Annotated in this window: 51 protein-coding genes and 1 tRNA gene (1 of these 52 cut by a window edge); 20 read left to right on the top strand and 32 right to left on the bottom strand. The window is 66.0% G+C overall.

Features of this window, described 5'->3' with window-relative positions; translation table 11 throughout:
• Positions 1-347: 347 nt before the first annotated feature.
• The 5 genes from C8J25_RS11580 to C8J25_RS11600 all read right to left on the bottom strand — a co-directional run bounded on the left by C8J25_RS11580 (position 348) and on the right by C8J25_RS11600 (position 7,139).
• Positions 348-2,630 (bottom strand): TonB-dependent receptor, encoded by a 2,283-nt coding sequence (locus C8J25_RS11580; protein ID WP_244187037.1) that lies wholly within the window; start codon positions 2,628-2,630, stop codon positions 348-350.
• 195 nt (positions 2,631-2,825) lie between these two features.
• Positions 2,826-4,397: an alkaline phosphatase D family protein gene (locus C8J25_RS11585; RefSeq protein WP_107954589.1), complete on the bottom strand. Its 1,572-nt coding sequence runs from the start codon at positions 4,395-4,397 to the stop codon at positions 2,826-2,828.
• A 10-nt stretch (positions 4,398-4,407) separates the two neighbouring features.
• Positions 4,408-5,196, bottom strand: a complete 789-nt coding sequence (locus tag C8J25_RS11590; protein ID WP_107954590.1) for an acid phosphatase — start codon at positions 5,194-5,196, stop codon at positions 4,408-4,410.
• A gap of 84 nt (positions 5,197-5,280) precedes the next feature.
• Positions 5,281-5,922 carry a DUF1826 domain-containing protein gene (locus C8J25_RS11595; RefSeq protein ID WP_107954591.1) on the bottom strand — a complete coding sequence of 214 codons (642 nt, stop codon included), beginning with the start codon at positions 5,920-5,922 and terminating at the stop codon, positions 5,281-5,283.
• Positions 5,922-7,139 (bottom strand): GTP-binding protein, encoded by a 1,218-nt coding sequence (locus tag C8J25_RS11600; RefSeq protein WP_208622592.1) that lies wholly within the window; start codon positions 7,137-7,139, stop codon positions 5,922-5,924. The genes C8J25_RS11595 and C8J25_RS11600 overlap by 1 nt, the downstream gene beginning before the upstream one ends.
• A gap of 71 nt (positions 7,140-7,210) precedes the next feature.
• On the opposite strand from C8J25_RS11600, the gene C8J25_RS11605 reads away from it, so the two are divergent.
• Positions 7,211-7,618, top strand: coding sequence for a MerC domain-containing protein (locus tag C8J25_RS11605; RefSeq protein ID WP_167397709.1), 408 nt, complete (start codon positions 7,211-7,213; stop codon positions 7,616-7,618).
• 116 nt (positions 7,619-7,734) lie between these two features.
• Here C8J25_RS11605 and C8J25_RS11610 read toward each other — a convergent pair whose 3' ends face one another.
• Positions 7,735-8,679 carry an NAD(P)/FAD-dependent oxidoreductase gene (locus C8J25_RS11610; protein ID WP_107954593.1) on the bottom strand — a complete coding sequence of 315 codons (945 nt, stop codon included), beginning with the start codon at positions 8,677-8,679 and terminating at the stop codon, positions 7,735-7,737.
• A gap of 127 nt (positions 8,680-8,806) precedes the next feature.
• Positions 8,807-9,910, bottom strand: a complete 1,104-nt coding sequence (locus C8J25_RS11615) for an aldo/keto reductase (protein WP_107954792.1) — start codon at positions 9,908-9,910, stop codon at positions 8,807-8,809.
• Positions 9,911-10,005: 95 nt separating this feature from the next.
• Here C8J25_RS11615 and C8J25_RS11620 point away from each other — a divergent pair, with 95 nt between their 5' ends.
• On the top strand, positions 10,006-10,893 hold the full coding sequence (locus C8J25_RS11620; protein WP_107954594.1) for a LysR family transcriptional regulator: 888 nt from the start codon (positions 10,006-10,008) through the stop codon (positions 10,891-10,893).
• Positions 10,894-10,948: 55 nt separating this feature from the next.
• Here the strand turns inward: C8J25_RS11620 and C8J25_RS11625 are convergent, their stop codons facing one another.
• Positions 10,949-11,437, bottom strand: a complete 489-nt coding sequence (locus C8J25_RS11625; RefSeq protein ID WP_107954595.1) for a metallophosphoesterase family protein — start codon at positions 11,435-11,437, stop codon at positions 10,949-10,951.
• 135 nt (positions 11,438-11,572) lie between these two features.
• Here C8J25_RS11625 and C8J25_RS11630 point away from each other — a divergent pair, with 135 nt between their 5' ends.
• Entirely contained in the window at positions 11,573-12,181 is a 609-nt protein-coding gene (locus C8J25_RS11630) for a GDSL-type esterase/lipase family protein (protein WP_107954596.1), read from the top strand.
• 13 nt (positions 12,182-12,194) lie between these two features.
• A complete protein-coding gene (locus C8J25_RS11635; RefSeq protein WP_107954597.1) occupies positions 12,195-12,698 on the top strand; it encodes a TIGR02594 family protein in 504 nt (167 codons plus the stop codon).
• 103 nt (positions 12,699-12,801) lie between these two features.
• Here the strand turns inward: C8J25_RS11635 and C8J25_RS11640 are convergent, their stop codons facing one another.
• The 3 genes from C8J25_RS11640 to C8J25_RS11650 form a co-directional block, all read right to left on the bottom strand.
• Positions 12,802-13,020, bottom strand: coding sequence for a hypothetical protein (locus tag C8J25_RS11640; protein WP_146173331.1), 219 nt, complete (start codon positions 13,018-13,020; stop codon positions 12,802-12,804).
• A 94-nt stretch (positions 13,021-13,114) separates the two neighbouring features.
• Positions 13,115-14,212: an alpha/beta fold hydrolase gene (locus tag C8J25_RS11645; RefSeq protein WP_107954599.1), complete on the bottom strand. Its 1,098-nt coding sequence runs from the start codon at positions 14,210-14,212 to the stop codon at positions 13,115-13,117.
• Between the two features lie 131 nt (positions 14,213-14,343).
• A complete protein-coding gene (locus C8J25_RS11650) occupies positions 14,344-15,033 on the bottom strand; it encodes a DUF2490 domain-containing protein (RefSeq protein ID WP_107954600.1) in 690 nt (229 codons plus the stop codon).
• A 182-nt stretch (positions 15,034-15,215) separates the two neighbouring features.
• Here C8J25_RS11650 and C8J25_RS11655 point away from each other — a divergent pair, with 182 nt between their 5' ends.
• Positions 15,216-16,055: an RMD1 family protein gene (locus C8J25_RS11655; protein ID WP_107954601.1), complete on the top strand. Its 840-nt coding sequence runs from the start codon at positions 15,216-15,218 to the stop codon at positions 16,053-16,055.
• Positions 16,056-16,636: 581 nt separating this feature from the next.
• The gene (locus C8J25_RS11660; protein WP_208622593.1) at positions 16,637-17,911 is read left to right on the top strand and encodes a methyltransferase family protein; all 1,275 of its coding nucleotides are present in this window, start codon (positions 16,637-16,639) and stop codon (positions 17,909-17,911) included.
• A gap of 111 nt (positions 17,912-18,022) precedes the next feature.
• Here C8J25_RS11660 and C8J25_RS11665 read toward each other — a convergent pair whose 3' ends face one another.
• The 3 genes from C8J25_RS11665 to C8J25_RS20745 form a co-directional block, all read right to left on the bottom strand.
• Positions 18,023-19,396: a glutamate--cysteine ligase gene (locus C8J25_RS11665; protein ID WP_107954602.1), complete on the bottom strand. Its 1,374-nt coding sequence runs from the start codon at positions 19,394-19,396 to the stop codon at positions 18,023-18,025.
• Positions 19,397-19,481: 85 nt separating this feature from the next.
• Positions 19,482-20,222 (bottom strand): 16S rRNA (uracil(1498)-N(3))-methyltransferase, encoded by a 741-nt coding sequence (locus C8J25_RS11670; RefSeq protein WP_107954603.1) that lies wholly within the window; start codon positions 20,220-20,222, stop codon positions 19,482-19,484.
• A 226-nt stretch (positions 20,223-20,448) separates the two neighbouring features.
• On the bottom strand, positions 20,449-20,610 hold the full coding sequence (locus C8J25_RS20745) for a hypothetical protein (RefSeq protein WP_167397710.1): 162 nt from the start codon (positions 20,608-20,610) through the stop codon (positions 20,449-20,451).
• A gap of 83 nt (positions 20,611-20,693) precedes the next feature.
• On the opposite strand from C8J25_RS20745, the gene ubiA reads away from it, so the two are divergent.
• From ubiA to C8J25_RS11685, 3 genes are read left to right on the top strand one after another with little or no spacing between them, the layout of a single operon-like run.
• Positions 20,694-21,635: a 4-hydroxybenzoate octaprenyltransferase gene (gene ubiA / locus C8J25_RS11675; protein ID WP_107954604.1), complete on the top strand. Its 942-nt coding sequence runs from the start codon at positions 20,694-20,696 to the stop codon at positions 21,633-21,635.
• A 9-nt stretch (positions 21,636-21,644) separates the two neighbouring features.
• Complete coding sequence (locus C8J25_RS11680) at positions 21,645-22,991, top strand: TldD/PmbA family protein (RefSeq protein ID WP_107954605.1); 1,347 nt, start codon at positions 21,645-21,647, stop codon at positions 22,989-22,991.
• A 43-nt stretch (positions 22,992-23,034) separates the two neighbouring features.
• Positions 23,035-23,799 carry a 3'(2'),5'-bisphosphate nucleotidase CysQ gene (locus C8J25_RS11685; protein WP_107954606.1) on the top strand — a complete coding sequence of 255 codons (765 nt, stop codon included), beginning with the start codon at positions 23,035-23,037 and terminating at the stop codon, positions 23,797-23,799.
• Between the two features lie 13 nt (positions 23,800-23,812).
• Here C8J25_RS11685 and C8J25_RS11690 read toward each other — a convergent pair whose 3' ends face one another.
• From C8J25_RS11690 to C8J25_RS11700, 4 genes are all read right to left on the bottom strand, one after another.
• Entirely contained in the window at positions 23,813-24,946 is a 1,134-nt protein-coding gene (locus C8J25_RS11690; protein WP_244187039.1) for a hypothetical protein, read from the bottom strand.
• A gap of 230 nt (positions 24,947-25,176) precedes the next feature.
• The gene (locus tag C8J25_RS20750; protein WP_167397711.1) at positions 25,177-25,347 is read right to left on the bottom strand and encodes a hypothetical protein; all 171 of its coding nucleotides are present in this window, start codon (positions 25,345-25,347) and stop codon (positions 25,177-25,179) included.
• 4 nt (positions 25,348-25,351) lie between these two features.
• Positions 25,352-26,059 carry a hypothetical protein gene (locus tag C8J25_RS11695; RefSeq protein WP_107954607.1) on the bottom strand — a complete coding sequence of 236 codons (708 nt, stop codon included), beginning with the start codon at positions 26,057-26,059 and terminating at the stop codon, positions 25,352-25,354.
• Positions 26,060-26,064: 5 nt separating this feature from the next.
• Positions 26,065-27,276 carry a toxic anion resistance protein gene (locus tag C8J25_RS11700; protein WP_107954608.1) on the bottom strand — a complete coding sequence of 404 codons (1,212 nt, stop codon included), beginning with the start codon at positions 27,274-27,276 and terminating at the stop codon, positions 26,065-26,067.
• A 152-nt stretch (positions 27,277-27,428) separates the two neighbouring features.
• Here C8J25_RS11700 and C8J25_RS11705 point away from each other — a divergent pair, with 152 nt between their 5' ends.
• From C8J25_RS11705 to typA, 3 genes are all read left to right on the top strand, one after another.
• Entirely contained in the window at positions 27,429-28,442 is a 1,014-nt protein-coding gene (locus C8J25_RS11705; protein WP_107954609.1) for a zinc-binding alcohol dehydrogenase family protein, read from the top strand.
• Positions 28,443-28,800: 358 nt separating this feature from the next.
• On the top strand, positions 28,801-29,778 hold the full coding sequence (locus tag C8J25_RS11710; protein WP_107954795.1) for a DUF2268 domain-containing putative Zn-dependent protease: 978 nt from the start codon (positions 28,801-28,803) through the stop codon (positions 29,776-29,778).
• 91 nt (positions 29,779-29,869) lie between these two features.
• Entirely contained in the window at positions 29,870-31,714 is a 1,845-nt protein-coding gene (gene typA, locus C8J25_RS11715; protein WP_056051990.1) for a translational GTPase TypA, read from the top strand.
• Between the two features lie 427 nt (positions 31,715-32,141).
• Here typA and C8J25_RS11720 read toward each other — a convergent pair whose 3' ends face one another.
• Positions 32,142-32,798, bottom strand: coding sequence for a L,D-transpeptidase family protein (locus C8J25_RS11720; protein ID WP_244187040.1), 657 nt, complete (start codon positions 32,796-32,798; stop codon positions 32,142-32,144).
• Positions 32,799-33,022: 224 nt separating this feature from the next.
• On the opposite strand from C8J25_RS11720, the gene C8J25_RS11725 reads away from it, so the two are divergent.
• Positions 33,023-33,427, top strand: a complete 405-nt coding sequence (locus C8J25_RS11725) for a hypothetical protein (RefSeq protein ID WP_056066696.1) — start codon at positions 33,023-33,025, stop codon at positions 33,425-33,427.
• Positions 33,428-33,535: 108 nt separating this feature from the next.
• The gene (locus tag C8J25_RS11730) at positions 33,536-33,856 is read left to right on the top strand and encodes a DUF3297 family protein (RefSeq protein ID WP_056066699.1); all 321 of its coding nucleotides are present in this window, start codon (positions 33,536-33,538) and stop codon (positions 33,854-33,856) included.
• Positions 33,857-34,107: 251 nt separating this feature from the next.
• Here the strand turns inward: C8J25_RS11730 and C8J25_RS11735 are convergent, their stop codons facing one another.
• The 6 genes from C8J25_RS11735 to ligA form a co-directional block, all read right to left on the bottom strand.
• Positions 34,108-35,976 carry an ABC-F family ATP-binding cassette domain-containing protein gene (locus tag C8J25_RS11735; RefSeq protein ID WP_056051982.1) on the bottom strand — a complete coding sequence of 623 codons (1,869 nt, stop codon included), beginning with the start codon at positions 35,974-35,976 and terminating at the stop codon, positions 34,108-34,110.
• Between the two features lie 361 nt (positions 35,977-36,337).
• Entirely contained in the window at positions 36,338-37,351 is a 1,014-nt protein-coding gene (locus tag C8J25_RS11740) for a cell wall hydrolase (protein WP_107954611.1), read from the bottom strand.
• Between the two features lie 303 nt (positions 37,352-37,654).
• Positions 37,655-38,452, bottom strand: coding sequence for a LytR/AlgR family response regulator transcription factor (locus C8J25_RS11745; RefSeq protein WP_031393111.1), 798 nt, complete (start codon positions 38,450-38,452; stop codon positions 37,655-37,657).
• Positions 38,449-39,594 (bottom strand): sensor histidine kinase, encoded by a 1,146-nt coding sequence (locus C8J25_RS11750; RefSeq protein WP_107954612.1) that lies wholly within the window; start codon positions 39,592-39,594, stop codon positions 38,449-38,451. Before C8J25_RS11750 ends, C8J25_RS11745 begins: the two co-directional genes overlap by 4 nt.
• A 138-nt stretch (positions 39,595-39,732) precedes the next feature.
• Positions 39,733-43,203: a TonB-dependent receptor gene (locus C8J25_RS11755; RefSeq protein WP_107954613.1), complete on the bottom strand. Its 3,471-nt coding sequence runs from the start codon at positions 43,201-43,203 to the stop codon at positions 39,733-39,735.
• 205 nt (positions 43,204-43,408) lie between these two features.
• Complete coding sequence (gene ligA / locus C8J25_RS11760) at positions 43,409-45,589, bottom strand: NAD-dependent DNA ligase LigA (RefSeq protein ID WP_107954614.1); 2,181 nt, start codon at positions 45,587-45,589, stop codon at positions 43,409-43,411.
• A gap of 116 nt (positions 45,590-45,705) precedes the next feature.
• Between ligA and C8J25_RS11765 the strand changes: the two genes are divergently transcribed.
• Both C8J25_RS11765 and C8J25_RS11770 read left to right on the top strand, forming a co-directional pair.
• Positions 45,706-46,677: an SDR family oxidoreductase gene (locus C8J25_RS11765; RefSeq protein WP_107954615.1), complete on the top strand. Its 972-nt coding sequence runs from the start codon at positions 45,706-45,708 to the stop codon at positions 46,675-46,677.
• A gap of 124 nt (positions 46,678-46,801) precedes the next feature.
• On the top strand, positions 46,802-47,146 hold the full coding sequence (locus C8J25_RS11770) for a hypothetical protein (RefSeq protein WP_107954616.1): 345 nt from the start codon (positions 46,802-46,804) through the stop codon (positions 47,144-47,146).
• A 136-nt stretch (positions 47,147-47,282) separates the two neighbouring features.
• On the opposite strand, the gene recN is transcribed toward C8J25_RS11770, so the two are convergent.
• Both recN and C8J25_RS11780 read right to left on the bottom strand, forming a co-directional pair.
• Positions 47,283-48,947, bottom strand: coding sequence for a DNA repair protein RecN (recN, locus tag C8J25_RS11775; RefSeq protein ID WP_107954617.1), 1,665 nt, complete (start codon positions 48,945-48,947; stop codon positions 47,283-47,285).
• 80 nt (positions 48,948-49,027) lie between these two features.
• Complete coding sequence (locus C8J25_RS11780; RefSeq protein ID WP_107954618.1) at positions 49,028-49,990, bottom strand: outer membrane protein assembly factor BamD; 963 nt, start codon at positions 49,988-49,990, stop codon at positions 49,028-49,030.
• A 169-nt stretch (positions 49,991-50,159) separates the two neighbouring features.
• On the opposite strand from C8J25_RS11780, the gene C8J25_RS11785 reads away from it, so the two are divergent.
• Together C8J25_RS11785 and C8J25_RS11790 are read left to right on the top strand one after the other, a co-directional pair.
• Positions 50,160-50,984 (top strand): class I mannose-6-phosphate isomerase, encoded by an 825-nt coding sequence (locus C8J25_RS11785; RefSeq protein ID WP_056066728.1) that lies wholly within the window; start codon positions 50,160-50,162, stop codon positions 50,982-50,984.
• Positions 50,985-51,276: 292 nt separating this feature from the next.
• Positions 51,277-52,452 (top strand): glycosyltransferase, encoded by a 1,176-nt coding sequence (locus tag C8J25_RS11790; protein ID WP_107954619.1) that lies wholly within the window; start codon positions 51,277-51,279, stop codon positions 52,450-52,452.
• 137 nt (positions 52,453-52,589) lie between these two features.
• Here the strand turns inward: C8J25_RS11790 and C8J25_RS11795 are convergent, their stop codons facing one another.
• Genes C8J25_RS11795 through yajC form a run of 4 tightly spaced genes read right to left on the bottom strand, consistent with a single transcriptional unit; the run spans position 52,590 to position 55,900 of the window.
• Positions 52,590-52,964, bottom strand: coding sequence for an Mth938-like domain-containing protein (locus C8J25_RS11795; RefSeq protein ID WP_107954620.1), 375 nt, complete (start codon positions 52,962-52,964; stop codon positions 52,590-52,592).
• 7 nt (positions 52,965-52,971) lie between these two features.
• Complete coding sequence (secF, locus tag C8J25_RS11800) at positions 52,972-53,937, bottom strand: protein translocase subunit SecF (RefSeq protein ID WP_056489900.1); 966 nt, start codon at positions 53,935-53,937, stop codon at positions 52,972-52,974.
• A gap of 14 nt (positions 53,938-53,951) precedes the next feature.
• A complete protein-coding gene (gene secD / locus C8J25_RS11805; protein WP_107954621.1) occupies positions 53,952-55,556 on the bottom strand; it encodes a protein translocase subunit SecD in 1,605 nt (534 codons plus the stop codon).
• Positions 55,556-55,900 (bottom strand): preprotein translocase subunit YajC, encoded by a 345-nt coding sequence (gene yajC / locus C8J25_RS11810; RefSeq protein WP_056066746.1) that lies wholly within the window; start codon positions 55,898-55,900, stop codon positions 55,556-55,558. The genes secD and yajC overlap by 1 nt, the downstream gene beginning before the upstream one ends.
• A gap of 170 nt (positions 55,901-56,070) precedes the next feature.
• On the opposite strand from yajC, the gene C8J25_RS11815 reads away from it, so the two are divergent.
• Together C8J25_RS11815 and C8J25_RS11820 are read left to right on the top strand one after the other, a co-directional pair.
• Positions 56,071-56,379: a putative quinol monooxygenase gene (locus tag C8J25_RS11815; protein WP_107954622.1), complete on the top strand. Its 309-nt coding sequence runs from the start codon at positions 56,071-56,073 to the stop codon at positions 56,377-56,379.
• 93 nt (positions 56,380-56,472) lie between these two features.
• Positions 56,473-56,549 (top strand) — tRNA-Pro (locus tag C8J25_RS11820).
• 215 nt (positions 56,550-56,764) lie between these two features.
• On the opposite strand, the gene C8J25_RS11825 is transcribed toward C8J25_RS11820, so the two are convergent.
• Positions 56,765-56,812, bottom strand: partial view of an NADP-dependent malic enzyme gene (locus C8J25_RS11825; RefSeq protein ID WP_107954623.1) — the 3' end only. Its footprint extends 2,235 nt past the window's final position; only the last 48 of its 2,283 coding nucleotides appear in the window; its start codon lies beyond the right edge, outside the window; it ends in the stop codon at positions 56,765-56,767.

The following is a 56,812-nucleotide window of genomic DNA, read 5'->3' on the forward strand; positions in this document are numbered from 1 at the left end:
GCGATGGGACGAACTCATGCCCTGGAACTGGTCCGCGCAAACCGCAGAGCGAGTGGCGCAAGCCGCGTAATCTGCGGCCTGCCGGCCACGCTTACCCCTTCCCGGTAGAGATGGTGACAGCTGTCATGCTGCCACTCCCAACTCACGAGACGGATGGAAAAACCTAGAGATCCGGAACGTCCGCTACTGAGCCCTAAGCGACGACGACCGGCTTGCTCAGCGCAGCATGCTCCGGAGCGCTCCGCGAGGCAAAGCACCGGCTCACCGTAGTGTCACGTCAGGCGGCGGTGCCTCGGCTCGCTTGCGCACCGAAATTGCCAGTAAGGCGCTCAGTCCAGCGTCTTATCTTAAAATGCGACCTTGAACTGCCCGCCGATGATCCGCGGTTCGTTGATCATGCCCGTCAGGTTGTTGAAATCGATCGCTGAAATGCTGCGATACTGGTTGGTGATGTTGCGGACGAACGCGCCGACCTCATACCCCTGCGGCGCCTTATAGGCGACCTTGAGACCGCCTTCGAGCGACGACTTGCCGGTGAACTCGACGGCTTCGTACAGGAAGAAGTTGATGCGGCTGCGATAGACCCAGTCGGTGTACGCGTAGACCTCGCCGCCGTTCGCGAGCGGGATGCCGTAGCGTGCGGTCCAGTTGGCGATCCAGCGCGGCGCCTGGGGAAGGTCGTTACCGTCGATCACCGCGAACCCGTTGAAGATCGGATCTAGCACGGTGCAGGTCGCGCACACGCCTACACCAATGCCGCGATCGCGGATCTCGGTGAAGTTGTAGCTGCCGCTCGCGGTCAGCGTCAGTTCCGGCAATGGCCGCGCCTCGAACTCGCCCTCGACGCCGTAGCCGATCGCCTTGTTCGCGCTGATCAGCCGTGCCGAATTGCTGCTGCCGCCGACCGCGGTGATCTGCAGGTCCTTGGTGCTGTACCAATAGGCATCGAGCGAGAAGTTCACTTTCCGATCGAGCAGCGTGCCCTTGAAGCCGCTCTCGCCCGAGAACGTCGTCTGCTTGGGTGCGGTGCTCTGGACGCTGCCGAAGGTCACGCGGTCCTGGATCGCGGGGCCCTGATAGCCGGTCGCGAGCCGCGTATAGACGTTGATCGCGGGCGTCAGTTCGTAGGTCGCGCTCGCATCCCAGGTGACGTTCGAGCCACGGACGATCGCACGCGCCGGCAGCGTGTCGCTGATCCCGGTACCGGGGATCGGTGCGGTGACGAGGTCGTTGCGATAGTCGTGCGAATAGCGGACGCCCGCGCGGAGCGTCAGCAAGTCGACGGGCTTGGCTTCGATCGAGGCGAACGCACCGTAATTCTCGTTGCGGTTGTCGTGGTAGATATCCTGGTCGAGGTCGGTCGCGCGCGAACCGGTACCGCCGAACGCATAGTCATACTGGTGATAGCGCAGCGTCTGGTGGAAATAATACAGCCCGCCCTGGAGGCGGATGCCGTTCATGTCCTCGCTGGCGTAGCGAAGTTCCTGGCTGAACTCCTTGGGCTTGGTCAGGCCGCCGGTGTTCGACGGGAACAGGCCGACGCCGATCGCGCCGATCGTTCCACCGAGGAACTTGTAGTTGTTGCCGCCGTCGACATCGCCGGTGCTCTCGACCTTGGCCTGCTCGTAGCCGGTGACCGAGTAGAAGGTGCCGATGCCGTCGAGGTGATAGTCGAGCCGCAGGTTGGTGCCCCACTGCGTGAGGCTCTGGCTGGTGTAACCGTCGAGCGTGACGTGCTTGGGGTCGAACCCGGTGTTGAAGTCGTTCGTGCCCGGCTTGAACAGCCCGGCGCGGAAGATTCGCGGTGAGCCCGTCAGGTCGCGGACATGGACGTTCAGCAACGCGTTGAAATCGCTGCTCGTGTAGCCGAGCTGGAAGCGGCCGGCGACGTCGCGATAGCCTTCGAGCTTGCGATCTGCGTTGCCCGTCGTGGAATCGTTGGTGACCCAATCGTCGCGCGACTGGATGATCCCCGACGCGCGGAATGCGAAGCCGTTGCCGATCGGCAGGTTCAGTGCCGCCTCGCCGTTGATCGTGTTGTAGGTCGCCCAGGATCCGGTCGCATAGCCCGAGACCTTGTCCGGGTTCGGCTTTGCGGAATCGATCTTCACGACGCCGGCCGGCGTGTTGCGCCCGAACAACGTGCCCTGCGGACCGCGCAGCACTTCGACGCTCTGCAGATCGAAGACCGGGAACGACTTCAGCATCGGGTTTTCGAGCGCGACATCGTCATACACGACCGAAACGGGCTGGGCCGCGTTGGGATCGAAATCGGTGTTGCCGAGGCCGCGGATGTAGAAGCGCGGGAAGGTGCGACCGAACGACGACTCGACCTGAAGGCTCGGCGTGCGGCCGGCCAGGAACCGGATATCGAGGCCGCTCGAATTGAGTACGTCGAGCTTTTCGCCGCTGATAGCGGTGACCGCGAGCGGCACGTCCTTCGACGATTCCCGGCGGCGGGTCGCGGTGACGACGATCTCACCGATGCCTTGGTCGCTCGCCGGATCGCTCACGGCTTGTGCAGCCGGCACTTGTTCCTGTGCGATGGCGGGCACGGCGAAAACGAGCAGCGGCGCGCTGGCGGCGAGCAGGCGGGCGATGGCAGGCGTACGAACGGGCAAGCGAATCATGGATGGTCCCCCCTTGGGTTTCGAACATCCTCCTGCGTCGATCCGTGTGACCCGGATCCGTCACCGACCGGTAACACCGCTGTAACGCGCGGCAATAGACACGATTAGCTGCCATGCATTTTCGTTGGACACCGCGACATCTTTGCCCCACTCGGCGCCGCGGACCGAGGTTCAGGTTATCCTATCGAGGTGCGTTCAGCTCATCGTCACGGCGGCACGGCCGTGCTCGACGATCGCCGTACCGGACGTCTTGATCACGCCGTCGGGCCGCGTGACGGTATCGACGGTGCGGAACTCGGTCTTCCACTGGTCGGCATTCACATCGCACAGCAGATATCCGCGCCGGTCGTTGGTCCAGGCGAGGAAAGGGTTACGGGCGCGGATACGATCCTCGCCGACCCGTCGGTCCGCGCCGTCGCCGCCCGAGGTGATCGACGTGCCGACGAACTCGACCGCGACGGCATCCCCCTGGCCGCCTTCGGTACGCAGCACGCCTGCATAATTCTGATGCTCGTCGCCGGTCAGCACGACCATGTTGCCGAGCCCTTCGACCATCTTCAGCACGCGTTCGCGCGGCGCGTCGTAGCCGCCCCAGCTGTCCATGTTGCGGATCGGTGCGGGTTCGTCGCCGGTCCGCCGGTCGAGCGGCATCATCATCACCTGTTGCGCCAGCGCGTTCCAGCGAGCCTTCTTCTGCTTCAGGGCGGTGGCGAGCCATGCCTCCTGGGTCCGTCCCATCACCTGGGCGGCGGGGTCGGCCCAACCGGCACAGCGGGTCTTTAAGCCGTCGTCGCACGGCTGATCGGTCCGGAACTGCCGCGTGTCGAGCAGATGCAGGTCGAGCAGATTGCCGATCATCGCCCGGCGATAGATCTGCATGCCGGCGGGGCCCGGAAAGGCCGAGCGGCGCAGCGGCATGTGCTCGTAATAGGCCTGGAACGCGGCGGCCCGGCGCAGCGCGAACACTTCGGGCGGGTCCTTCTCCTGGTCGATCTCGCCGACCCAGTTGTTCTCGATCTCGTGATCGTCGAACGTCACGAACCATGCGGCTGCGGCATGCGCGGTCTGCAAGTCGGGGTCGGTCTTGTACTGGGCGTAGCGGCGGCGATAATCGGCGAGGTCGAACAGCTTTTGCCCGGCATGCTCGCGGACGAAGCGGCGGGGCTTGCCGTCATAGCCGACCGGCATCGGCGCGCTCCGGCCCTCGTAGATATAGTCGCCATAGTGGAAGACGAACGCCGGCTCTTCCGTCGCGAGGTGGCGATAAGCGGTGTAGAGCCCGTCTTCGTAGTTCTGGCAGCCGGCGACCGCGAAACGCAGCCGGTCGAGCGACGCGCCGGCGATCGGCAGGGTGCGCGCGCATCCCGCGGTCGAACGCTCGTTGCCGACCGTGAAACGGTACCAATAGGGGCGATCCGGCTGCAGTCCGGCAACCTCGACATGGACCGAGTGCGCGAGTTCGGGACGCGCCAGCGCTTTGCCTCCGGCCACCGGGGTCGCAAAGCGCGGGTCGGTCGCAACCTGCCACTCCACCTCGACCGGCTGCATCGGCATGCCGCCATGCTCGGCCAGCGGATCGGGGGCGAGCCGGGTCCAGATGACGAAGCCGTCCGCAGCCGGATCGCCCGCCGCGATACCGAGGCGAAACGGGTAGACGGCAAAGAGTTGCTGCGCGCGCAGGATCGCGGGGGCGCCGATCATCGCGGCAGTGGCACCGATCATGGTGCGGCGATTGAGCAGCAGGCGCGAGCCGGTCGTGTCGGTCATGAGTGTCTCGTCAGTAGAGGGGCTGGGCGACGAGTGCCGCCTCGCGTGTGCACTGGGCGGTATCGGGTTTCGCCGCGCTGCCGGTCTGTCGGAGCACCGCGATCTCCTGCTTGGCTGCGGCGAGATCGGCGGTGAAGGCCGGATCGCCCTGCATGGCGGTCAGCGTGGACGAGGCCGACAGCCGCCCCGCATCGACCGCGCTGGCATTGTGGACGCCGCACACGATCTGGCTTTCGCCGTACGCCCGACCGCGCGCGAGAAGCGCGGTTGCACGATCGGGCGCGATCTGCGCGAGCAAGGTCGCCATCGTCCAGCCGGCGGTCGTATGGCCCGACGGATAATCATAGCTGTCCGCAACTTCGGCCGCGGGCTGGCAGATCGGTCCGCGGTCGATCAGGAACGGCCGTTGTCGCTTGTAGAAGGTCTTGGCGATGCCGGTCTGGCGCCCGGTGTCGAACATGGCGCGCCGCAGCAGCGCGGCGGTCCGCGGCGCATTTTCAGGCGTCATCGCGATCCCCATGGCGCAACTGAAGTCGCGGAACAGGTCGGCGGGCGCGGACTTCACGTCGCTGGTGGCCATCGCCCAGCGCGGACTGCCTTGCCAAGCCCGCGTCGCCTTGAAGATCGCGCGGTCGGCGAGACCGCGAGGATCGGTCGACTTCGGCGCAGGCGGCAGCACGGCCAACACATCGAACGCGTCCGGCTTGAGATACCCCGACGGCCCGAGTACCTGCTGCGCACCGGCGACGGCACCAAGGCTTGCCAGCGTGACGGCGAGGATAAGCGGCAAACGAATCATGTGGTCGGCATCCTGATGGCTTGGATCATGGGAGTCGTGAGAAGGCGCCCACCGATCGCGTGACGACGATGGGCCGCGAATATGTCAGCCACGTTGCATCGCCCGCTCCCACAGCGCAGCGGTCTCCGCTGGCGGCGGACCGTCGATCACGAGCAGCAACCGCTCCTCGCCGGTACCCGCGATCGGCGGCGAACGATGGATGATCGCCTGCTCGCCGGCCAGGATACGGCCCTTGAACAGGCCGACCGTACCGGTAGCGAGCGATCGCGATGTCTCGACAGCCGGCGCATCGGCGGTCTCTACCGATCGTTCGATCCACTGCGTCCCCGACCCGCGATAGGTGCAGATCAGCCGGACGGACACGTAATCCGCATGCCAGAGTTTGCAGGCGTCGCCCACCACGCGCTCCAACCGGATCACGACGTGCGACAGGTTCATGATCGCCGCGAAGGACTCGGCCAGCGCAGCGATGTCCGCGGCGATGTCCGCATGCCAGGCGGCGGGCGGCTGCTGCGCGAATGCATCAATCAGTGCGGCATGCGCGCGATCGACCGTTGCCGTCATCTGGATCGTGCCGAAACCGTCCAGCGATCCGACCGAGGGCATCGAAGGGCGCTCCCAGATCGCGAGATTCACGTCGGGATCGAGGATCGCCGCGAAAGCCTCGACGGTCGGCGCGCGGTGAACATGCGATCGGACTGGCGCGAGTATCGACGCGCCGTTCATCACGCCATCTCCCGCACGCCCCAGGCGGGGAACGGATCGGGCAGCCCCTCCCACAGTCGGGGCGTGAACGCGGCGGCGGGGACGAGGCACGCGTCGAGGCGACGCCTGATCTCGGCCTCGTCCATGTCGATGCCGATGAAGACCAGTTCCTGCCGCCGGTCGCCCCAGATCGGCGACCATTTCGCCGCGACCATCCGGTCCCACGCGTCGCCGCTCGGGCGCTTCGTTTCCGGTACGCATGCCCACCAGCGGCCCAGCGCCTCGGTTACCGACTGCGCTCCGGCCTGCGCGAGTTCGCCGCACCAGTCGGGGCGCGTCGCGAGCCAGAAATGTCCCTTGGCGCGGACCACGCCCGGCCAGCCGCCGCGTGCGAATTCGTGGAACTTGACCGGGTCGAACGGCGCGCGAGCCCGGTAGACGAAGCTCTCGATACCGTATTCTTCGCTCTCGGGACTGTGATCGGCATGGCCGTAGAGTTCCTTGGCCCAGAGCGGGTGCAGTTCTGCCTTCTCGTCGTCGAACAGGCCGGTCTCGATCACCGAGTCGAGCGGTACGTGTCCGTGGCGTGCCTCGACGATGCGTGCATCGGCGTTGAGCGACGCCACCAGCTTGCGGACGGTCGCCAGTTGCGCGGCGTCGACGAGATCGGCCTTGGTGATGACGATCACGTCCGCGAACTCGATCTGCTCGACCAGCAAGCCGACCAGGCTGCGGCGATCGTCGTCGCCGAGCGCCTCGCCTCGGTCGACGAGGAAGTCGGTGCTCGCATAGTCGCGCAGCAAATTGGCGGCGTCGACCACCGTCACCATCGTGTCGAGCCGCGCGACGTCCGACAGGCTGTCGCCCTGCTCGTCCTCGAACGAGAAGGTCGCGGCGACCGGCAGCGGCTCTGAGATACCGGTGCTTTCGATCACCAGGCAGTCGAACCGCCCGGCATCGGCCAGTGCGCGCACCTCGACCAGCAGGTCCTCGCGCAGCGTGCAGCAGATGCAGCCATTGGTCATCTCGACCAGCGTGTCCTCGCCGCGCGACAAGGCGGTATCGCCGCTGCGTACCAGGTCGGCGTCGATGTTCACCTCTGACATGTCGTTGACGATCACCGCCACGCGCCGGCCCTCTCGGTTGGCGAGGATATGATTGAGGAGCGTCGTCTTTCCGGCACCCAGGAACCCGGACAGGACCGTCACGGGTAACAGCGGCTTTGCATCTTGCACCATCGACCAACCTCATACGTTATGATATGATGTATCATTACGATGGTGATGGTGGTTGTGGCAAGATGAGAACGATGCGGACGTACGGACTGGATTGGCTCGATCGTGCAGCCATGGCGGGATCGGCGACGTGCATGGTTCACTGCCTCGCGCTGCCGCTCCTGTTGGCGGCAGTGCCGACGGTGTCCGCGTTCATCGTCATACCCGAAAGCTTCCACCGCTGGGTGCTGCTGTTCGCGGCACCGATGGCGGTGATCGCCCTGGTCGGCGGACGCGCGCGTCACGCGGCGTCGTGGCCGCTGTTCCTTGGCGCCGCCGGGCTGGGTCTGATGACGATAGGAGCCTTCGCACTGCGGGAAGGCGGCGTCGAAATTGCCGTCACGGTGACTGGCGGCATCCTCGTGGCGCTAGCGCATGTGACCAATCTGCGGTTGCGGCATAGCTGCGGCGGCCCGGATCCAATACCCGGCATACCGAGGTAAAGATCACAGGCCGTAGTTCGTGAACCCCGATAGTGGCGGCAGTGTCGCAATTTCGGTCGGCTTCTCCAGCCCGCACCGATCGACATGTTTCGGTGGGAAAGGGCGCAAGGTAGGTCTCAGTGATCTCCTTCAGCGGCAGTTGATCCGGTTGGACCAACGAGCGACGCGAGCCGCTGCCCGGATAGCCAAGCGGCCTCGATCCGGGGTCCGAGGAGCCAGTCGCCGCATGCGCCCAGTTGGATGTCCGCGTTCCAGAACGCACCGCGGTCCAGCGCGTTGGTCTTCGCATACCGCCAGCGATGGGCGCTGGTCGCGATGACGTTAGGCGACGCGGCACCGATGTGGTCGGCGAAGGCTGCGAGCAATGCCTGTTCGACCATATCCGGCGTATCTTCGAGATGCTCGCGTGACCAGTCGGCCTTGGCCTGAAGCACCCACGCCTCCGGTCCGGTCCGTCCGGGTTTGGCCGAGTTGCGGACGGCGGATCCGATGGCCCCCAGGTCCGTCACCCGGTCGCATGCGAGCGGCACCGGACCATCGAACGCCGCCATGACGGTCCAGCAAGGATCGGACACCGCGGAGCGGGCCGCATCGGCGAGCGCACCGTCGTGAGTTGCGACCAAGGGCGCGACCTGTTCTGCAGGTACGGCGACGATTGCCACGTCGTACCGCTCGTCGCCGATCCGCCATTCGCCGTCGTGGTGGAGACTGTCGATCGCCATGTTCCATCGAACATCCAGGTCGCTCGCCATCGCGCGGACCGGCGCGTTCATCGCCGGCGTCCCGACCCAGGCATCGGAGCCCGCAGGCGACCAGCGCGCGACGTGGCCCGCCTGCGCCCAACGATCGACCTGCGCGACGAAAGCGGGATCGCGCGCCGTGAGATATTGCGCGCCGTGATCGAACGCGGCCTCACCCAGCGGCGTGTCGATCCGGCGTGTTGACATCCTGCCACCGGGACCGCGGGACTTGTCGAACAGGACGGGGTGATGACCCTGGTCGCGTAGCGCATGCGCACAAGACAGCCCTGCCATCCCAGCGCCGATGATCCCAATCCGCATGAATACCCCCGTGCCGGCGTGCCGCAAACGACCTTGCGGCTGACCGGACAGTTTCAACGCGGAGCTTGTGGATTGGAGCCGGCGAGGCGCAGATTTCGTCTTACGCCGCCGGCTCCAGGATGACGCTTCAGCTCCGAACATCTCCCCCACCGAAGACGACCTGGTTGCGCACAGCAGGTTGGAACAGGCCGTAGAGAAAAGGCAGGTTGCCACCGCTCACCACATCGAGCGCGGCCCGGTGTTCCGGCGGCAGGCGAAGGCCGAGTGCGGCGACATTGTCGGTCACCTGTTCGGGCCGGCTCACGCCCATCAACGTCGATGCGACCCCCGGCTGCCCGACCACCCAGGACAGTGCGACGCGTGCCGGCGTTTCGCCGATCTCGCCTGCGATGCGCTTGAGTATTTCGAGGATCTGCCAGTTACGTTCGGTGAACAGCGTGTCGCCGAACGGATTGTCGCCGTCGAGCCGCTTGTCGTCCGCGGGCCGCGCGGTGTCGTCCGACCCGGCCTGGTTGGGGACGCCTCCCGCCCGCTTCGGACCCGCCTCGACGGTGGCGCGGTCGTACTTGCCGGTCAGCAAGCCATAGGCGAGGGGGCTCCAGGGAACGAGACCCATGCCCGCCGACCGCGCGAGCGGCAGGTGCTCGGCCTCGACCCCACGTTCGACCAGCGAGTAGAAATATTGCAGGCCGATCGGCGCCGGATGACCCTGGACACGGGCCAGGGTGGCGAGTTCGGCGACATACCACGCTGGCGTATTGGATATGCCCCAATAGCGGATCTTGCCCGCTAAGACGAGCGCGGTCATCGTCCGCAGCAATTCTTCGGCGGGGGTGACGCCGTCCCAGACATGCACCCAGTACAGGTCGATGAAATCCGTCTTGAGCCGGCGGAGCGAACCCTCGACCGAGGCCATAATGTGGCGTGCGCCATTGCCGCCGGCGTGATAGCCGCGGCCGGTAGCGAACCCGGATTTCGTCGCGATGACGATCCGGTCGCGCGACGATTGCGCGGTGACGAACGCGCCGACCATTTCTTCGGATCGGCCCCCCGCATAGACGTCGGCGGTATCCACGAAATTGCCGCCGAGATCGGTGTAGCGATCGAACACCGCGCGGCTGCCGCGCTCGTCCAAGCCCCAGCGCGGCGTGCCGAAGGTCATCGTGCCGAGCGCCAGCGGGCTGACGAGCAGGCCGGAGCGACCGAGCGGACGGTAGGTGTCAAGGTTCATGATGGCATCCTGCACTGTGTCGCCTCCAGATGGACGCCGGACCGCCCGACGATTAGATCGTCTGGAGCGCATGGGGTGCTGAAGGATGTTCAGGAATGGATCGCGATCTCTGGTCCGGTCTCGCGGTGTTCGAGACGATCGTCGAGGCCGGCAGTTTTGCACGGGCGGCGACGCGGCTGGGGTTGTCCGCCTCTGCGCTCAGCCATGCGATGCGGTCGCTCGAGACGAAACTGGGCGTTCGACTGCTCGACCGCACCACCCGGTCGCTGGCGCCGACGCCCGCAGGCGAGGAACTGCTGGCGCGGTTGAGGCCGGCGATCGCTTCGGTCGCAGGCGCGCTGGCGGACCTGGACAACGCGCGCGAACGACCGGCGGGGCGGATCCGGGTCAGCGCGCACCGGGTCGCGGCGATCTACGCCATCCTGCCGCGGCTGACCGACTTTGCGCGCGCCTATCCCGACATCGCCGTCGAACTGGTGGTCGATGACGGGTTCGTCGACATCGTCGCCGACCGCTTCGATTGCGGAGTCCGCCACGCGCAAAGCTTGCAAGCCGACATGATATCGGTCCGGATCAGCGCGCCGGTGCCGCTCGTCTTCGTTGCAGCACCGTCCTATCTCGCCGGGCGTGCCGCACCGGTCGATCCCGACGATCTCTCGGCGCATCGTTGCCTGTGTTACAGGTACACGTCGTCTGGCGTGGTCCACCGCTGGGAATTCGAACGAGATGGCCGGACGTTCGAGCGTTCGGTCCGCGGCGACTTCACGACCAACGACATCGACGTGATGCGCGACGCCGCGGTGTCGGGGCTGGGCGTAACCTGCCTGCCACTGCCACACGCCGCGCTACAGCTGGCCGACGGCACGCTGGTCGAGGTGCTCACCGGCTGGGCACCGACGCTGGCGCCGAACCATCTTTATTATCCCAGCCGACGCCAACCCACCGCCGCCTTCCAGGCCTTCGTGACGGCAATGCGCGCCTGATCGCGCGCACGCCGAGGTCGGCTCCCGGAGCGACGGGACGTCGGATGCATGTGTATCAGCGCGCTTTGATCAGGCTGTCGAGCAGGATCGGTGCGAAGTCGTGGCCATCGACGCCGACGTCGAACTGGCGCGGCATCGGTTTCAGCCGGCCGTGGCTGTGCCCGTGTAGGTTGAGCGCGCCGCGGTGCTGCCCGTTCCAGCTTCGGAACGGATAATGACATAGAACGAGCTGTCGGCCATCCAGTTCGATTTCCGCATAGTCGCCGACGCTCGCCCATCCGTGCGCCGCCAGCGTCGCATCCGGATCGTTATTGCCACGCAGCAGGTGCTTGCTCCCGTTCAGCCGGGCGAGCAGTTCGACGACATCCGTCGGGCGACGTGCCACGTCGCCCAGGTGCCACACCACATCATCGGGGCCGACGACGGCGTTCCAGCGCTCGACCATCGCCGCATCCATTTCGGCCGTGTTGGCAAACGGTCGTCGCGAGATGTTGATCGTGCGATGATCGCCGAAATGCGTGTCGGCCGTGAAGAATACGCTCATCAGCGGCGCAACGTCCGTTCGTCTGTCATCACGTATGAACGAGCATCAGCGTCAAAGGTTCGGCGCGATAGCAATCCGACGCCTTTACCCGAACGTCTTACAATGCGTCGAACGTGAACTATCTCGCGGCAACGCATGACGACCGACCGACCCTTGATCCTGGCAATAGGTGACAGCCTGATTGCCGGTTACGGCTTGCAGGCTGCCGATAGTTTTCCCGCACGGTTGCAGGCATCGCTGCAGACGGCATGTCCTGGCGCCCGCGTGGTGAACGCCGGGGTGTCGGGCGATACCACCGCCGACGTCCTGCGGCGCTTGCCCCGTCTCTTGTCCGCGCTCGACCAGCGGCCCGTACTCGCGATCGTTCAGGTGGGACCGAACGATGTCCTGCGGCAGATCCCGGTGGCGCGTACGCGGGCGAACCTCGAGCAGATCCTGCTGAGCCTGGGTAGCTGTGGCATCCCCGTGTTGCTGACCACCGTCGACCCCCCGGCGTTCATCCGTGACCGCGCCGCGGCGTGTCTTGGTATCCACGCGGGGTTGGCTGCCGAGCATGGCGCGACCGTCTGGCCATTTTTTCCGCCCGGCGTGTTGGGACATTCCGATATGGTACTGGCGGATCGGGTGCATCCCAACGCGGCGGCGATCGCAGCGGTGGTCGCGGCGATCCTGCCGACCGTTAAGGGTATGCTGGAGTGCCCGTGTTCGAGCGCAACCACGGGCGTTCCCGGATTTCAGCTATGAGGCCGAGTGAGTCATGGTGACGGAGCCCAAATGGTTGAAAGCGGCGCGCGCGAAGCTGGGCACGAAGGAAGCTGCCGGATCGGCCAACAGCGCGACGATCCTGGGTTGGGCGAAGCGGCTGGGGACGAAGATCCTCGGGATGGTCTATAATGCCGACAGCGTCCCGTGGTGTGGGGTGTTCGTTGCCTATTGTCTTCAGGAAGACGGTATCGAGCCGGTCGCTATCGCGGTGCGCGCGACGTCATGGTCGACATGGGGATCGGCGCTGCGGCCGGAGCGGTTGGCTCCCGGCGCGGTGCTGGTGTTCGAGCGTCCGGGGGGTGGGCATGTCGGGTTCTATGTCGGCGAAGACGCAACCGCGTATCACGTCCTCGGCGGCAACCAGGGCGATACCGTCAGCGTAGCCCGGATCGCCAAGGACCGCTGCATCGCGCGACGATGGCCATCTGGCCGTCCCGTCATCGGCAAGCCGATCCAGATGGCGGCGAGGAAGCCGATCTCCACTGACGAGGCCTGATGCGTCGGGCGACGGCCTGATACGCAACCACCTGGTCGTAACGCGACCGATGACGACGGCGGCGGCAGATCGAATCTGCACCGGCGCGCGCCGTCGCGTCAGCCTACCGGACGCCGAACCCCGCCGTGCTGTTCGCGCCATCGTCGTTTCGCTCGCGCCCAGCGAGGACGTTCTCGAGTTCGGCGAGTGAATGCGGCACGTCGATGTGCTGCGCGCCCAGGAACAGGCGTGACCCATCGCCCTCGGGTACCGCGTGGGTCAGCTTGTCGATATCTACCAGCGCCTTGCCCTGCGGCAGGATCTCGATCTGAACAAATCGCATGTCATTTCCCATCTTGCGTCTGACGGCTCGATTGCCACGCAGGCGATAACGCACGGCTGAACTACGCAATTTTTGTCTCTGCGTCCTCCGACATCTATTCGGTGCGTTGCAGCAGGTCGGCCAGGTCCTGCTTCCAGAACCGGGCCGCGGTGTGGGTGCCGTGGCCGCGCGTGTCGGTGCTCTCCGGAATCATCCGGAATCGCGCGTTCTTCATGCGGGCAACGGCGCGTTGCGGGTAATCGAGATTGCGCGGGTTGATGAAATCGTCGGCCGAGTTGATCCAGGTCGTCGGGGTGGTGATCGCCTCCAGCCGCGACCAGGGCGCATAGGTCCGCGAGGCATCGAGTTGATACACCAGGTCATTGGCATCCGTCCCGTCGATCGAGGCTGCGACCCGCTGCTCGGCAAAGGCCTCGGCGGCATCGCGCCCGGGATATTGTTTCTGGAAGAATAGCGGCGCACCACCGGCGACGAACAGCAGGGTGGCGGCCGTGCGCAGGCCCTGTACCGGTGGCGTCCGGTACTCGCCGCCTGCCCAGGCCGGATCGGCCTTGATCCCGTCGATCGCGAGCTTGCGCCACATGCGGTTCAGCCCGGCGATCTCGACAGGTTCGCAGGCGAGCGGCATGAGCGCGCGGGCGAACTCGGGGTACGTCTCGCCCCAGACCAGGCTGTGCATGCAGCCCATCGACGTTCCCATGATCAGCCGCATGCGGCGGATGCCCAGGCCGTCATAGAGCAGCCGGTACTGCGCCTCGACCATGTCGTCATAATCGTAATGCGGGAACCGCATGTGCAGCCCGTCGGACGGTTTCGACGATTTGCCGTGCCCGATCCCGTCGGGAAGGATGATCCAGTAGCGCGTGATGTCCAGCGGCTGACCCGGGCCGTAGAGTTCGTCGGCGAACTGCGGGCTGAGGAATTGGCGGCCGGTGCCACCCGTACCGTGCAGGACCATCACCGCATTGTCGATTTCACCCCGCGCATTCCGGTGCGGCTGCCCCAGCGTCGTATAGTTGAGGCGCAGTTCCGGCAGGGTCTCGCCCGAGCGGAAGCGAAAGCGGCGGACCGTGAACTGCGCGTCGCGTGCCGGCCATTTCGACGTGGACGGGGCGGTCTTGACCGCGGGCGTAAGCGGCGGCGTCTGGGGGACGGCGGCCTGGAGAAGCAGGAGCGAGAGCAGGAACGACATGACGTATCGTTGCGTCTAAGCGGATCGCGCGCAAGTGGTGTCCCGATACACAGGGGCGAACGTTCGGAGCCAAAGCTTTCGACGATAACGCGGCAAACCCGAGGTCGGGATCCGGATTCCAGCGCGGGACCTCAATCGTGAAGGCCCGCCACGCCAAGTGTCCCCAGGTTCAAGGTAAGCTGCAGGTTCAACGCATTGTCCATCTGGGCGCGTGCGCCACCGCGCGCGAACCGGTACTGGTTGAGATAGCCGACATCGGCCGTCACCGCCTTGCCGATCGGGAAGGCCAGCCCGACGATGTTGCGCATCCGCTCATACCCGGCGCGCTGGCCCCAGGTCGTACTGTTCGGCAGGAAAAAGCTCTCGTGGCTGACGAACAAGGCCAAACGCTTGGGTCCGAGCGGCAAATTGTACCGCAGCAACGGCCGGATCCGGAAGCCGATCTCGCTGCCGTCGGGGTTGAACCGTTCGTCGAGTCGCAATCGCCCGGCGAAGCGCCCACTGGTGACCACGATCTGCTGGCGGAGCCGGTCCTCGTCCGGCGCGAGGTTGCGACTGTGAAATCCGACATGGCGGTATCCGAATCCAAGCTCGACGCCCTTGGCCAACTGCCAGCCGAGAAGCGCACCGAATTCGGTGGTGTAGATCCCGTCCTGGCGATCGCTGGTCCGCGCAATCTCTTCCAGCGTCACCCGCAATTTTGGTGCGATAGGAACGACCACGTTGAGCTGCTCCCACGCCTGCGTATCCTCTTGCTGTGCCCAGGCGGGGGCGGCGGCCAGCAACAGCGGCAAAACCGCCAGGGGTGAAGCGCGATACATCGCATGGTGTTGGCACGGCTCGGCCAACACAGGCAATGGACTGGCATCGCCTCGGTCCTTTTCATCGATTGCATGCCTAGCAACAATCGTGTGACGCTACGGCGTAGCTCGGCAGCCTCTAAATCGGTTGCGAGAAGATTTGTCTGAAACTGATAAGGTCGGGCCCATGGTTGTGACGCGACATGGTTGAGGGCGGATCGCTGCGAACGATAAGCGTCGGGATCAGGGAGGTGCTGGGTGCACCCCTGCCTGGCGAAGCCGCCAGGGGCGACGTGAGAGCCCTTCTGCTGGGTACGCGTATCGATACCCGCAATTTGCAGGACTTCGCGGAGCCCGAGACCCTCAACCTGTCGGGGGTCGGGGCCGCGTTCGTCTTTCGCTACGGTGTCCTGGTGCTGATCGGGGCGGCGGTCGAAACCGAGCGTCGGTTCATCGAAACCCTGTCCGAGCACATCATCGACCCCCTGGCCACGCCCGAAACGGAAACCGCCTGGATCGAGATTTCCGCGGACCGCGAGGAGACGGTCAGTGCAGACGGACACATACGATTGAGGGAGGCGTCACGGGAACGCTTGTTGCTGACGGCCACCGTCGTCGCCCGGAGCGTTGTCCTCGCACGGGATGAAGGCCGTATTGCCGAAGCGTTCGATCGCGTGGAGCCGCTCATCAACGAACTGCGGATCCACGGTCGGGCGGTGATGCCGATCCGACGCGTCATGCAGAGCATCGGTGACGTTCTCGCCGCGCAGCACCGCGTCGTCGGCCGGGCGCAGATCTCCGAGAAGCCGGACCTGCTCTGGGATCATCCCGAACTCGACCGGCTTTACGGGCGTCTCGAAGCGGAGTTCGAACTAGGCGACCGCGCACGCGCCATGGAACGCAAGCTCGAGGTCATCGGCGACGCCGCCGAATGGCTGCTCGACCTGGTGCAGGACAAGCGCTCGTTACGGCTCGAGCTTGCCGTGATCGGGCTGATCGCGTTCGAGGTCATCCTCAACATCTACGAATTGTGGCGTCACTGACGACGACGCGCTGTCGGACCGGGCTTTAGTCCGTTCATCGCACCACCAAACGGGTGATAGCGCGAGGAGTACTAGCACCGCCGCGCATTCAGACGATCGTCCCAGCTCGAGTGTTCGACGACCCAGCCCGCCGGCGTACTCCGCATCGACGTCCTGCAATAGCGGCAGATGCTCGTATCCGCGCCGCGACCCTTGAAGACGGTGTGTCTGCGAGACCGACGATGTATGCCGATCATGCATTTGGCACGTCCGATAAGTCTCTGGAACATCGCGATCTCCTTGATCGCAACGTAACGCCCGACGGGACGCCCGCGATTAAATTCGCGGTCATTCAGGTCCCGAAATAGAACATTCGCGCTCGTGATCCACAGGCAATGACGAGCCCAGATGCCCCTTTCTATTCCGCCACCCGGGGGAATTTCATCTCCCATCCGGCTCGCCCCGAGCGCTCCGTTCTCTGATTTCGGATCCGATGCTGCCATTGCCGATCATCCCAAATCGACGGGGATGACCTTGCTTCGGACTGGGTGGCCAAACATGCTTCATGGCTTGCTTACCAATCCGCGCTACGGATCACCGCCATGGATCACGACGTTCAGCTTGCCGGTACGGCCGAGACCGACCCTCGTCCGCGGTCGGCGGTCAGTCACGGCGCGGGTCTGTCGGGACTCGTCGGCGTGCTCGTTTGGATCGGTTTCGCGCGACACTACGGCATGGACGGGCCCTATTCGGCGCTCGTCAACGTCGTCGCTTGCGGGCTGCCGATGGTCGTCTGGTCTTTGCTGGTCGACAAGGTTCATCGCAATCCCAGTACCGGGATCGACTGGTCGGCCGCCAGGCTCTGGCGCGAAACGCTGGACCTGAGCCTGACCAAGCTGGCCGGCTTGTGGGCGACCTGGGCGGGGATCGCGGTGATCTATGGCGCCGGGCGGTTCTATTGGCAGGGCAATTTCGCGTTCGCGATGTGGTGCTTCACCAACGCCGGGCCGATCCTGTTCGTCGCCTCGATCCCGTATGTTCTGTGGATCGACCGCTATCTGGTCGAGCCGCGTGATGGCGCCTGGCATCTTGGCGCCTGGCTGACCGGACAGGCGGGTGTCGACCGCGAGGCGATCTACGGCCATCTGCGGACATGGGGGGTGAAGACGTTCTTCCTCGCCTTCATGCTCGCGATCGTCCCGCCGGGGTTCGGCGAGTTCATCCGCGGTGACGCCGCGTCGGTACTACGCGATCCGGTCGCATTGGCGAGCTGGCTGGTAACGCTGATGTTCCTGATCGACGTGGCGTTCGCGACGGTCGGCTATCTGCTGACCTTCCGCCCGCTCGACTCGCACATCCGCAGCGCCAATCCGTTCGCCGCGGCCTGGATGCCCGCGCTCATGTGCTATCCGCCGTTCATCCTGATGACCACGGGTGGGCCACTCGATTATCATCCGGGCACGTCGGACTGGGCCTACTGGTTCCAGGGGCACCCGATCCTGCTCGCGCTGATCGGTACGGTGCTGGTTGGGCTGACGGCGATCTACGCGTGGGCGACGATGGCGTTCGGCTTCCGTTTCTCGAACCTCACCAACCGGGGAATCCTGACACACGGGCCGTACGCGGTATCGCGCCATCCGGCGTATCTGTCGAAGAACCTGTTCTGGTGGATTTCGACGATCCCGGTGCTGACGCTCGGCAGCATGGTCGACGCGGCCCGTGCGACGCTGCTGATGGCGGCGGTCAGCGGGGTGTATTACTGGCGCGCGAAAACCGAAGAGCGGCATCTGAAGCTCGACCCGGACTATCGCGTGTATTTCGACTGGATGTCGCGCAACGGGTTGGTACCGCGGCTGTTCGCGAGGCTGCGCGGTTAAATTCCCCTCCCGCTTGCGGGAGGGGTTAGGGGAGGGGCTGTTCTACGCCTCTAGCGCGACGTCCGCGGCCAAGCCCTCCCCCGACCCCTCCCGTAAACGGGAGGGGAGCAGTTAGAAGCTGGCCTCGTCGTAGACCTTCGACACGTCGCCGTTCCACGCCCCGTTATAGCGCTCCAACAGCACCTCGGCGGGCACCTTGCCGCTCCGCACGATCTCCCGCAGCGGATCGAGGAAGCCTGTCTCGTTGTCGCCCGCCCGATTGAATCGCGCGCGCGCCGACAACCCGGCACCGGCGATGTCGAGCACCTCACCCGCGATGTCGCGCAGCTTGCCGCCGCCCGCGATCGGCGCGTTCAGCGCGAGCTTCGGTACCGCATCGCGCAACGCCTGGCGCTCGTCGATCGTCCAGTCCTTGACCAGATCCCACGCCGCATCGAGCGCACCCTGGTCGTACAGCAGACCGACCCACAATGCCGGCAGCGCACAGATCCGGTTCCACGGCCCGCCATCGGCCCCACGCATCTCGAGGAAGGTCTTCAGCCGCACCTCGGGGAACGCTGTCGAGAGATGATCGGTCCAGTCGTCGAGCGTCGGCTTCTCGCCCGGCAGCACCGACAATTCGCCCTTAAGGAAGTCGCGGAACGAGAGGCCAGCGGCGTCGATATACTTGCCCTCGCGGTAGACGAAGTACATCGGCACATCGAGCGCGTACTCGGTGTAGCGCTCGTAGCCGAAGCCATCCTCGAACACGAACGGCAGCATGCCGGTGCGATGCGGATCGGTGTCCGACCAGATATGGCTGCGATACGACAGCATGCCGTTCGGCTTGCCCTCGGTGAACGGCGAGTTCGCGAACAGCGCGGTCGCCAGCGGCTGGAGCGCGAGCCCGACGCGGAATTTCTTCACCATGTCCGCCTCGGACGCATAGTCCAAATTCACCTGGATCGTGCAGGTCCGCAGCATCATGTCGAGGCCCATGCTGCCGACGCGCGGCATGTGCCGCAGCATGATCGCATAGCGCCCCTTGGGCATCGTCGGCAGTTCGGCACGCGTCTTGTCCGGCCACATGCCGAGCCCGAGGAAGCCGATCCCGAGCTTCTCGCCCGCCGCCTTCACCTGCTCGAGGTGACGCCCGGTCTCGGCGCAGGTCTCGTGCAGCGAGTCGAGCGGCGCGCCGGACAGTTCGAACTGGCCCGCGGGCTCCAGGCTGATGCTGCCGTCGGGCCCCGACATGGCGATGGCGTTTCCGCCCTCCATGACCGGCTTCCAGCCATATTGCTCCAGCTCGCCGAGCAACGCGCGGATGCCACTGGGCTCATCATAGGACGGCGCATGATGATCGCCGTTCGCATAGACGAACTTCTCGTGCTCGGTGCCGATCCGCCATGCGTCCTTCGGCTTCTCGCCGCCCGCGAAGCTGGCGATCAACTGGTCGCGCGACTCGATCGTCGGGCTGGTCTTTTTCGGAGCGGGAATCGTCGTCATCGCCGCGCCTTACGCGTCGATGAACGAGGGTGCTAGAGGGTATCCGGACCAATCGGTAGCAATGTCTTCGCGGAGGTCGAGACGCCTACCAGTCGCCTGCCGCCGCCATCCATAAGGCAACGGCCGCGCCCGCCGCGGTTTCCGCGCGGAGGATGCGCGGCCCCAGCCCGATCCCGACAGCATTCGGATGCGCGCGGATCGCCTCGCGTTCGTCGGCATCGAAGCCACCCTCGGGCCCGATCAGGATCGCCGCCGGGCCGGGCCGCGCGCGCATCGCCTCGAGAGCTGGCACGCCGCCGGTCTCGTCGGCGAAGAACAGTGCGCGGTTCTCGGGCCAATCGCGGAGCAATGCGGCAAGCTTCATTGGCTCGGCCACCTCGGGCAGGGCGGTGCGCCCGCATTGCTCCGCCGCCTCGATCATCTGCGTGCGCAGACGTTCCGTGTTAGGCTTGTCGACGATCGTCCGCCGCGTGACGACCGGGAGCAGCCGCGCGACGCCCAGCTCGCACGCCTTCTCCGCCATCCAGTCGACCCGACCCTTCTTCAGCGGCGCGGCGCACAGCCACAGATCGGGCACATTCTCATGCGGCCGCAGCATTTCGGTGACGTCGAGCACCAGATCCCGCTTGCCGACGCTCGAAGCGACGCCGAGCCATTCGCCGGTCCGGTCGTCGAACAGCTTCACCGGATCGCCCACTTTCATCCGCATCACCCCAACGAGGTAATGCGCGGCGGGACCATCGACGTGAAGCGGACCAGGCGCGAGGAGGCGGTCGACGAAGAGGCGCGGCGTAGATTGCGGCGGCCAGGCGGGGGTTGCAGGCATGAGGACGTCCTAGCAAATCCTCCCCGGCACGGGGAGGGGGACCAGCGCAGCTGGTGGAGGGGGGCTTCCCCGAGAGAAACGCTTGCGTTCAGCGTCTTCCACAAGGGTTGCGCCTTTCGCCAGCGTTACGTTCGCGGCGATCCCCCTCCACCCTTCGCCGATGGCGAACGGTCCCCCTCCCCGTGCCGGGGAGGATTTGGAGACGCGCCTTTGCGGGAAGGGGCGCTCAGCGTTTCCGCCGCGCCCACATTTTTCGCGCGATCACCCAAGCCACCACCAAGACCACAACCGCGAGGATCAACACCCCCGCAACCGCGCCCGCGACGCGAAAAATCCCCCAGAACAAAGCCTCGACGAAGCGGCCGACCGCGACCGAAAGGCCGATCATGCGAGAGGGTCCGAACGCGCCACTCCCTCGACCCTAGCCGGTGAAGGCTTGCGCGCCAAACCGCGTCTTCCTACGCCTCCGCCATGCAGACCAAGCCGAGCCACGTGGAAATCGTCCCCGACAGCGAACACCGAGGGTTGGTCGGCCGCCTCCCGCCAACTCTCCGCGGCTTGGCCCTCCTCGCCCGCTTTGACAGGCCGATCGGCTGGTGGCTGCTGTTCTGGCCCGGCGCGTGGGGCGTCGCGCTCGCCGGTGGCGCAGTCGAGCGCTGGGACCTGATCCTATGGCTCCTGCTCGGCAGTATCGCGATGCGTGGCGCAGGGTGCGTCTTCAACGACATCGTCGACCGCGACCTCGACGCGCAGGTCGCCCGCACCCGCGCGCGGCCGATCCCGAGCGGCCTCGTCTCGATCAAGCTCGCCTGGATCTGGCTCGTTGCGCTCTGCCTGATCGGCTTTGCGGTCCTGCTGCAACTCACTTTCTTCGCCGCGATCGTCGCCCTCGCCAGCCTCGCCCCTGTCGCCGCCTATCCGTTCATGAAGCGCATCACCTGGTGGCCGCAGGCGTGGCTCGGCATCGTCTTTTCCTGGGCGCTGCTAGTCGGCTGGAGCGATATCGCCGGCGCGCTCGATACGCCGATGTGGCTGCTCTACGCGGGTTCGATCGCGTGGGTGATCGGCTACGACACGATCTACGCGCTGCAGGACCGCGAGGACGACGCGATGATCGGCATCCGCTCCTCCGCGCTTCGCATGGGTACGCATGTGAAGGCTGGCGTCGGCATCTTCTACGTCGCCGCCGTCGCCTTATGGGCCGCAGCCTTCTGGCAAGTCCGCCCCGACCCGCTGGCGATCGCTGCGCTCGTGCCCGTCGCGCTCCACCTCGCGTGGCAGGTCGGTACCCTCAAACCGAACACGCATGAGGGCGCCGGTACCGCCGCACTCGCCCGGTTCCGCGCGAACCGTTTCGCCGGACTGCTGATGTTCCTCGCCTGCGTGGTTGTCGGCACGAGCCTGCATCCTTAAGTCGCTGATATGCTGACCCCAGACCAAGCCCGCGACCGCGCCCACGACATCGTCCAGCGCGCGAGGGCGGCGGGTGCCGATGCCGCCGACGCGGTCTTCGCCGCCGACGCCGCGCTCGACGTGTCGATCCGCCTCGGCAAGCTCGAGGATATCGGCCGCTCCGAAAGCGAGGATCTCGGCCTCCGCGTGTTCGTCGGCCAGCGTTCCGCCAGCGTCTCCACCTCCGACCTGTCGACCGCCGCGATGGATGCGCTGGTCGAACGCGCGGTGGCGATGGCGCGCGAGGCGCCTGAAGACCCCTGGGCAGGTCTGGCCCCCGCCGACCGCCTGCTCCACGGCATCACGCCGATGCTCGGCCTCGACGACGGCGGCGAAGCCAGCCCCGAGCAACTCCGCGACGCCGCGCTCGAAGCCGAAGACGCTGCCCGCGCCGTCCCCGGCGTCTCGAACAGCGAAGGCGGCGGGGCGAGCGCCTCGCGCAGCGTCTGGGCGCTTGCGACCAGCCACGGTTTTGCCGGCGCCTATGCCGTGACCGGCTACGGCGTGTCGGCCAGCGTGCTCGCGGGCGAGGGCGGCGGCATGCAGCGCGATTACGCGCACAGCAGCGCCCGCCTCCGCGCGCATCTCGAATCGCCCGAAGCGATCGGCCGCCGCGCCGGCGAACAAGCCGTCGCGCGCCTAAACCCCGGTCGCCTCGTCAGCGGCCCCACGACGATCGTCTACGACCGCCGCGTCGGCGGATCGCTGGTCGGCCACATGCTGGGCGCGATCTCCGGCCAGGCGATCACGCGAAAAACGAGCTTCCTGCTCGACTCGCTCGGCAGCCAGGTCTTCGCGCACGGCATCACCATCCGCGACGATCCGCACCGCCCGCACGGCCTGCGCTCGCGCCCGTTCGACGGCGAAGGCCTGCCCGTCTCGCCGAGTGACATCATCGAGGACGGCATGCTCGAACGCTGGCTGCTCGACTCCGCCTCGGCGCGGCAACTCGGCCTCGAACCGACCGGCCATGCCGCGCGTGGTGTCGGCGGCGGCCCCGGCATATCGACCAGCAACGTCTTCATGGAGCCGGGCCATGTGCCGCTCGAAACGCTGATCGCCGACATCGAATCGGGCGTCTACGTCACCGAACTCATGGGCGGCGGCGCGAACGGCGTGACCGGCGACTACAGCCGTGGCGCAGCGGGTTTCCGGATCGAGAACGGCCAGATCACCACGCCGGTCGCCGAGTTCACGATCGCCGGCAACGTCAAGGACATGTTCCTCGCAATGACCCCCGCCAACGACCTCGAATTCCGCTACGGCGTCAACGTGCCAACGTTGCGCGTGGAGGGGATGACGGTGGCGAGTGGCTGAGCGGCGGCGCGGGTCCGAGCGGTCCCCTGAGTGGCTGCGCGCAATGGCGGACGCCGTCGCCAAGATCGCCGCGGAGGCCGGTGCGATGGCGCTCGACCGGTTCGACACCGATTTCCAGCGCTGGGAGAAGACTCCCGGCAGCCCGGTCTGCGAACTCGACATCGCGATCGATCGGATGCTCAAGTCCCGCCTGTCGACTCTGCTCCCCGAGGCCGGCTGGCTGTCCGAAGAAACTGCCGACAACGCCGACCGCCTCGCCCATGACCTGCTCTGGGTAGTCGACCCGATCGACGGAACGCGAGACTATATCCGCGCAAGGCCCGGCTGGTGCGTCTCGATCGCGCTGGTCGACCGCGGGCGCCCGGTGATCGGTATCCTCGAAGCCCCGTCGCGCGACGAACGCTGGCACGCGGTGGCCGGGCAAGGCGCGACGCGTAACGGGGTATCGCTCCAAGCTGGCAGTCGCACAGATTTCTCCGGCAGCCGCACCCCGGTCGACGCCCTCCCCAAAGCCGACCGAGACCTCGTCATGGTCCACAAACCCAACTCGATCGCGCTCCGCATAGCGATGGTCGCCGCCGACGAAGCCGACCTCGTCGCCACCCTCCGCTGGGGCAACGAATGGGACATCGCCGCCGCAATCCTCGTCGCGAGCGAAGCGGGGGCGGTGGTGACCGATGCACTTGGTGCGCCGCTGATCTTCAACAAGCCGCGCCCGCAGGCGTTCGGCGTGCTGACCGCGACCCCCGGCATCCATCCCGCTGCGGTCGCGCGCCTGGCGGACCGGGCCCGCGCGATCAACGGCTAACGGCTAGTGCCGGTTAGCGACTTGCCGTCACCGTCGTATCCGGCAGCGTCAGGTCGAGCACCTCCAGTTCGCCGGGGCCAGCCCGTCTATTGATCAGACTGCCAGTAGGCGTTTGATACGTGCCGCGCAGCGAGAACCGCTCGACCCTGTAGACGCCCCGCGCGCCCGCCGCTCCATCCGTACCCGTATAGCGGCGCGCGGATACCTGCTTGACCAGATACCCCGCCCACCCCGTCGACCGCGATCCGCGCAGGATTTCGGCATCGTCGGTCTTGCCATCGGGCTTGATCCAGAACCCGATATCGACCCACTGGATCGAGCCGACATCGGACGAATTGGCCGGCACCGGGTTCCTGAGGTCGAATTTGGCGGCCGCGTCCCGTGCCGCCGCCTCTGCCGTTGGTTCATAGGGAGGGCCCCAGATCAGCACCGGTCGGGTCGAATTGTCGTGGCCGATCTCCCGCACCAACCGGTCGACCTGGCCATCATCGGCACGTTGCGCTGCCAGTCGCAAGCGGACCACCCGCGACACCGATCGAAGCGCGGGGTCGGTCGCGGCGGGTCTCGCCTCGGCTTCGGCGAGAAGGCGAGAGGCCCCGGCGGGATCGTTCCGCGCGTTGGCCAGTTCGGCGCGACGCAATGTCGCCAGCATCGCCAACGTCGCGTTGCCGTCGGCAAGCGCTTGCCGTTCGACCGCGCGATAGGAAAGCTCGGCCGTGCGTCCGTCGCGCAGTGCCAGCCACATGTCGCCGGTGGCGAACGCGGCGGCAGTCACCGCGGGATCGTCGGGTGGCAAATTCTCGCGCAGCGTACGAACCTGTCCACCCACTGCTTTCTTGAAGGCATTCATTTCGCCATCGTGCAGCGACACCGTCGCATAGGCTTCATATAGAGCCGCGACCGGCTTTGGCGCGATCGCGGCATTCTGCTTGTTGCGCGCGACTGCGGCAGCGAGCGTCCGCCTGGCCCGCTGGTAGGCGCCTTGGCGGAATTGCTGTTCGGCAAACGCGATCGAGACCTGCGCATCGCGAAGCGGCGGGCAGCCTTGCTCGACGCAGGTCCGGTATGCTTCGTCCAGACGTTTGCCCGACACGATGATGTCGGGTGTAGCAGCCTGCATCGCCAGCACGAAAAGCAATCCGATCATGGTCCAGCCTCCGGATCTATCAGGCGACATCGTGCATGATTCGGATCAACGATCAAAGTCTAAATTCATCGGGTCTGATTACAGTTTGTGACACGCGCTTGCGCTACTGCGTCCCGTCTCTCTAGTATTCGATATTACCTTCTAGACGGGCGCGCCGCGAGATTGTCGAGGTCGCTCCAATCCAGCCGAGCGCTTCTCATTGAACCACCGCTCGATCCGCGAATTGCCAGCTACCCGAGCACGCGCTTGCCCTTCGTGCGGCTGGTCAGGTGGAACTGCAGGCAGCGGTCGCACCGATAGGCCCTAAGCGGTACGCGTCCGGTTTGCGCTACGACGAGCGCGTCGGCTTCGGAGACGAAGCGCGCCTTGCGGCGGCAGACGCTGAGACGGGTACGCTTCACCCGATCAGTCCTTGTACTTCATCTCCAGGAAGCGACCGCGAGTCGAGAGGTTGTCGAGGTCGCTTTGCGCCAGGCGTGCGGTCATCTCGCCGATTTCCTGTTCGATCAGCTTGAGGCCGTCGACCAGTTCGGCGTCGGGCGAGCGGCCGTTACGCGGAGTGGTGCGGAGCGACGCCGGGACCTTCTCGTAATCCTTGACGAACGCCGGCAATTGCTCGCCGATCAGTTTCCGCACATCGACCGCTTCCTGCGTGTTCGCGTCGAGCGTCGCGAGTTGCGGGGTCAGCGTTTCGAGGCGCAGGCCGATCCGGTCGACCAAAGTCATCGCCGGTGCGGGGAGGGCGGGGCGTTGCGCTTCCAGCCAGCGTTCGGTCTGCGCGGGAAGAGCGCGGATGTCGACTGCCGCGAGCCGCTCGGGCGTAGGCGCGCGTTCCGCTGGCCAGACCGCGAATAGCACCGTGGCGGCGATCAGCAGCGCCATCACCAGCATCGCGCCGCCGATCCCGAGCGGCACGATCCATCCGATCACCATCGCTGCGATCAGGATCGCGACGTCGGCGACCGCGATCCGGGTCAGCCGCTTGCCGATCGCCTGCGTCTGCCTTGCCCGTCCCCGCGATGGCGTGCGTGCGATGACGGTGCCCGTCCGGTCGTCCGAAATGCGCGACCAGGAGGCGCGGGCGCTGGCGATGGCGTCGTCGACTTCACTCACGAGGGTTACATCGCCTCCAGCTTGAACGGGCTGGCGGAAGGTCCGCCCAACTGCCCCTGCGTCGCGCCTTCGGCCCGCGCGATATACCCTCGGGATTTGTCGACCTCGTTCGACAGCGCGCCGACGGTGACCTTCATCGAATCGAGCGCCTTGAGCTTGAAGACGTCGATCGCGTCCATCGTGTCGTAGATATTCTGGAACGCGCGTTGCAGCGTCTCGAGCGGGATCGTCGCCGACGCCGCCTGTTCGTGGATCTGTGCGGTCTGCGATTTGAGCAGCTTGCCGGTCGAATCGATGATGTTGGCCGTGGTCGTGTTGAGCGCGGTGATCTGCTCCAGCACCAGCTTCTGATTGGTCAGCGCCTGCGCTACCGTCACCGCGGTCCGCAACGCCGAGACGGTGGTGGTCGAGGCGCGATCGACGCCCTTCACCAGCTCGACATTGTTCTTCTTGACCAGGTCGAGCGCGAGATAGCCCTGCACGGTGACCGCCATCTGCGTCAGCAGGTCCTGCGTACGCTGGCGCGTGTAGAATAGCGCGGTCTCGCGAATCGCCTTCGCCTTGGCGGGATGGGTGTGGTCGAGGTCGTTCGCGACGTCCTCCAGCTTGGCGTCCATCGTCTTCGACAGATGGATCATTTGCTCGAGCCGGCCCATCGCCGCCCACAAATTGGCGCGCTCGGTATCGATCGCGGCATTGTCCATCAGCAGCTCGTCCTTGCCCGAACCGAGGCTCTTCAGGATCTGCGCGATGTGCGTCTGCGACGATTTGTACCCGTCGAAATAATTGCGCATCTTGCCACCGAACGGGATGATCCCGAACAGCTTCTGCGGCGCGGTGAGGTTGCCTTTCTTGCCGGGATCGAGATCCTCGACGACGCGGCGCAGCTCGGCGAGATCCTTGCCGACTCCGGTCTCCTGATCCATCGCCTTGACCGGGCGATCGAGGAAGCGGTTCGACTGGCCGGCGGCGTCGCGGATTTCCTTCGCGCCCATCGCCGTGATCGCGTCGACGCGCTTGCCGAATTCGGGCGAATTGACGTCCTGCGCGACGAGATCGGTGACGAAGCTCGACACGCGCTCCTCGAGCTGCGACTTCACGCCGGCATCGACGGGGACGAGGCCGGACGCCTTCGCGGCCGCGACCGTGGGCACCGGATCGGGCGGGGTCAGCACCAGGCCAGGCTCTTCCGTCAGCGTGTTCGGGGTCGTCGCCATGCTCGTGTCTCCGTTCGGTGGGGCATCGTGGCTGCAACCCGCCCCGCGTTCAAGTGGCGTATATAGATAATACACTCAGGCTTGCCAACAGCTCTCCTTGAAACCGGTGGGTGGCGTGGACAGCTTGGTCGCGACATCACAGGAGTTCCAGCATGCGCGCCATCGGCTACACCAAGTCGCTCCCGATCGACGATCCGCAGTCGCTCGTCGACCTCGACCTCCCCAAGCCCGAGGCGACCGGCCGCGATCTGCTCGTCGAGGTGAAGGCGGTATCGGTCAACCCGGTCGACACCAAGATCCGCCAGCGTCGCCAAGATCCGGACGGCAAGCCGCAGGTGCTCGGCTGGGACGCATCGGGCGTCGTCGTCGCGGTCGGTGCGGACGTGACCGGGTTCAAGATCGGCGATGACGTGTTCTACGCGGGTGCGATCGACCGGCCCGGTACCAACTCGGAGTATCACCTCGTCGACGAACGCATCGTCGGCCACAAGCCGCAGTCGCTCGACTGGGCGCAGGCGGCGGCGTTGCCGCTGACCTCGGTCACCGCGTGGGAGACGCTGTTCGACCGGCTGGACGTGCGCAAACCCGTCCCCGGCGCGGCGAACGCGATCCTGATCATCGGCGGGGCAGGCGGGGTCGGCTCGATCACGATCCAGCTCGCGCGGCAACTCACCGACCTGACCGTGATCGCCACCGCGTCGCGCGACGAGACGCGGAGCTGGGTCGAAGATCTCGGCGCGCATCACGTGATCGACCACCGCAAGCCGCTCGCCGCGCAGGTCGAGGCGCTCGGGCTGGGGGCGCCGGGGTTCGTGTTCTCGACGACGCATACCGACGAGCACATCGCCGAGATCGGGGAGCTGCTGGCGCCGCAGGGCCGGCTGGCACTGATCGACGATCCGAAGACGCTCGACATCGTGCCGCTCAAGCAGAAGTCGATCTCGGTGCACTGGGAGCTGATGTACACGCGCTCGCTGTTCCAGACCGTAGACATGGGCGAGCAGGGGGTATTGCTCGACGAGGTTGCGCGGCTGGTCGATGCGGGGACGATCCGGACGACGCTCGCGGAGAATTTCGGGACGATCGATGCGGCGAATTTGCGGCGGGCTCATGAGCGGATCGAGAGCCACACAGCGAAGGGCAAGATCGTGCTGGAGGGGTTTTGACGCACCGCGCCATGCCGGGGTTGTACCGTTAACCTAGGCCACCACCCCGGCGAAGGCCGGGGCCCAGTTGGGGGACGTTGCTAACGGGTGGCGGCGAGTCGTTATTGCCGCCTTTCCAACTGGGCCCCGGCCTCCGCCGGGGTGGATAGTGGAGGATGGGACGCTTTAGGTGGTCGCCACCTCACGATCCTCCCCCGCAAGGGGGAGGTGGCAGGCTCTTGCCTGACGGAGGGGGCGGCAAGCGACCACGCCGGATTCGTGTCCTCCCCCTCCGTCCCCTTCGGCGACACCTCCCCCTGGCGGGGGAGGATTGCAATATCCGCTCTGGCGCCCCGGCAAACACGCGATACTCTGCACCATGCTCCGCCCGCTGATCCTCGCGCTCGCTCTCCTCCCCGCGGCCGCCACGAATCGTCCCCCACCAGCCGACCCGCTCACCGCTACGATCCACACCGAAGACGCCGACCGCTTCGCCGCGCTGTTCGCCAAGACCAAGGGCAAGCCCACCGCCGCGCAGCTGAAACGCGACTATCTCGACAAGGGCAGTTTCGGGATCGGCGTCTTCACCCCCGGCCGGATCGTCGACGCGGACAATCTCGCGCGCGCCATCGCCGCCAACCCGACCCGCTACGCGCAGGCGATCAAAACCTGCCTCCCCGCCGCCAAGGCCGCCACCGCCGATCTCCGCGCGATCTATCTCGGCCTCCGCGGCGCGCTCCCCGACGTGAAGCTCCCGCAAGTCTATATAGTCTTCGGCGCGAACACGTCCGGTGGCACCGCCAAGCCCGGCGCGCAGGTGCTCGGGCTCGAAGTTCTGTGCCGGATGTCGCCGACGCCTGAAAAACTGCGCCAGACGCTGCGGCACTTCTTCGCGCACGAGACGGTGCATTCGTTCCAGCAGGACGCCGGGATGACGCTCGCCCGCGACCCGCTGCCCACCGCCATCCTCGTCGAGGGCGCCGCCGACTTCATCGCCCAGCTCGTCACCGGCGAGGAGCCCGACGCCGCCCGCGCCGCCTGGGCCACCCCGCGTGAAGCGGAACTCTGGCGCCAGATGCAGGCCGACATCGCGCTCACCCGCAAGCTCACCGACAAGGACGACCCCGAGGAAGGCTCAGCCGAAGCCAAGGCCTATGCCCGCTGGATCGGCAACTACTCCACGCCGCCTGCCGGCTGGCCGCCCGAACTCGGCTATTGGATGGGGCTGCGGATCTGGCAGCGTTACTATGCCGCCGCACCCGACAAGCACGCCGCGCTGAGGGCAATGCTGGCGGTCCGCGATCCTCGTGCCATTCTCGCCGCCGGAACATACAAGCGCCGCGGAGGTTCCCTCTAAAGGCGACGAAATGCCGCCCGGTCTTCCCGCGGCGCAACAATTACGCTATGGCGCGCGCCAACCCCGTTCCTCGTTTCAAGAGAATACATTCATGAGCCTCCGCAACGTGGCGATCATTGCGCACGTCGATCACGGCAAGACGACGCTGGTCGACCAGCTCTTCCGCCAGTCCGGCACCTTCCGCGACAACCAGCGCGTCGAAGAGCGCGCAATGGATTCGAACGACCTCGAAAAAGAGCGTGGCATCACCATTCTCGCCAAGCCGACCTCGGTCGACTGGACTCCTCCCGGCGAGTCCGAGAGCATCCGCATCAACATCGTCGACACGCCCGGCCACGCCGATTTCGGCGGCGAAGTCGAGCGCATCCTGTCGATGGTCGACGGCGTCGTCCTGCTGGTCGATTCGTCGGAAGGCGCGATGCCGCAGACCAAGTTCGTCACCGGCAAGGCGCTGGCACTCGGCCTGAAGCCGATCGTCGTCGTCAACAAGGTCGATCGCAACGACGCGCGCATCCAGGAAGTGCTCGACGAAGTGTTCGACCTGTTCGTGTCGCTCGACGCCAACGACGACCAGCTCGACTTCCCCGTGCTCTATGCATCGGGTCGCAACGGCTATGCCTCGACCGACATGGACGCGCGCGAAGGCACGCTGATCCCGATGTTCGAGACGATCGTGAAGCACGTGCCCCCGCCCGCCGTGGAAGTCGCCGGCGTGCCGTTCACCTTCCTCGTCACGCTGCTCGACCGCGATCCGTTCCTCGGTCGCGTCCTCACGGGTCGCGTCAATTCGGGTACCGTGAAGACCAACCAGGCGATCCACGCGCTCGATAATGACGGCAAGATCATCGAGACCGGTCGTGCGTCCAAGATCATGTCGTTCCGTGGTCTCGAGCGGGTTCCCGTCGACGAAGCCAAGGCCGGTGACATCATCTCGCTGGCAGGTCTCTCGGTCGCGACCGTGGCCGACACGATCGCCGACATCACGGTGACCGAGCCGCTGCACGCGCAGCCGATCGATCCCCCCACGCTGTCGATGCGTTTTGCCGTGAACGACTCGCCGATGGCGGGCCGCGAGGGCAGCAAGGTGACGAGCCGCATGATCCGCGAGCGCCTGTTCCGCGAAGCCGAGTCGAACGTCGCCGTGAAGGTGACCGAGGCGGCCGACAAGGACAGCTTCGAAGTCGCCGGCCGCGGCGAGCTTCAGCTGGGCGTGCTGATCGAGACGATGCGCCGCGAAGGCTTCGAGCTCGGCATCTCGCGTCCGCGCGTGCTGTTCGGCGAGGACGAGAACGGCAAGAAGACCGAGCCGTACGAGACCGTCATCATCGACGTCGACGAAGAGCATTCGGGCACCGTCGTCGAGAAGATGAACACGCGTAAGGCCGAGCTGACCGACATGCGTCCGTCGACCGGTGGCAAGACCCGCATAACCTTCTCGGCGCCGTCGCGCGGGATGATCGGCTATCACGGCGAGTTCCTGTCCGACACGCGCGGCACGGGCATCATGAACCGGCTGTTCGAGAAGTACGGTCCGCACAAGGGCGCGATCGAAGGCCGCAAGAACGGCGTGCTGATCTCGAACGGTTCGGGCGAGGCGAACAACTACGCACTGGGCCCGCTCGAAGAGCGCGGCATCCTGTTCGTGGGCCACGGCGAGGCGCTCTATGAGGGCATGATCGTCGGCGAGAACGCCAAGCCGGACGACCTCGAGGTCAACCCGATGAAGACCAAGGCGCTGACCAACTTCCGCGCGAGCGGCGGCAAGGACGACCAGGTCCGCCTGTCGCCACCGAAGCGCGCGACGCTGGAGCAGGCGATCGCGTATATCGACGACGACGAGATGGTCGAAGTCACGCCAAAGTCGATCCGCCTGCGCAAGCGCTTCCTCGATGCCAACGAGCGCAAGCGCGCTAGCCGGGCTAAGCAGAGCGCCTGAGGCCAGCAAAGGCGAAGCCGGCTGAGCCTCAGGCGCTCGGCCGGCCTCGCTCAAGCGAGGTCCGACGACGCGGCTTTGCCGTGTCGCGCTGGGCAAAAGATGCAGAAGGGCCGGGGGGAAACCTCCGGTCCTTTTCGTTTTGCGATAAGGCCCGAGGGCAGCACTTACGCTGACGGTAACGCGAGCGGTCAGGGCTCAATAGGTGCACCTCCCCGGCGAAGGCCGGGGCCCAGGTGGAAAGGTCGCAGTAACTCGGCGCTGCCCTTCGTTAGCGACGTCCCCCAACTGGACCCCGGCCTTCGCCGGGGAGGTGCCTGCTGTTGAGACTCAGAGGCGTTCCCAAACTCCTCTCCTACCGGGAGAGGAAGAGACGCCGAAGGCGGCGAAAGGTGAGGGCACGGAGCGCTACCACCCACTACCGCCCCCCTCAGGCAGCAGTAATCCGCCCACCCCGCGCCAACATCTCCCCACTCGTAACGATCACCCGATCCCCCAGCTTAACCTGCTCGAAAATCAGCTTCGCAAAAGCAGTCGGCACCCCAACGCACCCATGCGTAGCGTACTTCCCATCCATCAGCGCGCTGCCATGGATCGAAACCCCATCATTGGTCAGCCGCATCATGTACGGCATCGGCGCCCCGTACAGGTTCGACACATGATGCGCGTCCTTCTGCGTGATCTTGAACACGCCGAGCGGGGTAGGCTTCTCGTCGGCGCCGTAGATCACCGCCGCCGTCCCGATCTCGTACCCGCTGCGAAAGATCGACAAGGTCTGCGCCACCAGGTCGACGGTGATCACGATCGGCCCCTCGGGCACGCCCTCGGTATCCCAGTAATACGCGCCATGCCGCAAAGGCTCCGGCACGTTCAGAACCCGCTTCACGACATACGCATCGGCCGGGTCCTCCGCAGCGACGGCAACGGGCTTTGGCGCCACCTTGGCAACCGGCGTAGCAACGGCAGCCTTGGCCACGCGCGCACCCTCGACCGCCCGCACCTTCACCGGCGACCCGGACAGCGCCAGTCCACCGATCAGCACCGCACTCCCGCCGAGCACGGCAAAGGCGATCGCTCGCGTCGTCATCATCCTGCGCATCGGCGCACCCTATCCGATATTCGTAAACAATGCCCAGCAAGCGCAGCGCCGCCCGCGTCCCCGCACGGGACCACCTCCGCCAGCTATACCGTGGGTTAACAAGCCGTTCCGAACCGGTTCAGGCCGAATCACCTAAAGCCTGAAACACGGTCGGACACTTATGCGTTTGTCCCAAGCGGACCGGGCGTAACTAGTAACGGAGTTCGGAAGAGATGAACGGATTTTTCAAGAAAGCAGGCCTCGGCGTGGCACTCGCCGCAACGGCTCTGACGGCAGCAGCACCAGCCGACGCCCAGCGTTGGGGACGCGGCGGTTATGGGCGCGGCTATGGCGGCGGCTGGCACGGCCATCGTGGCGGCGGCAATGCGGCCGGAGCAGCGGTGCTCGGTGGCATCCTCGGCCTCGGCGTAGGTGCGGCGATCGCCAGCAGCAACAACCGCAACCGCTACTACGACCGCGGTTATTACAATGGCGGCTATTACGCGCAGCCACCGGTGGCGTATTACAACCCGCCGGTCCGCACCTACTACCGCGAGGATTACCGCCCGCGGTGCTGGAACGAGTGGCGCGTCGATCCCTATTATGGCGACCGGGTCTCGGTGCAGGTTTGCAGCTGACCCGATCAGACGATCGCACGGAGGCGTCGGGAGCAATCCCGGCGCCTCTTTTGCGTCCGGTGCCTTTTTTCTGGCGCGCCCCCGGTGCTTGCCGCTAGACGCGCGACCATGACCGACACGCCAAACACCCCCGAGACCGAAGCCGCCGCCACCCCGGCCGCAACCGGCGACACGCCCCCCGATCGCCTGTCGATCAACCAGCGCAGCCCGTTCTTCCAGCAGGACCTGCTCGAACGCGGCATCGGCATCCGCTTCAAGGACAAGGTGCGCCACGACGTCGAGGAATATTGCATCTCGGAAGGCTGGATCCGAGTCGCGCTCGGCAAGAAGGTCGACCGCAACGGCAACGCTCTGACACTGAAGCTGGTCGGGCCTGTGGAGGCTTGGTTCGAGCGTCCGGCAGCGGGCGCGGACACCGACGAGGGCTGATCTCGACGAGGTCGAAGCCTGCCTCCGAACCAAGGCAAGCATGTTTCCCCGCGAAGGCGGGGACCCAGACTGGGCTCCCGCCTTCGCGGGAGAACATGGAAGCGCGGACCATCGCTGCAAGACAGCCGCAACCGTCATCCCAGCGAAAGCTGGGGTATCCCGCTTGGCGGACGCCGCGACCCGAACGGGAGATCCCAGCTTTCGCTGGGATGACGGCGAGGGGCGAGGGACGTTACGCGGGGCGGGGGGCCTTAAGCCTCCACGCCCTCCAGCGCCTCGCTAGCCTCAAGCCACTTCGCCTCGCTAGCCTCGAGCTTCGCATGCACCTCGGCGCGACGCTTGCTCAGGTCCCCCATCGACATCCGCGAGAACCGCGGCTCCGCGTTCGCCGGATCGACCATCGCGCGGTCCAGAGCATTCCGCTCCTTGGTGAACTTCGCGGTCTGCTCCTCGATCTCGCGCAAGGCTTTCCGCAGAGCCGCATCGTTGCTCTTCGCCTCGGCCGCAGCCTTCTTCCCGGCCTTCTTGTCCGCCTTCGACGCCGCATCGCCCTTGCCGCCATCGCCCTTCAGGACGAACGCGATGTAGTCGTCGAGGCTGCCGTCGAACTCCTTCGCCGTCCCGTCGTCGACCAGCACCAGCCGATCCGCGGTCAGCTCCAGCATATGCCGATCATGGCTGACCAGTACCACGGCGCCGGTATACGCGTTGAGCGCCTGCACGAGCGCCTCACGCGCATCGACGTCCAGATGGTTGGTAGGCTCATCGAGGATCAGGAGATGCGGCGCATCGCGCGTGATCAGCGCCAGCGCCAGACGCGCCCGCTCGCCACCCGACAGCTTGCCAACCCTGGTCGTCGCCTTGTCGCCCGAGAACCCGAAGCGCCCCAGCTGCGCGCGCACCGCAGCCGGCGTCGCGCCCTTCATCAGGTGCGACATATGCTCGATCGGCGAATCGGTCGGGTCGAGTTCCTCGACCTGATACTGCGTGAAATACCCGACCTTCATCTTGCCCGACGACGACATCTCGCCGTCCATCGGCGTCAACTGCGCCGCCAGCAGCCGCGCGAGCGTCGTCTTGCCGTTGCCGTTACGCCCGAGCAGCGCGACCCGGTCGTCGGGATCGAGCCGCATGTTGAGCCGCTTCAGGATCGGCACGTCGGCATAGCCCACCGTCGCCATGTCCAGCGTGATCAACGGCGGCCGCAGCTCGGTCGGGTTGGGGAAGCCGAACGACAGCGTCGGATCGTTGTAGCTCTCCGCGATCGGCTGCATCTTCGACAGCATCTTCTGCCGCGACTGCGCCTGCTTCGCGGTGGAAGCCCGCGCGGAGTTCTTGGCGATATATTCCTGCAGCTTCTCGCGCTGCACCGCCTGGTTGGCACGTGCCGCCTCGATCTGCGCGAGGCGCTCGGCACGCTGCCGCTCGAACGCGTCGTAGCCGCCCGGATACAGCGTGATCTTGCCGCCTTGCAGATGCAGGATGTGATCGACCACGTTGTTGAGGAAATCGCGCTCGTGGCTGACCACCACGATCGTCGCCTTGTAGCCCTTGAGGAAGTCCTCCAGCCACATCACCGCCTCGAGATCGAGATGGTTCGAAGGCTCGTCGAGCAGCAGCAGGTCCGGCTGCGAGAACAGCAGCGCGGCGAGCGCGACGCGCATCTTCCAGCCACCCGAGAAGCTGTCGAGCGTCCGCGCCTGCATGTCCTCGTCGAACCCGAGGCCGAGCAGGATCTGCGCGGCGCGGGCCGGCGCGGTGTAGGCGTCGATCGCGATCAGCCGCTCGTACACGTCGCCGAGCCGGTCGGGATCCTCGCTCGTCTCGCTCTCGATCATCAGCGCGGCGCGCTCCAGATCGGCTTCGAGTACGGTCTCGAACGGGGTCTTCACGCCGTGCGGCGCTTCCTGCGCGAGGTAGCCTATGCGGGCGCCCTTGGGCATGTCAGCCGAGCCGTCGTCGGGCTCGAGCTGCCCTGCGATCACGCGCACCATCGTCGACTTGCCCGCGCCGTTGCGCCCGATCAGCCCGACGCGCGAGCCCGGCGGCAACGCAGCCGTGGCGCCATCGAGGATAACGCGTCCGCCCAGGCGCACCGTGATATTGTTCAGGTTCAGCATGCGCGTCCCGTTAGCAGATGCAGCATGGTTTTGCGAGGGGAGGGGTAGGGGGAGTTTGCCGCGCGGTCCCTGGTCGATGCGCTCTCGATCCTCCCCCGCCAGGGGGAGGTGGCGCCGAAGGCGGCGGAGGGGGAGGACCACGCAACAGACGTTTCGCATGCCTCCCCCTCCGTCTGACAAGCGTCAGCCACCTCCCCCTTGCGGGGGAGGATCAGATTGCCGATCCGTTCTTTATATAAGCCACCACCCCGGCGAAGGCCGGGGCCCATTTGGAAAGGTAGTCGTAACGGAGCGCCATCCGCAGTTGGCAACGTCCCCCAACTGGGCCCCGGCCTTCGCCGGGGTGGTGCCGTTTGGGCGGTTAGGTTTCGTCCGACACTACCGCACCGGAGCCTTCACCACCTCCCAGCATCGAAGCTGCTCGCCCACCAACATGAATCCGCACCCCAGAAACCAGCCGCGTCTGCACGATCGCCGCGCCCGCCATCGCCGAACCAGAACGCGACACCCCCCGGTGCACCGTCACCCCATGCAGCGCATCGGCCGGCTCCGCACCCGAGTCCGCAACGTCGTCCCGATTGCCATAATGCACCGAAACCCCAGCAACCTGCATCGCAACCGCCACCACGCCACCACCGGAAAAGCCAACACCCCGAACCCCAGGCTCGACCCCAGCATAAGCCTGCCGAAACGTCAGAGCCCGCTCCAACGCCCCCTGCCAGCGATAGAACACATGCGCCCCAACCGTCGTGATCCGGGCAAGGCTCGACGCCCACCACGGCAAAATGCTCGTCGTATGAAACGACGTAGCCGCCCCGACCGGCGCATAGACGCTCCCCCCAAGCGCCGCCGCCGCCACCGCCCGCGCGCGATCCCAAGCCCCCGGCTCCCGCGCCCGGTTCATCGAACCGTCGCAGGTAAAGCTGAACTGGCACCCGGTCCGCCGCTCGGCTCCCTGATACACCACCCCGCACACGCTGTTCGGAAAGGCCCGATCGCGCACCCGGTTCAACACCACCTGCGCCACCGCCCGCTGCCCATCCTCGGACTGCGACCGCGCCTCGTAATACACTGCCGCCGTCAGGCAGTCCGCAGCACGGCTAGCGTCATCGACAGAGTTCGAAGTCAAAAACGGTGGGGCAACGAACGGCGTCGCAGCGGCAAACGACGCGTCGGGCGTGACCGTCGCGATCTTCGCCGAGATGTCGTCGGGCACATGCAACGCCATCCGGCTCAGCAAGGCACGCGAGTTCCGCTCCGGCTGGACCCGAGCGATCGCCGCCGGCCGATCCGCCGGCACGCACGACGTCGCCATCACCAACGCGGGCAGGCTGATCAGCGCGTGGCGGTAAAGGCCGTAACCCGACGTCTTCATCCCCCTGCTCTAGGCCGCGGGGTTTAGGGACTGGTTAATGGCGACGGGAAACGGGGAAAGCGCTCGCTAACGCAGCGCACCCCGTCATCCCGACGAAAGTCGGGACCTCGATCGGCAGGGACGGACGTGGAACGACGCGCTCCCGAAAGCCCGCCCCGACCACACCCCCGCGTCCGTCATCCTGACGAAAGTCAGGATCCAGGGTAATGAGCGTCGTCTTTAATGACTCTGGATCCTGACTTTCGTCAGGATGACGGGGACGGGGACGGGGACGGGGACCGGGCTAGGACGACGGGCTCGATCTCAGTGAACGAACCGCGCCACCACATCGCGATACGATCGCGAAACCTTCACGCTCGCCCCCGAATTCAACACCAGGAAGCATTCGCCGTTAGTGTGCGGCTTAACCTGCTTCACCAGATCCAAATTCACGATCGTAGACCGATGCACCCGCTGGAACCGCCTTGGATCAAGCCGCTTCTCCAGATCCTTCATAGTCTCGCGCAAGATCAGCGTATTATCGCCGGTATAAATGCACATGTAATCGCCAGCTGCATCGATCCGCTCGATCGTGTCCACATCGACGCGGAAGATCTGCCCGCGATCCTTGATGTTGATGAGCTTCTCGAACCGGTTCGCCGACACGGCATCCCCGTCCGGCATATCCGCCGCCGCATCGGGCGCAACATCGGCGAGCACTTCGCGCAACCGATCGACCTCCTCGACGCCGCGCTTCTCGCTCAAACGCTGCCGAACCCGCTCGATCGTATCCGCCAGCCGCGATTCCTCGACCGGCTTCATCAGGTAATCGACCGCCTGCGCCTCGAACGCGCGCAACGCGTGGTCCGAATAGGCGGTGACGAACACGAACAGCGGCGGCTCGACTTCCATCAAGCCCTGCACGACGGAGAACCCGTCGAACCCCGGCATCTGGATGTCGAGGAAGACGAGGTCGGGCTTGTGCGTCTTGATCGCGCGAATCGCCTCGCGGCCGTTCGAGCATTTTTCGATGATCTCGACGTCTTCATGGGCCTGGAGTCGGAGTTCCAGCCCCTGGATCGCCAGCGGCTCGTCATCGACGAGAATGGTACGAATGGTCATGCGGCCTCTCTGTTCACGTCTTCAAGCTGATACGGAATCTCGATCTCGACCGAGAATCCGCCAGCGGGCGTGGAGCGCGTTTCGAAACGGTGGTCGGGCCCATATGCCTGAGCCAACCTGTCTCTAATATTAGCGAGCCCCACGCCTGTGGATTGGCTTGAACCGATCCGGCCCTCGATCAAGCCCGGACCGGTATCGGATACGGCGATCTGCACGCGTTCCCCGGCGAGCCGCACTTCGACGCAGATTTCGGCGCCTTCCTCCTGCGGGGTGACGGCGTATTTGATCGCGTTTTCGACGAGCGGTTGCAGCAGCAGCGACGGCAGCCGAGCGCGTTCGGCGCGCGGATCGATGTCGAACTTCGGCCGCATCCGATCCTCGAAGCGCATCTTCTCGATCTCCAGATACAGCTTCAGCTGGTCCACCTCCTGCGCGACGGTGACGTGCGCGGTCGGCTCGTTCGCCAGCGTATAGCGCAGGAACGACGACAGCCGGCTGAGCATCGCATTCGCCCGCTCGGTCTGCTTGAGGAGCACCAACGTCGAGATCGAGTTCAGCGTGTTGAACAGGAAATGCGGGTTGAGCTGGTAGCGGAGCATCGCCAGCTGCGCCGACGACGCCTGGTTCTCGAGATGCTCCATCTGGTCGATCTGCTGCTCGACGATCAGGTAGAAATTGATCCCGAAATACAGCGCCGACCATCCGAACAGCACCGTGAAGGTGACGTACACCGACCCCAGCAGCCGCGTGAGAGTCACCCCCGGCGTCGCGGTCGCGATGAACGAGAAGGTGAACGCGTCGAGCACCGCATATAGGAACGTCGCGGCGGCGAGCGTCGCGATCGTCAGGAATATCCCGACCAGCCGGTTCATCCGCCGATACTGGCCGTACATCGTCGAGAGCAGCAGCGTGATGCAATATCCGACGATCGCCTCGACGATCACCGGGATCACCCCGTCGAGCGACAGCCCGTTCGAGATCGACACCACCCCGCGCAGCAGCAGGTACCCGCTCCACCCGACCGCCTGCAGGATCCAGAACGCCCGCGCCTTGTTCTCGAAGAACGGCCGCGCGGTGAAGGGCAGGCGCCGGGTGGAGTTCAAGGCGGACGAGCCGGGGGGCGAGGCGGGAGAATTAGCCATTGGATGGCGGTCTTACACGGCGCGCGAGGCACACGCAAAAGCCGAACGGTCTGGCCGAGCGCGAGGCCGCAAAACGAAAAAGGCCGCCGCATCCCGAGGGACGCGGCGGCCAATTCGACCGATCAGGTCGGACGCGGTTTAGAACGTGAAGCGAGCACCGATACGGATCGAGTAGAGCGACTGGTTCACGTACACCTGGTCAGGCTGCGGCGTGAAGTTCGCGCTGCCGCCGACTGGCGAGTAGCGATACTGGGCGCAGGCCTGTCCGGCGTTGGTCGCCACGGCGCCATAGGTGCCACCGGCAGGATTGGCCGCACCTGGCGCGATGCCGGTCGGCACCGCGGTCTGCAAGCACTGCACGCGGACCACCGGGGTGTTGTACGGGAAGACGTACTCGCGCTGCTGGCCCCAGTTCTTGTTGATGAAGTTCGTGAAGTTCTCGATGTCCGCGAACAGCGTGATGCGCGAGCCACCGACGAAGGTCGGAATTTCCTGCGCAACGTGGAGGTCGAGACGCGTGAACCACTTCGAGTTGAAGCCGTTGCGCGGCGCAGTCTTGCCACGATACTTGCCGAGACCCGACGAGTCGATAAACGCGTTGACCGCATCGCGGACTGCAGCGCTGCTGTACGAAACCTTCGCATCGTCCAGCGTCGGCACGTACATCAGATAACGGTTGCCGCCCGTACCGGAGTTCGAGCTGACGCCCGTGGTACCGAATACCGACGCGCGGCCGCTGCCGTTGTTGCCGAAATCCTGGAACGTGTAGCTGAACGGATGACCGATGCGCGATTCGCCGAACAGCGCGAACGTGGTCTTGTAGTCCCCGAAGAAGGCATGATCGTAGTTCACGCCGTACTTGAAGAAGTACTTAACCTGGTCGTTCGAGATGCCATAGGCAACGTTGTTGGGATCGACGAACGCACCGTTCGAATAGTTCGAACCCGCGGTCGACGACGTCGCGGGCGCTGCGTCCTTGACGTCTTGGTACGTGAAGCTGCCGTTGATGCTCAGCCCCGAATCCCATGCCTTGTCGAGACGCGCGACGGCGATGTAGGCGCGCCCCTTATTGGTGTTGGTCAGCAGGATGTCGGTGTTGGTGTTGGTGCTCGTCGCACCGCCATCGATCAGGTTCTGGTAACGCTGGCGACCGTCCGGGGTCAGCGAACCGGCGATCGGCACCGAACGGATGTCGGTGAAATACACCTGGTTGCGAACCTTCGAGTACAGCAGGTCGGCACCGAATACCCAGTTGTCGCCGAGCGGACCAAGGTTTGCGCTATATTCGCCCGTCAGCGTGGCGCGCCACTGCGACGGGACCTTGAAGTTCGGGTCGAGCGCATTGACCGTCGAGTTGGCCGGAACCGAACCACCCGTCAGGAACGTGTTGGCCGCGGCTGGAACCGACGTACCGGTAACGCCGGTCAGAAGGGCCGAGGCGGTGGCTGCCTGCGTGGCAGCCGGGGTGCCGGCCGGGAAGCCGTTGAACCCGGTCGCCGTGCGGCTGACGTTGAACGAGTTGGTCAGCACGCCGGTGTTCGAGAAGCTGTTCGACACATAGACATCGGGGGTGCCGCCGCCGAAGACGCCGCCGCCACCGCGGATGCTGATACGCTGCGATGGCTTCCAGTCGAAGCCGGCGCGCGGCTGGAACAGGTTGAAACCGGAGATGTTCGCGCTGTTGTTGTTGATGTTGATGCGCTGGCCGTTGACGATCGCACCGTTCGCATAGCGGCTGGCGAAGGCGGCGCTGAGCGGCGGATTGTCGTCCATCGCATACAGGTCGTAGCGTGCGCCGAAGCTGACGTTCAGCGTCGGCGTCACTTTCCACGAGTCCATCACGCCGAACGTGTAGCTCTGGTAGCCGAACTGTGCTGCGGCGGCATTGGGATCGAGCGCGGCCAGGCCGTTATTGCCCACGATCGCGTTGCCGTACGCAAACGACCCTGCATTGCGGTTCTGAAGGTCCGCGATCGAGTCGAAGTAATAGCTGCCCGCGCTGTTCTGCAGGAACGAGTTGAAGATCGATACGCTCGAGACTTCGGTGAAAACGCGAACGTCATGATCGTTCATGGTCAGGCGCGCCTGGACCAGGCCACCCCATGTCTCGGTGCGCAGTTCGTTGGTCTGGCGCGAGCTGTCAGGACCGAACGACACGGTGCCGGCGTTGTTCTCGCAGGCGGTCGGCGAGACGGTCAGGCCCGCTGTCGCGGCCGTGCTCGTCGGGTTGGTGCAGACGCGGAACTGGGCAAAGCCGCGGCCGAGCAACGGATCCTGAATACGCGTGTAGTTCTTGTAGAAGCCGCGGACTTCGGTCGAGAAGCTGTCCGACCATTCCGAGTTCAGCTGCGCAACACCGGTGTGCAGGCGGTTGCCCTGGATATAGGCGTTCGACGCGAGGCCGAGACCGGTCGGTGCCGTCGGGAAGGTGTTCTGGAGCAGGTTGATGGCGTCGTTCGCGTAGGTGTAGGTCAACGACAGACGCTGCTTGTCGGTGATGTTCGCGTCGATCTTGGCGACGACGCGGTCGTCCTTGTCGCCGAGGTTACGCAGCACGCCGCCGGTGTCGTAATTGTAGACCGACTTCGCGATCGCGCTGATCTGGTCGACCTGCGCCTGGCTGATGCCCAGGATGCTGGTGCCGGCGTTGTTGTCGGTCGGACCCTCGGCGATCGGACGGCCACCGCGAAGGCGCTCGCCGGCGACCATGAAGAACAGCTTGTCCTTGATGATCGGGCCGGACAGTTCGGCGCCGTAGTTCTCGGTCTTGAAGTTGGGGACGCTGACGCGCAGGTCCTTGGTGCGCTTGCCGACGAACTCGTCGCGCGACTGCGAGTAGAAGCCGGTGCCGTGGAAGTCGTTGGTGCCCGACTTCAGCACGATGTTGATCGCGCCGCCCTGGAAGTTGCCCTGGCGGACGTCGTACGGAGCGACCTGTGCCTGGAACTGGCCGATCGCGTCGAGCGGGATCGGCGAACGGCGGCTTGGCAGGCCATCGCTGTTCAGGCCGAAATTGTCGCTGACCGACACGCCGTCGACGGTGAAGCGGTTATAGCGCGCGTTCTGGCCGGCGAACGAGACCGAACGGCCGCCCGAGGGGCTGTCGTCGAGGCGGGCGAACGGATCGCGACGCTCGAGATCGCGGATGTCGCGATTGACCGAAGCGATGTTGGCGATCTGGCGCGCGTTGAGGACGGTCGTCGGCCCCTGCGAGATAGAGCGTGCGTTGGGCAGGCTGGCGGCGGTCACGACGATCTCGTCGGCGCCACCAGCAGCGTCGGTGGCCAGATCGATCGGCAGATCGAACGCCTGCGCGACGGTGATGTTGACGTCGGTGACCTGCTTGCTGCCATAGCCGGCTGCAGCGACGGCAACGGTGTAGGGGCCGCCGGGACGGAGGCCGTTGACGTTGAACGTGCCCGAACCATCGGTGGTCGCGGTCGAGCGCGAACCGGTCGCGGGGCTGGTGATCTCGACAGTCGCGCCGTTAACCGGCGCGCCATTCGCGGTCACCGTGCCGCGGATCGAGGAGGTGGTTTCCTGCGCGGACGCAGTCATCGGGGCGATCAGCGCAATCGCTGCCGCACCCAGGAATAGGTTGTTACGCATTGAAGTTCCCCTTTGAGCTTCTGCTCGAGATCCGCGACTTTTCGTTCGGCCTGCCGCGCCCCTGCACGTGGGATATTTCGGTTCTGTGACATTGGCGAGTCGGGAAGTGTCACAGACACACTCGGTCATGGTGCGTTGCAAAAAAGCCACGCAATCGAACCCTTTCGGGGCAGCCGGAACCAATGTGGGGAGTGTGGTCCGCGCCTCAGCTGGCGGCGACGATCTCGGCCCATTCGGCTTCGGTGATCACGCGGATGCCGAGGTCGGTGGCTTTCTTGAGCTTCGATCCCGCGCCGGGGCCAGCGATGACGAGGCCGGTCTTGCTCGACACCGACGCAGCGACGCGGGCGCCCAGCGCTTCCGCTTGCGCCTTCGCCTCGTCACGGCTCAGCGTTTCGAGGCTGCCGGTGAAGACCAGGATCTGGCCCGTCACGGGCGACTCGCGGGTCTCGTGGACGACGTCCGCGGGCTTCACTTCGCGCAACAGGTCGAACACGACTCGGCGGTTGTGCGGCTCGGCGCAGAAGCCGACGAGCGCGCTGGCGACCTCGGGACCGATCCCCGCGGTCTCGATCGCGCCGACCAGAAGCTTGTCGCGACGGAGCACGAACTTGCGCTCGGGTTCGCCGATCACCGGTTCGATCTGGCCGCGCAGGAACACCGCGTGACGCAGTACCGCACCCAGCGCGCGCGCAGACACATAGCGTCGCGCGAGGTCGCGCGCGGTAATCTCGCCGACGTGGCGGATGCCGAGCGAGAACAGGAACCGGTCGAGCGGGATCGTCCGCTTGGTCTCGATTGCTGCGATCACCTTGGCCGCCCACACGCGCCCGTCCTTCTTGCGCGCGGCGAGCTGCTCCTCGGTCAGGCGGAAGATGTCGGCAGGCGACTCGATCAGCCCGTCGCGGAAGAACGCCTCGATCAGCGTCTGGCCGAGGCCGCCGATGTCGAACGCGTGGCGCGAGGCGAAGTGGATCAGCCGCTCGACTCGCTGCGCGGGGCAGATCAGCCCGCCGGTGCAACGATAGACGACCTCGCCTTCCTCGCGTTCGGCGGCGGACCCGCATTCGGGGCAGGTATGCGGGAAGACATACGCCTCGCGCTCGGTGTCCGGCGTCAGGTTCTCGACGATCTGCGGGATCACGTCGCCCGCGCGCTGGACGAGCACGCGGTCGCCGGGGCGCACGCCGAGTCGCTCGATCTCGTCGGCATTGTGCAGCGTCGCGTTGGTCACGACGACGCCACCGACGGTCACGGGCGACAGCCGCGCGACCGGCGTCATCGCGCCGGTTCGGCCGACCTGGATGTCGATCTTCTCGAGCAGCGTCTGCGCGCGTTCGGCGGGGAATTTGTGTGCGATCGCCCAGCGTGGCGCCTTGGCGACCTGGCCCAGTCGTGCCTGCCAGTCGAGCCGATCGACCTTGTAGACCACGCCGTCGATATCGAACGGCAGGTCGGCGCGCTCGGTTTCGATCGCTCGATACACGTCGAGCGCCGCGGCCGTTCCTTCGACCCGCGCGAACCCGTCGGCGATCGGGAAGCCCCAGCCGCGCAACGTGTCGACGACCTCGGCCTGCGTCTCGCCGGGCACGACGCTGGCCTCGCCCCAGCCATGCGCGAGGAACCGAAGCGTCCGGCTCGCGGTGACGCTCGCGTCCTTCTGGCGCAGCGACCCGGCGGCGGCGTTGCGAGGATTGGCGAACTGCCGCGCATCCTTGCCGGTCTCCTCGGCCTCGGCGAGCAGGCGCGCGTTCAAGGCGGCGAAGTCGTCCTTCGCCATATACACTTCGCCGCGAACCTCGAAGATTGCGGGGATGCCTGCCTCACTATGTTCCCCCGCGAAGGCGGGGGCCCAGACTGGGCCCCCGCCTTCGCGGGGGAACAAGGTTTGAGGGATGTCGCTGATGGTTCTCACATTGGCGGTAACGTCCTCGCCGACTTGGCCATCGCCACGCGTGAGGGCCTGGACCAGCCGCCCATCCTCATACCGCAGCGAACACGACAGCCCGTCGATCTTCGGCTCCGCGGTCAGCGCCACCGGCGTGTCATCCGCCAGCTTCAGGAACCGGCGCACACGTGCGACGAACTCCTCGACCTCCTCGTCCGCGAACGCATTGTCGAGGCTCATCATCGCCTTGGCATGCGCGACCTTCGCGAGATGCCCGGCTGGTGCGGCACCCACCGCCCGGCTTGGCGAATCGCTCCGCACCGCTGCCGGAAACGCCGCTTCGATCGCCGCATTGCGTCGTACCAGCGCGTCATAGTCGGCATCGCTGATCTCAGGCGCGTCGTCGGTGTGATAGCGCGCGTTATGATACGCGATCTGCGCGGCGAGCGTCTCCAGCTCGGCGGCGGCTTCGGTCTCGGTCGCGGGAAGGTCGGGCATCGCGCCGGGTTAGGGGAGGGCGCCACCTTTCGACAAGACCTCGATCAACATGGCGTGAACATTCGCCCGAGTTGCGCGCTGACATCCCAAGAGAATTTTTCGCAGGACACGCCATCATGACAGACACAAGCCGTCGAGACCTCTTCAAGGGCGCCGCCGTCACCGGCCTCGCCGCAGCCGCCGCACCCGCCTTCGCGCAGGGGGCCGCGCCGCTCGCGGATCCGAAGACCAAATATCCCTCGCAACCCTTCCTCGAACAGCGCCAGAAATGGCCCGCACTCCAGCGCAACATGCACCCCGTTCCGGATTGCGGTGAGGCGAGCTATCGCGGGTCCGGGCGACTGGCCGGTCGCAAGGCACTCGTCACCGGCGGCGACTCGGGGATCGGTCGTGCCGCCGTCATCGCGTTCTCGCGCGAAGGCGCCGACGTCGCGATCAACTATTACCCGGCCGAGGAACCAGACGCGCAGGACGTCGCCAAGCTGCTCCGCGCGGAAGGGCGCAAAGTCGTCCTCATTCCCGGCGACCTGACCGATGCGAAATTCTGCAACGACCTGATCGCGCGCGCCAATCGCGAACTCGGCGGGCTCGACATCCTCGTCAACAACGCCGCCTATCAGCAGTCGAAGGACTCGATCGCCGAGATCAGCTTCGAGCAGTTCGATCGCACCATGAAGACCAACGTCTACGCGATGTTCCACCTCTGCAAGGCGGCGATCCCGCTGATGAAGCCCGGCGCGTCGATCATCAACACCGCGTCGGTCAATTCGGTCAGCCCGGAAAAGGAGTTGCTCGACTACGCCTCGACCAAGGGCGCGATCCTGATCTTCACCAAGGCGCTGGCAAAGCAACTCGCCAAGCAGGGCATTCGCGTCAACGCGGTCGGACCGGGCCCGATCTGGACGCCGTTGCAGGTCGCGGGCGGGCAATTGCCGGGCAAGATGGGTGAATTCGGCCAGGATACGCCACTCGGTCGCGCCGGTCAGCCGGCCGAACTGGCGGGCCTCTACGTTGCGCTGGCGGATCCGAGCGACAGCTACACCACCGGCAGCTTCTTCGGCGCGAACGGCGGCACCGGCGCGTCCTGAATTCGCCCTTCACCCCGGCGAAGGCCGGGGCCCAGTTGGCAAGGTCGTTGTAAGGGAGCACGGTGTCTACCGACTAACTTTGCCAACTGTGCCTGGCCTTCGCTGGGGTGGAATCGGGGGTGCGATGAAGACAGCAGCTATGATGATCGCCATAGTCTTTGCCGCGCCCGCTGCCGCCCAGCAGACTCACGTCTCCCCTAAGCCGGCCCCGGCGATCGGCTACGACTGGAACGACGATTCGTCCGCGGACGACCGTGTCCAGCAGTCGCTATGGCCGCGCTCCGACGCGAGTGCCGCCGGGCTCGACGACATGATCCACACCGAACAGGCACCGGTTCGCGCCGCGATCCACGAGGACGGCGCGTTCGGTAGTCGGGCGCTCCACGGCCTGCGCAAAGTCGGCGGCGATTACATTGTCGTGCCAGTGCTGAAGATCCACTTGGGTCACCCCCGTCAGGCGATGCCCTGAGGTCAGCGCTTCGCGGCATCGTTCTCCCGCGAACGCGGGAGTCCAGGGTTGCAGGCGCTGCGGGTGATACCCTGGACCCCCGCCTTCGCGGGGGAACGGTATTGGCTTCGCGAAGTCGAGCCTAGAGCCATAAACCTCAGGCCCGCTCAAGCAACCGCTCCGCCTGAGCCCGCGCTTCATCCGTAATCTGCGCGCCGGACAACATCCGCGCGATCTCCTCCCGCCGCTCATCCTCGGACAAGGCCCGCACGCCAGTCCGCGTGACCGTCCCGTCACTGCTCTTGGCGATCAGCAGATGCTTCGCCCCCCGCGCCGCGACCTGCGGGCTGTGCGTCACCACCAGCAGCTGCGTGCTCAGCGCCAGCCGCGCGAGTCGCTCGCCGATCGCGCTCGCCACCGCGCCACCGACGCCGCGGTCGATCTCGTCGAACACCATCGTCGACGCGCCGCCTTCCTCTGCCAGCGCCACCTTCAGCGCGAGGATGAAGCGCGACAACTCGCCGCCCGACGCGATCTTGGTCAGCGCGGCGAACGGCGCACCCGGATTGGTCGAGATCTCGAATTCGACCCGGTCCTTGCCCGCCGCCGACCAGCCCTCTTCACCAAGCGGCGCAACGACGGTCTGGAACCGAGCCGCATCCAGCTTCAACGGCGCCAACTCACCCGCAACCGCCACGTCGAGGCGCTTGGCGGCCGCCAGCCGCCGCTTCGTCAAAGCATCCGACGCCGTATCAAAAGCCTTCCGAGCCAACGCTACCCGCGCCTCGATCTTCGCGATCCCGCCCTCGCCGGCATCCAGCCGTTCCAGCCGCGCGCGCATCTCGTCCGCCAGCGCCGCCAGGTCATCCGGCTGCACGCGGTGCTTGCGCGCCATCGCGCGAAGCTCGAACAACCGCGCCTCGTCATCCTCCAGCGCACGCGGATCATAGGCCATGTCCGCCCGCGCATCGCGCAGGCTCTCCTCTGCGACCGAAGCCTCGATCACCGCCCGATCGACCGCGGCGAGCGCATTGCCGAGCGCGACATGATCCTCCGCGATCCGCTCGAGCACGCGCGCGGCCTGGCGCAGCTTCGCCATCCCGCCGTCCTTGCCCTCGAGGAAATCGTCGATCGCGGCGAGATCGTCCGCGATCTTCTCCGCGCGCTGCATCGACCGCCGCGTATCCGCCAGCGTCTCCTCCTCGCCCGCGACTGGCGCCAGCGCGGTCAGTTCGGCAACCGTATGCTCAAGCCACTCGCGATCCCGCGCCGCCGTCTCGATATCCGCCCGCGCCGCCGCCAACTCAGCCTCAGCCGCGCGAAACCCCGCATACGCCTTTGCCGTCGCGCCGGGCTCGGTCCGCCCGAAGATGTCGAGCAGCGCCCGATGCCCGCGCGCATTCAGCAGCCCGCGTTCATCATGCTGCCCGTGGATCTCGACCAGGTGCGGCGCCATCTCGCGCAGCAGCCCCGCCGACGCCGGCTGGTCGTTGACGAACCCGCGACTGCCGCCGTCCGCCTTGACGATCCGCTTCACGATCAGCGGCTCGCCGTGCTCGATCTCCAGCCCGTTCTCGTCGAACAACATCGCGAGTGGCGATTCGGGGGCAGGGGCATCGAACGTCGCGGTCACCACAGCCTGCGCCGCGCCATGCCGCACCAGCCCGCTGTCGCCGCGGCCACCCAGTGCCAGCCCCAGCGCGTCCAGCAGGATCGACTTGCCCGCGCCGGTCTCGCCGGTCAGCACGCCTAGCCCTTCGCCGAATCCCAGATCCAGCGCCTCGATGAGCACCACGTCGCGAATGGAAAGATCGGTCAGCATCCCGCGCGTCTTAGACGATCCGCACGCGAAGTTGATCCCCCATTGTTCTCACGCCCGTGTTCTCATGGCGTATTCCGCGATCAGTTGCCGGGGCCGGTCCGCGTCGCGCTGCCCGGACCGACGGGTGCGGGGCTGGAAACGCTGCCCGCACCCGTACCACCGGTGTTGCCGTTCGCCTTGGGAAGCTCCAGCGCCCCGGTACCCGGCGTGCCTGCGGTTCCCGTGGGCACGACTGGCTCGCCCGGTGCCAGCGGTGCGATCGGCTTCACCGGATGGTCCTGCATCAGCTTGTAGGCGTGATCATACCAGTCGGTGCCCGGATAGTTGCGGCCCAGCACCGCGGCGGCCTTCTCGGCCTCGATCGGCACGCCGAGCTGCAGATACGTCTCGGTCAGCCGCATCAGCGCCTCGGGCGTGTGCGTCGTCTGCTGGAACTTGTCGATCACGGTGCGGAACCGGCCGTTCGCGGCGAGCCACTGGCCGCGCGTCTCGTAGAACCGCCCGATCTCCATTTCCTTGCCGGCGAGATGGTCGTTGACCAGATCGATCTTCAGCCGTGCATCCGATGCGTAACGCGTGTTCGGATACCGCCGCATCAACTCGCCGAGCGAATCGAGCGCCTGGCGCGTGATCTTCTGGTCGCGCGTCACGTCGGTGATCTGCTCGTAATAGCCGAGCGCGATCAGGTAATAGGCGTAAGGCGCGTCGCGGTTACCCGGATGCACCGCGAGGAAGCGCTGCGCCGAGCTGATCGAGGCTGTGTAATCCTTGGCGAGGTAATAGCTGAACGCCGACATGATCTGCGCACGACGCGCCCAGATCGAATAGGGATGCTGGCGCTCGACCTCGTCGAACAGCTGCGCCGCCTCCTTGTAACGCCCCTGGTCGAGCCGCGCCTTGGCGGTCGAGTAAAGAGTCCCCACGTCGCGCGCGACATAGGGCAGGTCGCCCTTGGCGGCGCGGCCACCCGCACAACCGGCAATGGGGAGCGCAAGCGCGGCGATGAGCGTGACCGCGAGGGCACGAGACTGGGTGATACGCATCGGCGTTGTCCTTAGCGTATGCGAGGCTTCGCGAACAATCCCTTTCGCCACCCCGCTCCAAGCCCAATTCACGGCGTCGATGGGCCGGGCAATGAAGGGCTTTTCGCGGCCCGGATCACACGGCAATAGTCGTGCGTTGCCGACCCGTCATTCCAGTCGAGGATATCCCATGCCCGCCACCCTGCTGCATACCCACCGCGTCGAGAAGCCCTGGGGTCGCGACACGCTCTGGCCCGGTTTCGAGGATGCCGCCCCCGGTACGCCGCCGATCGGCGAAGTCTGGTTCCAAGAGCCCGGCAACACCACGCCGGATCTGTTGATCAAATACCTGTTCACCAGCGAGAAGCTGTCGGTCCAGGTTCATCCCAACGACGAACAGGCGCACGCCCGCGGCCTGCCGCGCGGCAAGGACGAGTGCTGGACGGTCCTCGCCGCCGAGCCGACCTCGACGATCGCGGTCGGCACGAAGCAGCCGATCTCGAAGGACGAACTCCGGCAGTCGGCGATCGACGGCACGATCGAGGACAAGCTCGACTGGAAGCCGGTCAAGCCGGGCGACTTCATGTATTGCGCGTCGGACACGATCCACGCGATCGGCGGCGGCCTGACGGTGATCGAGGTCCAGCAGAACTCCGAGACCACCTACCGCCTCTACGATTACGGCAGCGACCGCGAGCTTCACCTCAAGGACGGCATCGAGGTCGCCGACCCCACGCCCTACGTCCCGGTCGCGCCGCCGATCGAAGTCGAGACCGGCCGCACGATCATGGTCGAAGGCCCCAAGTTCGTGCTCGAGCGCTGGAAGGGCGGCGACCACGTCGTCAACCTGCCCGAAGGCACGACCGGCTGGGTAATCCCGATCACCGGCTCGGGCGATGTCGCAGGCGTCGCGTTCAAGGCCGGCGAATGCGCGACGATGACGGGCAGCGAAACGGTCTCGACGAGCGCGGATGCGGATGTGCTGTTCGCGTATCCGCTGGCGAAGCGGATCTGAGGGCACCGCGCCTCAACGTCCGTTTCACCCCACCTCCTTGTTCTCCCGCGAAGGCGGGAGCCCAGTCTGGGTCCCCGTCTTCGCGGGAGAACAATGTAATCGAGGGCAAACGCCACCCCAACCACCACCACCCCGGCGAAGGCCGGGGCCCAATTGGAAAGGTGGCAATAACGGCGGGCTGTCCATCGTTAGCAACGTCCCCCGATTGGGCCCCGGCCTCCGCCTGGGTGGCAATTGAGGATACCCCCCCAAACTCACCCCGCATTAACCCGTCCCCTGTAACCCCCAGACCATGCTCCGCATCCTGACCCTCTCCACGCTGTTCCCGGATGCGACCCGCCCTAATTTCGGCGTCTTCGTCGAACGCCAGACGCTCGGCCTCGCCGCGCACCCCGACGTCTCGCTGCAAGCGGTAGCACCGATAGGCCTCCCCCCAGGCCCGCTCCGCCACCTCGGCCACTACGCGGCCCTCGCCACGCTCCCGACGCACGAACGCTGGAAGGGCCTCGACCTCCACCGTCCGCGCTTCACCGTTCGCCCGTTCCTCCAAGGCCGCCATCACGCCGCAGCGTTGCACCGCGCGCTCATCCCCGTCCTCGACGCGATTCGCGAAGACTTCGCGTTCGACGTCATCGACGCCTCGTTCTTCTTCCCCGACGGCCCCGCCGCGGTCGCGCTCGGCAAGCGCTACGGCGTCCCCGTCTCGATCAAGGCGCGCGGCTCCGACATCCACATCTGGGGCAACGCGCCCGCCACCGCCGCGCAGGTCCGCGACGCAGGCCGCAACGCCGCAGGCATGCTCGCGGTCAGCGCCGCGATGAAGGCCGACATGGTCGCGATGGGCTTGCCCGCCGACCGCATCCGCGTCCATCACACCGGCGTCGACCAGGACCGCTTCCACCCCGTCGATCGCGCCGCCGCCAAGGCAGCCCTCGGTGTAGCGGGCCCGCTAGTCGGCTCGGTCGGCGCGCTGATCCCGCGCAAGGGCCACGACATCGTCATCGACGCGGTCGCCGCACTCCCCGGCGTCACGCTCCTGATCGCAGGGCAGGGCCCCGCGCGATCGACACTGGAAGCGCAGATCGCGCGACTCGGCATAGCCGACCGCATCCGCCTGCTCGGCGCCGTGCCGCATGCCGACATCCCGAAGCTGATCGCCGCTGCCGATGTCAGCGCGCTTGCCTCCGAGTCCGAAGGCCTCGCCAACGCCTGGGTCGAGTCGCTCGCCTGCGGTACCCCGATCGTCATCACCGACGCCGGCGGCGCGCATGACGTGGTGACATCCCCCGAAGCAGGCCGCGTCACGATTGGCGATCCGCTAGCGTTCGCCGCCGCGATCGGCGCCCTGCTGGCCGATCCGCCGTCGCCCCAAGCGACGCGCGCCACAGTCGCCAGCTTCACCTGGGAAGCCAACACCGCCGCGCTCTACGAGCACCTCGCAACGCTGGCCGCGGAACACCGGATTTAGAATCCTCCCCCGCCAGGGGGAGGTGGCTGGCCCTTGCCAGACGGAGGAGGAGGAAAGGGAAACGTCGGTTGGGCATCCGCCCCCTCCGTCACCTCCGGCGATACCTCCCCTAGCGGGGGAGGGTCAGCAGTCTCAGATCACCCCTCGAGCGGGTACAACGCCGCCACGATCCAGCGACCCTCACCACGCAGAACCGCCCAAGCCCGAGCAGCCGCACGGCTGTCCATAGCCTCGATCCCGAACCCCCGCGCCTCGACCGCCATCTTGAACGCAAGCGGCGGCTGACGAAGCGCGGAACCGGTACCCAACAACAGGAACTCCGGCGGTGGATCGAGCGCCAGCAATGCCGCCACGTCCGCCTCTCCAAGCGCCTCGAACGCCGGCGGCTCCCAGCCATCCGCCCGCTCGGGGCTTATCAACAAAGCGGTATAATACCCGTCATCGACCTTGAACCCAGCCCGACCGATCGCCGAGATCATCGGCCCATCGGTCTTCTCGCGGTCCATCCTCATGACGTGATCAACGCTCGACCTTCGGACCAACCCGCTCGGCGCCATCCTGCACGCCGCCCTTGCGCGGTGCAGGATCGGCCCGCAGACCCAGCGTGATCAGCAGCGACGACGACACGTAGATCGACGAATACGTGCCCACGACGATACCCAAGATCATCGCCGCGGTGAACCCGCGCAGCACGTGGCCGCCCAGCACCAGCATCGCGACCAGCGCGAGCAGGATCGTCACCGAGGTCATCACGGTCCGCGGCAGCGTTTCGTTCACCGACAGGTCGATGATCTCGCGCATGTCCATCTTCCGATACCGACGCATGTTCTCGCGGATACGGTCGTCGATCACGATCTTGTCGTTGATCGAGTACGAGATGATCGTCAGCACCGCCGCGACGATGTTCAGGTCGAACTCGAACTGCGTCAGCGCGAAGAAGCCGAGCGTCATCAACAGATCGTGGACGATCGCGACGACGGTCGACACGCCGAACTGCCACTCGAACCGCACCACCGCGAACAGCGCGATGCCGAGGATCGCGAGGCCGACCGCGAGCAGCCCCTTGCTGATCAGCTCGTCCGAGACCTTGCCCGAGATCGTGTCGTACTTCGAGAAGGTCGCGCCGGGGAACTTCACCGCGAGATCGTCCGACACCTTCTTCACGAGGCGGTTGGTCGCGCCTTCGTCGCCCGCCGGGACGGGCAGGCGGATCGACAGCGTCTTGGGATCGCTGAACGACTGGATCGAGGCTTCGCCGACGCCGAGCCGGTCGACTTCGGTGCGGACCGCATCGATCGACGGCGGGGTGGCGAACTTCTCCTCGATCAGGACGCCGCCGACGAAGTCGACGCCCATGTTGAGGCCCTTCGTCACGACCAGCCCGACCGCGAGCAGGGACAGTAGCAAGGTCAGCCCGAACGCCCATTTGCGGAGCGAGACGAACTTCAGGTTCGTGTTGTCGGGTACGAGTTTCAGCAGGCGCATGGTTATCTCCCGCCTCAAATATTGATCGTGGTGGGGCGGTTCTTCCGCAGCCACAGCGCGACCATCATCCGGGTGAACGTGACGGCGGTGAACACCGACGTGCAGATCCCGATCAACAGCACGACCGCGAAGCCCTTCACCGGACCCGAGCCGAGCAGCAGCATGATGACGCCGGTGATGGCGTGCGTCACGTTGGCCTCGAAGATCGTCCGCGATGCTTCCTTGTAGCCGAGCTCGACCGACTGGACGACGCTACGCCCGCGTCGGCGCTCTTCGCGGATACGCTCGTTGATCAGCACGTTGGCGTCCACCGCGGTCCCGATCGTCAGCACGAACCCGGCGATACCGGGCAGCGTCAGCGTCGCGTTCAGCATCGCCATGACCGCGACGATGACCAGGATATTGATGACCACCGCGAGGTTCGCATACAGGCCAAACCGCCCATAGGTGACGAACATGAACACGATCACGAGCAGCGCGGCGACGATCGACGCGAGCACGCCAGCGCGGATCGAATCCTTGCCGAGATCGGGGCTGACGGTGCTCTCGGCGATCGTCTTCAAATTGACCGGCAGCTTGCCCGACCGCAGCGAGATCGCCAGCGCGTTGGCCGATTCGACGGTGAAGTTGCCCGAGATCGACGCACGACCGCCGAGGATCGGCTCGTTGATGTTCGGCGCAGAGATCACCGAATTGTCGAGGATGATCGCGAACGGCTTGTTGGTGTTCTCGGTCGTCACCTTGGCGAAGCGACGGCCACCGACCGCGTCGAACGTGATCGCCACCTGAGGCGCGTTGGTCTGCGGCTCGAACTCCTGGCGCGCATCGGCGAGCTGATCGCCCGAGATGATCACCGATCGCTTGACCGCGATGAACGGCACGCCGCGCGGATTGCCCGGATACGGCAGCACCTGGCTGCCGACCGGGGCGATCCCCTTGACCAGGTCGGCCGGGTTCGCGGTCTCGTCGACCAGCTTGAACTCGAGCTTGGCGGTCTTGCCGATCAGCTCCTTCAGCGCCTGCGGGTTCTTGAGCCCCGGCACCTGCACCACGATCCGCGTCGCGCCCTGGCGAACGATCGTCGGCTCCTTGGTGCCGAGCGCGTCGATACGACGGCGGACGACTTCGGTCGCGTCCTTCATGGCGGTGTCGACCGCCTGGGTCAGGCCGGCCTGGGTCGGCTTGAGCACGAACCGGCTCGTGTCGACGACGTTGATATCCCACTCGCGCTGGCCGCTCATCCCGGCGCCACCGCCGGTGATCGCCAGCAGGCGCTCGCGTGCCGCGTCGACCTGCGACGGGTCGCGCAGCAGGAAGGTCAGCTGGCCGCCCCGCGTCGAAATGTCGCCGATCTCGATCCGCGGCGTCCCGTTGCGCATCGTCCCCGCGACGCTGTCGCGCATCGCCTCGATCCGCGTCGCGGCGAGGTCGGCGGTATCCGCCTCGAGCAGCAGATAGCTGCCGCCGGCGAGATCGAGCCCCAGGTTGATGTGCGGATGCGGAATCCGCCCCCATTGACTCGTGGTGCTCTCGGGGAGGAAGCTCGGGATCGCCAGCAGGCACAATGCCGCCAGCAACCCGATGATCGACCCGATTTTCCAGCGCGGGAAGTCGAGCATCAGTCGTTCGCCGGCTTCGTGTTCGGGCTGGTGATGTCGGTCAGCGTCGCCTTGACGACACGGACGCGGACATTCGGCGCGATCTCGACCTCGACGACGTTATCCTCGACCTTGGTCACCTTGCCGAGAATCCCGCCCGACGTGACGACGCTGTCGTTCTTCTTCACCGCGGCGACCGATGCCTGCAGCGCCTTCATCCGCTTTTGCTGCGGACGGATCATCAGGAAATAGAACACGACGAACACGAGGAAGAGCGGCGCGAGGCTCAGGAACGAGGCGATCCCGCCTCCCGCCGTCGTGGCGGCGCCGTCTGCGGCCTGGGCGTATGCTGGTGAGATGAACATGGAGTTCCGTATCTGTGAAGGGTGGCTCGGTTCGCGCGCCGCGCGGCCGGTCGCAATGGTCCGCCCGCTATCATCGCTTGGGGTCCCGTGCAACTGACGCAGGCGTAGACGGTTCGTGTAGAGACCACGATGAAGTCGCGGCGAAACCGGGGCGAAACAGGAGAGATGCGATGATTCTGGTGATGGGGCATATCAAGCTGGCCGCCGGCGAGGGCGCGAAGATCGCCGACACGCTGATCGCGCACATGGCCGCCTGCGCCGCGGAAGACGGCTGCGAATTCTACAATCTCGCGCTCGACCTGGTCGATCCTGACCTGATCCGAATTTCCGAACGCTGGGCGAGCCCCGAGGCGATCGCCGCGCACGGCCAGGCCGAACACCAGAAGGCCTTCGGTCGCGCCCTGCGCGCGTACACCATCGAGCAGGTCAGCGTGAAGGCATATGAGGGCAGCTTCTGGCGCACGCTGATGGGCGACTGAGGCAATTCTTGCGGGCGAGCGGCGTTGCGACTTGCATCGCGCGCCGACCCTGCGTAGAGCGCGCGGCTCGGGCTGCTATGCGGCCCGTTCGGTCGGAGCGTAGCGCAGCCTGGTAGCGCACCACACTGGGGGTGTGGGGGTCGCAGGTTCGAATCCTGTCGCTCCGACCATTTTCTTACATCGATGAAAAGACGCGGCGCTGCTCAGGGAGCAGTCTTGTCGTTGGTTCGTGCGCCACGCTCACCCCGCTCACAACCGCGCTCGCCTCCCTGAAAGGGAGGGGCTGGGGGTGGGTAGGCCGGCTCGAGGCCCACCGGTCCGAACAGGCGGAAGCCGACCCACCCCCAACCCCTCCCTGCCAGGGAGGGGGGCAGAAAGAGAAGGCTTACGCCGTCTCGCTCACCGTCGCCGCATGACCCACGGCCACCGCGCT

Source organism: Sphingomonas faeni (genome assembly GCF_003053745.1).
Lineage (GTDB): Bacteria > Pseudomonadota > Alphaproteobacteria > Sphingomonadales > Sphingomonadaceae > Sphingomonas > Sphingomonas faeni.

Bases quoted from the DNA above. Each gene is read 5' to 3' on its own strand.
- C8J25_RS11765 (WP_107954615.1), top strand. From the start codon at position 45,706: ATGACAGACACAAGCCGTCGAGACCTCTTCAAGGGCGCCGCCGTCACC.
- ligA (WP_107954614.1), bottom strand. From the start codon at position 45,589: ATGCCCGACCTTCCCGCGACCGAGACCGAAGCCGCCGCCGAGCTGGAG.
- C8J25_RS11785 (WP_056066728.1), top strand. From the start codon at position 50,160: ATGCCCGCCACCCTGCTGCATACCCACCGCGTCGAGAAGCCCTGGGGT.
- C8J25_RS11660 (WP_208622593.1), top strand. From the start codon at position 16,637: ATGGATCACGACGTTCAGCTTGCCGGTACGGCCGAGACCGACCCTCGT.
- C8J25_RS11610 (WP_107954593.1), bottom strand. From the start codon at position 8,679: ATGCGGATTGGGATCATCGGCGCTGGGATGGCAGGGCTGTCTTGTGCG.
- C8J25_RS11740 (WP_107954611.1), bottom strand. From the start codon at position 37,351: ATGAAGACGTCGGGTTACGGCCTTTACCGCCACGCGCTGATCAGCCTG.
- C8J25_RS11815 (WP_107954622.1), top strand. From the start codon at position 56,071: ATGATTCTGGTGATGGGGCATATCAAGCTGGCCGCCGGCGAGGGCGCG.
- typA (WP_056051990.1), top strand. From the start codon at position 29,870: ATGAGCCTCCGCAACGTGGCGATCATTGCGCACGTCGATCACGGCAAG.
- C8J25_RS11580 (WP_244187037.1), bottom strand. From the start codon at position 2,630: ATGATTCGCTTGCCCGTTCGTACGCCTGCCATCGCCCGCCTGCTCGCC.
- C8J25_RS11600 (WP_208622592.1), bottom strand. From the start codon at position 7,139: ATGGTGCAAGATGCAAAGCCGCTGTTACCCGTGACGGTCCTGTCCGGG.
- C8J25_RS11680 (WP_107954605.1), top strand. From the start codon at position 21,645: ATGCTGACCCCAGACCAAGCCCGCGACCGCGCCCACGACATCGTCCAG.
- C8J25_RS11605 (WP_167397709.1), top strand. From the start codon at position 7,211: ATGCGGACGTACGGACTGGATTGGCTCGATCGTGCAGCCATGGCGGGA.
- C8J25_RS11725 (WP_056066696.1), top strand. From the start codon at position 33,023: ATGAACGGATTTTTCAAGAAAGCAGGCCTCGGCGTGGCACTCGCCGCA.
- C8J25_RS11665 (WP_107954602.1), bottom strand. From the start codon at position 19,396: ATGACGACGATTCCCGCTCCGAAAAAGACCAGCCCGACGATCGAGTCG.
- C8J25_RS11700 (WP_107954608.1), bottom strand. From the start codon at position 27,276: ATGGCGACGACCCCGAACACGCTGACGGAAGAGCCTGGCCTGGTGCTG.
- C8J25_RS11735 (WP_056051982.1), bottom strand. From the start codon at position 35,976: ATGCTGAACCTGAACAATATCACGGTGCGCCTGGGCGGACGCGTTATC.
- C8J25_RS11640 (WP_146173331.1), bottom strand. From the start codon at position 13,020: ATGCGATTTGTTCAGATCGAGATCCTGCCGCAGGGCAAGGCGCTGGTA.
- C8J25_RS11745 (WP_031393111.1), bottom strand. From the start codon at position 38,452: ATGACCATTCGTACCATTCTCGTCGATGACGAGCCGCTGGCGATCCAG.
- C8J25_RS11750 (WP_107954612.1), bottom strand. From the start codon at position 39,594: ATGGCTAATTCTCCCGCCTCGCCCCCCGGCTCGTCCGCCTTGAACTCC.
- C8J25_RS11780 (WP_107954618.1), bottom strand. From the start codon at position 49,990: ATGCGTATCACCCAGTCTCGTGCCCTCGCGGTCACGCTCATCGCCGCG.
- C8J25_RS11705 (WP_107954609.1), top strand. From the start codon at position 27,429: ATGCGCGCCATCGGCTACACCAAGTCGCTCCCGATCGACGATCCGCAG.
- ubiA (WP_107954604.1), top strand. From the start codon at position 20,694: ATGCAGACCAAGCCGAGCCACGTGGAAATCGTCCCCGACAGCGAACAC.
- C8J25_RS11645 (WP_107954599.1), bottom strand. From the start codon at position 14,212: ATGTCGTTCCTGCTCTCGCTCCTGCTTCTCCAGGCCGCCGTCCCCCAG.
- C8J25_RS11670 (WP_107954603.1), bottom strand. From the start codon at position 20,222: ATGCCTGCAACCCCCGCCTGGCCGCCGCAATCTACGCCGCGCCTCTTC.
- C8J25_RS11635 (WP_107954597.1), top strand. From the start codon at position 12,195: ATGGTGACGGAGCCCAAATGGTTGAAAGCGGCGCGCGCGAAGCTGGGC.
- C8J25_RS11795 (WP_107954620.1), bottom strand. From the start codon at position 52,964: ATGAGGATGGACCGCGAGAAGACCGATGGGCCGATGATCTCGGCGATC.
- C8J25_RS11655 (WP_107954601.1), top strand. From the start codon at position 15,216: ATGGTTGAGGGCGGATCGCTGCGAACGATAAGCGTCGGGATCAGGGAG.
- secF (WP_056489900.1), bottom strand. From the start codon at position 53,937: ATGCGCCTGCTGAAACTCGTACCCGACAACACGAACCTGAAGTTCGTC.
- C8J25_RS11790 (WP_107954619.1), top strand. From the start codon at position 51,277: ATGCTCCGCATCCTGACCCTCTCCACGCTGTTCCCGGATGCGACCCGC.
- C8J25_RS11595 (WP_107954591.1), bottom strand. From the start codon at position 5,922: ATGAACGGCGCGTCGATACTCGCGCCAGTCCGATCGCATGTTCACCGC.
- C8J25_RS11625 (WP_107954595.1), bottom strand. From the start codon at position 11,437: ATGAGCGTATTCTTCACGGCCGACACGCATTTCGGCGATCATCGCACG.
- C8J25_RS11770 (WP_107954616.1), top strand. From the start codon at position 46,802: ATGAAGACAGCAGCTATGATGATCGCCATAGTCTTTGCCGCGCCCGCT.
- C8J25_RS20745 (WP_167397710.1), bottom strand. From the start codon at position 20,610: ATGATCGGCCTTTCGGTCGCGGTCGGCCGCTTCGTCGAGGCTTTGTTC.
- C8J25_RS11755 (WP_107954613.1), bottom strand. From the start codon at position 43,203: ATGCGTAACAACCTATTCCTGGGTGCGGCAGCGATTGCGCTGATCGCC.
- C8J25_RS11650 (WP_107954600.1), bottom strand. From the start codon at position 15,033: ATGTATCGCGCTTCACCCCTGGCGGTTTTGCCGCTGTTGCTGGCCGCC.
- C8J25_RS11630 (WP_107954596.1), top strand. From the start codon at position 11,573: ATGACGACCGACCGACCCTTGATCCTGGCAATAGGTGACAGCCTGATT.
- recN (WP_107954617.1), bottom strand. From the start codon at position 48,947: ATGCTGACCGATCTTTCCATTCGCGACGTGGTGCTCATCGAGGCGCTG.
- C8J25_RS11590 (WP_107954590.1), bottom strand. From the start codon at position 5,196: ATGATTCGTTTGCCGCTTATCCTCGCCGTCACGCTGGCAAGCCTTGGT.
- C8J25_RS11620 (WP_107954594.1), top strand. From the start codon at position 10,006: ATGGATCGCGATCTCTGGTCCGGTCTCGCGGTGTTCGAGACGATCGTC.
- secD (WP_107954621.1), bottom strand. From the start codon at position 55,556: ATGCTCGACTTCCCGCGCTGGAAAATCGGGTCGATCATCGGGTTGCTG.
- C8J25_RS11710 (WP_107954795.1), top strand. From the start codon at position 28,801: ATGCTCCGCCCGCTGATCCTCGCGCTCGCTCTCCTCCCCGCGGCCGCC.
- C8J25_RS11615 (WP_107954792.1), bottom strand. From the start codon at position 9,910: ATGAACCTTGACACCTACCGTCCGCTCGGTCGCTCCGGCCTGCTCGTC.
- C8J25_RS11720 (WP_244187040.1), bottom strand. From the start codon at position 32,798: ATGACGACGCGAGCGATCGCCTTTGCCGTGCTCGGCGGGAGTGCGGTG.
- C8J25_RS11690 (WP_244187039.1), bottom strand. From the start codon at position 24,946: ATGATCGGATTGCTTTTCGTGCTGGCGATGCAGGCTGCTACACCCGAC.
- C8J25_RS11685 (WP_107954606.1), top strand. From the start codon at position 23,035: ATGGCGGACGCCGTCGCCAAGATCGCCGCGGAGGCCGGTGCGATGGCG.
- C8J25_RS11730 (WP_056066699.1), top strand. From the start codon at position 33,536: ATGACCGACACGCCAAACACCCCCGAGACCGAAGCCGCCGCCACCCCG.
- yajC (WP_056066746.1), bottom strand. From the start codon at position 55,900: ATGTTCATCTCACCAGCATACGCCCAGGCCGCAGACGGCGCCGCCACG.
- C8J25_RS11585 (WP_107954589.1), bottom strand. From the start codon at position 4,397: ATGACCGACACGACCGGCTCGCGCCTGCTGCTCAATCGCCGCACCATG.